Genomic DNA, 57,002 nt, shown 5'->3' on the forward strand with positions numbered 1-57,002 from the left:
GAGCGGTTCATATCGTTCTCCTCGGCTTTCCGGTTCAAAGGTCGAACTGCGTTGCGTATTCGGTGTTCAGGCGCGGCCACTCGAATTTCATTGCTTCGCCGGCGACGATACGTCCAATGGGATCGTCGGCAAGGAAATGGTCGAGTACGTCCAGGCAGATATGCCAGCCGGCCGCACCCATCGATATGAAGTTGCGATCGATGTTGTGCCATAGCGTGAGACGCGTGCCGTCGCCGAGCGCTTCGAGTTGCCAGCGAAGATCGTTCTCGCCCCAGCGATACTCCAGAAGGTTGGGCGCGTCGGCGCGTGTCACCTGAGTCTCGGACACTTGCGGTGTGGGCGTGCCCACCGTGGAGAGCTTCACTGGTCCGACCGAGGCGAGGCTGTGGTCCGCGTCGAACGGTGCCCATTCGCGCAGGCTGGCGGGATCCGTCAGCGCTTGCCACACTTTGTCCGGCGAATGGCGCAACTCACGCACGAGGACGAGTGTCCATCTGTCTCCGTCTTTCTGAACTGTGGCTCCGGCGGCAGGACCGGGCCGGTAAGACTCGCGATTGCTCATCGTTTCTTCTCCTTGCGGGGCGGTGCGGGATGGGTCTGATCGAGATGACGCTCGAGCGCGTCGAGATGAACCGACCAGAAACGGCGAAACGGAGCGAGCCAGGCGTCGATTTCCATAAGCGGCTCGGGCTTGATCCGATACACACGCCGCTGCGCCTCGACACGCGACTCAACGAAGCCGGCGTCGCGAAGCACTCGCAAATGCTTTGACACAGAGGGTTGCGAGAGCTTGAGCTGTTCCTCGATATCACCCACGGATTGCTCCGAAGAGGCAAGAAGACTGAGGATAGCGCGGCGGCTCGGCTCGGCGATGACAGCAAATGTTGAGTCCATAGTGCTTATATACCTCGTGAAGTATATAAATGTCAAGCCGCGAGGCATGACGAAACACGGTTGCCTTACGGTCGTGATTGCGGCCTTGCTTGCAGCTTTTTAGTACCCGCCCCGCGCGCTGACGTGCGATCCCGCAGTGTTCTTATACGATGCCGCCAGATCTGCCGCCGCGCGGCTCAGTAAACCGGTATCCGTTCCGACCGCGACGAACGTCGCGCCGGCCGCAAGGTATTCGTCGGCGATCGCCCGATCCGGCGCCAGTACACCCGCTGCCTTGCCCGCGCGCCGTACACTTTCGATGCCGCCGCGAATCGCCTCGCGCACGCTGGTCTCGCCGGGTTGGCCGAGCAGGCCCATTGACGCACTCAGATCCGCGGGTCCGAAAAACACGCCATCCACGCCGTCGACAGCGGCAATTGCCGTCAGGTTGTTCATGCCTTCCACGGTCTCCACCTGCACCAGTACACAGAGTTCGTCCGCGGCGCGGTTCAGGTAGTCGGGGATGCGGTTCCATCGCGACGCGCGCGCCAATGCACTGCCCACGCCGCGAATGCCCTGCGGCGGATAACGTGTTGCCGCCACCGCGTCGGCCGCCTGGGCGGCGGTGTCGATCATCGGCAGTAGTAACGTCTGCGCGCCGATGTCGAGCAGTTGCTTGATCAACGCGCTATCGCTTCGCACAGGACGTACCACCGGATGCGACGCATAAGCCGCTACCGCCTGCAACTGCGCGAGCGTGCTGCGCACGTCGTTCGGTGCGTGCTCGTTGTCGATCAGGAGCCAGTCGAAACCGGCAGTGGCGAGCAACTCGGTCACGTAGGCGTCGGCCAGCGCCGCCCACAAGCCGAATTGCGGCGTGCCTTCACGCAGTGCGCGTTTGAATGTGTTCTGCGGCAAGGACATGTGCGTACTCAAATGAAGTTCAAACCGATGCCGCCGAGCGGACCATAATCGACGTGGAAGGTGTCGCCCGCTCTGGCGGGAATCGGGCTCGTGAAGGAACCGCTCAGAATTACGTCGTTCGCATTCAGCATTTCGTCATAAGGGGCAATCTTGTTCGCGAGCCACGCGACGCCGGTTGCCGGGTGATTCAGCACCGCCGCCGCAAGCCCGCTTTCCTCGACGGCGCCGTTCTTGTAGAGCAACGCACCGACCCAGCGAAGATCGACATCAAGCGGACGCACCGGACGACCGCCCAGCACGATGCCCGCATTCGCCGCGAAGTCGGAAATGGTGTCGTAGACCTTGCGCGGGGCACGCGTCTCGCGGTCGAACTGCTCGATGCGCGCGTCGATGATTTCCACTGCGGGCGTCACATAAGCCGTTGCATCGAGCACGTCAAACAGCGTAACGCCTGGGCCTTTCAGGGGCCTGCTAAGTACAAACGCAAGTTCCACTTCGACGCGCGGCGCAATGAAGCGGTCCGCGCGAATGTCCTGACCGTTTTCGATAAACATGCTGTCGAGCAGCGGCGCATAGTCCGGCTCGTCGATCTGCGAGGAACGCTGCATCGCGCGCGACGTGAGGCCGATCTTGCGCCCCTTGATCACATGTCCTTCGGCGAGCTTGAGGTTCACCCATTCGCGCTGGATCGCGTAACCGTCTTCCACGGTCATCTGCGGATAAGCGGCGGAAAAGTGGCGCAATTGCGTGCGTGTTTTCTCTGCATTGTCGAGTTGTGCGGCGAGCTCGCGTATGGTTTGTTGGTCTAGCATGATGAGTTCTCTATTGAGCCGCTGTCAGTGTGTTCCGGCTCGCTACTGCGCTTTGAGCCGCGCGTGCAGGTTGTTATGCTTCCAGGTGCCTGCTTCGCTGAATTCGTTGATTTCGAGCGATAACGCTAGTCCGCTTTGTTCAAACTCATCGGCGAAGTGCTGTTTGATGAGCGCGAAGAGCGCATCGCCCGTCGCCTTCTTCGTGGCATCGGAGCGGCCCGCAGCGATCTTCAGGATTGCGTGGAGAAATGCTGCGTCGGCGCGTCCGTCTGCAATGCAGTAGTGTTCACACCGCAACGCGCGGACGCGAATGCCCCCAAGCGGAAAGACACGTTGTTCGTTATCGCGCTGTTCGGCGAGGCATTGAGCGAGGGTATTGCACAGGCGGCTGATACTTTCTGCGTCAGCAAGATTCGCGCTGTACTCGAGTGTTAGATGCGGCACGTCAGTCTCCTTTACGCAAGTCAGGCGGTCAGTGGAGTCACCGGAAAGATCGCATTGATCTGTCCGGTACCCGAACTGCCGAAATACGGCGTGACGACTTCTACCTTGCCGTCATAGCGGTCCCAGCCGAGCGCGCCTAGCAGCATCGCCGTGTCGTGCATGCCGCCTTCGCCCCAGCATTTTTCGTTGTAAAGCGGCAGCATTTCGCAGAACGTCCTCCAGTCACCGGCTTGCCACAACTCGACAACCCGGCGGTCCATCTGTTCGAGAAACGGACTCCACACTTTATGCATGAACTGCTCGGCGGTGCCGTTGTTGGCGAAATGGTGACTCAGCGAACCGCTGGCCAGAATCGCGACGGTGCCGTCGTAACGCTCTTCGATCGCCTTGCGCACAGCGAGACCGAAGCGCGCGCTCGTATCAAGGTCATGCCACATGCACCAGCCAGCTACCGACACCGCCTTGAAGTGCTGATCGCCGTTCATATAGCGCATGGGCACCAGCGTGCCATATTCGAGTTCGAGCGTGGTCTCGCTATGCGCTCGGCTTTTCACACCCATTTCGTTGGCCACTTCCGCAATCAGATTGCCGAGGTCCACGTTGCCCGGGTAAGCGTACGGCATGTTCTTGATGAAATGCGGTAATTCGTTGCTCGTATAGATGCCTTCGAACTTCGGCGCGCAATTGATGTGGTACTCGCTATTAACGAGCCAATGCACGTCGAATACGACGATCGTGTCCACGCCCAGTTCGCGGCAACGCCGGCCAATCTCACGATGGCCGTCGATTGCGGGCTGACGGCAACCCTTGTGCGGCCCGTCGAGTTCGGACAGATATAACGACGGCACGTGTGTCACTTTTGCTGCCAGCGCGAGTTTGCCCATCGCGGTCTCCTCTTGTTTATGTCGCGAACCGTAGTGCGGCTCGCGCTCGACATGCCGGCGTGTCAGACGCCCCAGCGTGGGATGTGATGTGAACCGAGCGACACGCAAACGTTCTTCGGTTCGAGGAATACTTCATAGCTCCACGTACCGCCTTCGCGCCCCACGCCCGATGCCTTGGTACCGCCGAACGGCTGGCGCAGGTCGCGCACGTTCTGGCTGTTGACAAAGCACATGCCGGCTTCGACGGCAGCCGCCACACGATGCGCGCGCCCCGTGTTCTCCGTCCAGATGTAGCTCGACAGACCGTATGAGATGTCGTTCGCGAGTCTGATCGCGTGGGCTTCGTCGTCGAATGGGATCAGGCACGCAACGGGGCCAAAGATCTCTTCCTGCGCAATACGCATACGGTTGTCGACATCGACGAATACCGTGGGCATCACGAAGTTGCCATGACGCATGGAGTCGGGCAAGCCGGGCATGTCGAGACCGCCGCAGGCAAGCGTTGCGCCTTCTTTCGGTCCGAGTTCGATATAGCTGCGCACTTTCGCCAGGTGCCCCTGGCTGATCATCGGCCCGACGATCGTGCTGTCGGCAAGCGGATCGCCGACCGTGAGACGCTTCGCACGTTCGATAAAGCGTTCAGCGAATTTCGCGTAAATCGACTTTTGCACGAGAATCCGGGAGCCGGCCGTACAGCGTTCGCCGTTGTTCGAGAAGATCATGAATACGGCAGCATCGAGCGCGCGTTCGAAATCGGCGTCGTCGAAAATAACGAACGGCGACTTTCCGCCGAGTTCCATTGAAAACTTCTTGAGTCCGGCGGTCTGCACGATCCGGTTGCCCGTCGCAGTCGATCCGGTAAAGGAGACCGCGTGCACGTCCGGATGCGCGACGAGCGGCTCGCCCGTTTCTTTGCCGAAACCATGCACGACGTTCAGCACGCCGGCAGGGATTCCCGCTTCGAGAGCAAGGTTGCCGAGCATCGACGCGGTAAGCGGCGACAGCTCGCTCATCTTCAGAACCGCGGTATTGCCGAACGCGAGACAGGGCGCGACCTTCCACGTGGCCGTCATGAACGGTACATTCCACGGTGAAATGAGCGCGCACACGCCGACCGGATGAAAAAGCGTGTAGTTCAGATGCGTGTCGGTAGGGTACGTGTGGCCGTCCACGCGTGTGCACATCTCGGCGAAATAGCTGAAGTTGTCGGCCGCGCGCGGCACGAGTTGCTTGCGCGTCTGCGAAATGGTCTGGCCTGTGTCCTTCGTTTCGGTTTCCGATATCTCAGGCACGTTCTTGGCGATCAGCTCGCCGAGCTTGCGAATTAACTTTGCGCGTTCCGCAGCGGGTTTGCCCGCCCATGCGGGGAATGCTTCCTTTGCCGCTCGCACCGCCGCATCGACTTCCGCCTCTGTGCCACGGGCCACTTCCGCAAGTACTTCTTGCGTCGCCGGATTGACCGTTTCGAAGTAATCTTTCGCGCCGCCTGCTTTGCCGTTGATCAGATGTTCAATTCGCATTGCGTTGTCCTTTGCTTTTTTCTGGCAGTCAGGCGCGGCCGAAGTCCGCGTCGGATGCAATCGTATTGACGAGACGGCCGAGGCCGTCTATCTCGCACACCACTTCGTCTCCCGCATTGACGTTGACGATGCCCTCGGGCGTACCCGTGAGTATCACGTCGCCGGGCGCAAGCGTCATGAAGCTGCTGAGATATTCGATCAACGCGGGGATATCGGTCACGAGGTCCCGCGTATTGCCGCGCTGTTGCAGCGTGCCGTTGACGAACGTGCGCAACTCCAGTTGCGTGACATCTTCAATGTCGGTTGCGTCGACGAACCATGGGCCGAGCACCGTGCCGCCGTCGCGATTCTTCACGCGCAGGTTGGGGCGGTAATAGTTTTCGAGGTAGTCGCGGATCGCGTAGTCGTTGGCGATCGTATAGCCGGCCACATGTTGCATCGCATTGTCGCGCGTCACATGGCGAGCGCCCTGGCCTATTACGACAGCGAGCTCGCACTCGTAGTGCCTGAAGGCGACGCCGGCCGGGCGGCGCGTAAAGCCCCGATGACCGAGAACCGTGCCCGGTCCCTTGAGGAAAACGAGCGGCTCTTCCTGCTTGTTGAATTGCAACTCTTTCGCGTGCTCGGCGTAATTCAAGCCGAGCGCGAAGATGGTGCCGACTTCAATGGGCGCGAGCCAGACGACCCGATCTTCGCGACACACGCGCCCGTCTGCAAGCAGCACGCCCTGTGCATGCGGATAGGCTTCGTGAATCGCTCCGGCATACGCAACACGGCCGCGCATCATGGCTGTTCTCCGTCTAATTCTTCTGGGCCGATGAACGACACGTGAAGCGGCGGAAGCGCGCCGATCGAAAGTGTCGCCGCGTCGCCGACGTGGGCAATAGGCGAGCCATGCGGAACGCCGAGCGTGATGACGTCGCCCGCCGCGAGCGTCATGAATTCGGTGACGTCGGCAAGCAGTCGCGCCACACCGCGTACCGACGAAGCGGTACTCGCCGCGGAAGCACCGGCACCGTTTAGCGACACCGCGATGGCCAGATCGTCGGGATTCGCAACATGGCGCGCCGCAACAACCGCAGGTCCGACCACACAGAAACCGTCGCGGGCGCGAAAACGCACCGACGGTCGATAGACACTCGCATGCGGCACGCTGAGATCGGCCACGACCGTATAGCCCGCGATGTAATCGAACGCGCGCTCCACGCTAACCTGCGTTGCGGTGCGCCTAATCACGATGCCGAGCGACGCGCCTACTTCGACGCCCGGTGTATCGTCGGGTATGACGATTTTCGCGCGATGTCCCGCGAGCGTGTTGCGCGGCTTCAGATAAAGAACCGGCGCGTTCGGCGGTGATTTGTACGGCGCTGCGTGCATTGCATCGCCTAGCGCCTCCAGCGCCGCACGGTCATTCAGCAATGTTCCGTAGATCGCGCCGGGAACCGGCGGACGGCAGGCGATGCCGCGCGCGAGTAACGCCGCTGCGGCATGCGCGTCGACATCGCGAGGCAGCGCGTCGCCTTCAGGGTGCAGCAGATGATCGGCAAGTGCAAACATGACCTGACAGTGCCTCTGAATGGATACTTGGCATAAACACTAACATGTTAGTAGTATTGCGCTTGATATGATCCAGGGTCAATAGCCAGTCGGCTGATCGCGGGTTTTCCCTTAAGCTTCGACGGCTGCTTCCAACCATCGTCCACTATGTCTTCGTCCGCTTCCACACGAGTTTTGCACCGCAATCTGCCGATGCTGTTGCTGCGCGCCCGAGAAAAAATGATGGAGCGTTTTCGTCCATTGATTACCGCGCACGGTTTGACTGAGCAGCAATGGCGCGTGATTCGCGCGCTCAACGAGCACGGCCCGATGGAGCCGCGCCATATCTCCGACATCTGCACGATTTCGAGTCCGAGCATGGCAGGCGTGCTCGCACGCATGGAGAGCATGGAGCTAGTGACGAAGGAGCGTTTCCCCGAAGATCAGCGCCGCGTGCTCGTGTCGCTAACGGACACGAGCGTCGAGCTGGTGCGTGTGATCTCGAAGGATCTGGAGGCGCACTATCGGGAGCTGGAGCGCAAGGTGGGGCCGGAGATCGTCGAGCGGGTTTATCGCGCCGTGGACGATCTGCTGGCCGGTCTCGAGGAAGAAGACGACTGAGCGGGCACGCAGCGTTGCTTACCAGCCTTGGAAACGCATCCAGGGCGTGCTCTGGCCGTCTGGCGCAACGGCGTAGTACTCGGGGAACTGCGCGCCGGTCGCGCACGCGTGATTAGGCAGAACGCGCAGTTTCATGCCGATCGGAAAGCGTTGCGTAATGTCGCCGTTAGCTTCGTGCGCGCCTTCTTCGATCGGTGAAAGAATGCCGTGTTCCTGGTTCGCGCCGCTCACCACGTAGCCGGCAAGCGGCGTGCCGTTGAGCAGACACGGCTGACCATAGCTGAAATCGTGCGCCTGCTTCGAGGTGCCGCGATCGCGGCTAAAAGCCATCCATCCGGCGTCGAGTATGGCCCAGCCTTTCTCGGGCTGATGACCGATCACGGTGGCCAGCACGCTCAGCGCAATGTCCTCGAGCGCACAAACGCCGACGTTGTGCATGACGAGATCGAAGAATACATAGACGCCCGCCCGCACCTCGGTCACGCCATCCAGCTGTGTGGCCGCGAGCGCCGTGGGCGTGGAGCCGACACTGACCTGCGGGCAAGGAATGCCGGCCTCGCGCAAGCGCTTCGCCGCGCGAACACAGCCGGCGCGCTCCTGTTCCGCCAGCGCGGCGAGCGCTTCTGGCGTGTCGAGTTCGTAACTGGAGCCCGCGTGCGTCATGACGCCGCCGACGGTCATGCCGTTCTCGTGCAGAATGCGGCCGACGTCGAGCAAGCTCTCGTGCTCCTGCGTGATGCCGGAGCGGTGCCCGTCGGTGTCTACTTCGATCCATACCTCGAAAGTCGCGCCATGTTGATCGCCGAACGCGGCGATTGCCGCTGCCGCGGTCGGGTTGTCCACCACCAGCTTGAGATTGCAGCCCTGACGGCGCAGCGCCAATGCTCGCGGTAGTTTCGAAGGCGCGATGCTGACTGCGTAAAGAATGTCATTCACGCCGGCGGCATGGAACGCTTCGGCTTCCTTTAGCGTGGAGACAGTGATGCCGCGCGCGCCGGCCGCAATTTGCGCCCGCACGACGTCGATACATTTGGTGGTCTTTACATGCGGACGGAACGCGACGCCGAGCGTGTTCATATGCGCCTGCATACGCGCAATATTCTTTTGCATCCGGCCGATGTCGATCAGGGCCGCGGGCGTTTCGATCTGGTCGAGTTTCATGCTTTCACCGGGAAGTGGGCGGGATTTGGAAGTTACGGCGCAGCCCGTGGGAGCGGCACACCAGACGCCAATTATAAAGTCGGCATACGGCGCGAAACTTCAGCGGATCGAATTCATAGACTCAGTGTGGCTTAATGCGAGATTCGCCACGGTGGCAGTGGCCGGAATCTCGCCTGCAAGTGCTGCATGAATGTTCGCGTACGCGCGGGCAAGCCAGCACGTTGATGGGTGAGCGCGATGACGTTCGCGTCCGGAATCTTCCATGCGGGCAGCAAGCGCACGAGCCTTCCTTTCGCGATGTCGTTCGCTACGTCCCATTCGGAACGCAGGATCAGGCCGCGGCCTTCGCATGCCCATTGACGGATCACGTCGCCGTCGTTGCAGCTCAAGTGCGATGAAACGCGTACGCTGCGGCGCGTGCGGCCGCGGCTGAACTGCCAGAGGGTGACGTCTTCGTTATTCTCCCGCAGCACGATACAGGGTAGCCCGGCGAGGTCGTCGGGCGACTCGGGCGCGCCCATACGTTTGACGAGCGCGGGCGCCGCGCATACGAAGCGCGCGTTGGGGGCGATCGTGTAACCCACGCGGTTGGATATCGGCAGGTCGCCGATATGCACGACGATGTCAAAGCGTTCAGCCGTTTCCATGAGCGGCTGGTCCGACAGCGTCAACGCGACGTCGATATCCGGATGCTGCTGCTGAAAGTCGGCAATCGCGGGCGCCACGTAACGGCGCCCGAAACCGAGCGGCGCGTTGACTTTCAATGTGCCGACCAGGCCGCCGCGGCGCATCTGCAGATCTTCGAATAGCGTATCGAATTGCCGAACCAGTTCCGCGCCGCGCTCGCAGAGCAGCGTACCTTCTTCGGTAAATTGAAGGCGGCGCGCGCTGCGGTTGAGCAGTTGAGCACCGAGCTTCTTCTCCAGTTGTTGCAGACGCTGCGTGATTGCCGAAGGTGACAGCCCCAACTTTCGCGCCGCGGCGACGAGGCTGCCGCTTTCGCGTATGGTCAGCAGGAAGCGTATATCGGCGGAATCGTTCATGAAGGTGCTGTTTTGAGTCCTCGACCCTGGAGCTTAATGCGTTTGCCGGCACGCTTCCAGTGCCGGTGCAGGATGAAAGGTAAACTGGTGCTTGTGTAACGCAGACGACAGCTCAAAACGCTACAGTATGCGCAGCATGATTCGCTATCGCTTCACTAAAAGAGAACACCGATGCCGTTGTCACATGAGGCCGACGCCGCGCCGACAAGTGCCCTGAAACAGGGCGTATTTCTGCACACTGGGTGGCGGAGCGCAGGCACCTGGGTGTGGTCCCGTCTTCGGGCGCTCGACGCTGTAGCCGGCTTTTACGAGCCGCTCAGCAACGTACTCGCTGATTTGAGCCTCGCAGATGTTGCCGCAAGCCGTCCCACGTTGACCTCCGGGCATCCGCCGCTCGCCGCCCCTTACTTCGACGAGTACACGCCCTTTCTGCAAGAAGGCGCGCGCGGCGTGGCCGGCTACAGCAGGCAATTCAGCATCGACCGTTTCGGCGGCGTGCCGGATGCCGGATTCCCGGCGCTACATGCGTATTTACGCAACTTGTGCGAGCACTCGACGCGGCAAGGCAGCGTGCCGGTGTTCAAGTTCTGCCGGTCTTCGGGAAGGTTGCCGTGGCTCAGACACGCCTTTCCCGGCGCGATGCACGTCGGTGTGTTGCGCAATCCTGCTTCGCAATTTGCTTCCGGCTGGCTCCTGAACCAGCAATGGCGTAATCCGTTTTTTGTTGCCGCGCCTTTTCGCGTGCTCGGCTTGAATCGTGCCGAACCGGTGGTGAAGCAGGTTATCGACATGTGCGATGTAAAGTTGCCGTCCGCCACGCCGGCATCCGACGACGCCTACGCAACGGCCTGCGAACAGTACGCACGCAGCGCGGAAGGCAATAATGCATACCGCGCATTCGTCGCGTTGTGGATTCTTTGCGGGTGGCGAATGGCGCAGGGAGTCGATCTGCTCATCGACATGGACCAGCTTGGGCAGTCGCGCGAATACACTGCTCATCTGCGAGCAAGCTTCGAGGCGCAGAGCGGCTTGTCGCCCGATTTCAGCGGCGCGCGCGATCTGGTCGCGGAAACGCGGCGTAACTCGGCGCGCATCGTCGCAATAGACGGCGGGTCGATGCGCGCGGTACATTCCGCAGCGCTAAAATTTCTCAAGGCGCAAAGCGGTGTGGAGGCAGCCTTCATCGAACGAGTGCGCGAGAAAATGGTCTTCGCTAACGAGTTGACTGCGCAATGGCGCTAAACGCGCATTGTTCTTCTGCCTAAGAAGCCACCGCCTTTTTCGATTCCGCCATTGTTTCTGCCCTCAGCCGGTCGTAGCTGGTCTTGTCGAGCGGCACCGCGCCCGGCTGACCCAGATCGGACAGTTTGACCCGGTAGTTCTCCCGCGCGCTCCATGCGGTCACCGCCGCAATGATCGTGATGCCGAACGTGATCGCTCCAATCGTGAGCGGAACATTGTGCGATCCCGGCGGCGCGACATACGCAAATAGTGCGGGGAGCAGCGCCGTAATCGTCGTCCCGATGTTCTGTCCGATCGCCATCGCGGAGACGCGCGAGCGGGTGGGAAAAAGTTCTGGATAGAAACTCGGGAATATGGCGTTATAACCCTGGTAGATGATGCCCCACATGAGGATCGACATGACGATCGCGAGCGCTACGTTGTGGATACTGATCGCATAGAGGTACGCAAATGAGAGAAGCCCCGCGCCGAGCGCGCCGACAATGATCGGCAGGCGTCGGCCAATCCGGTCCGACAGATTGCCCACGTAAGGGATCACGAGCACGGCCACAATGTTGCCGATTACCGGAATCCATAGATAAACGCTTTTCGAAAAGCCGATACCGTACGCGGCCTGCACCGCATAGGCAGCGCCGAAAATCGTCGCGACCACGGGAATCACGTTCATCAGCGAGCAGCCGACCACGCGCAGCATGTCCACCCAGTTGTAGCGGAACGCCTCGGCGATCGGCGACTTGGGCACGCCGCCGCTCGCATCTTCTTTGGCGAAAGCGGGCGTTTCCTCGACCTCGCGCCGGATGATATAGCCAGCCACGAGCACCACGGCACTCAGTAGAAAGGGAATGCGCCAGCCCCACGAATTGAAAGAACTCTCCTCCATGAAATAGGCGAGCGGCAGAAACACGGCAGCAGCGAGAATCTGTCCGGCCTGCACGCCTTGCAGCGTGAAACTGGCGTAATAGCCGCGTCGTCCAAATGGCGCATGTTCAAGAATCATCGAGCTCGCGCCCGAGATTTCGCCGGCGACCGCAAAGCCCTGAATCAGACGAAGCACAACGAGCAGCGCCGGTGCAAGCAAGCCGACATGCTGGTAGGTGGGCAGGAAGCCCACGGCCATCGTCGAAAAGCCCATCAGGAACATGCAGACCAGCAGAACGTTCTTGCGGCCATGCGTGTCGCCCCAATGACCGAGCACGAACGCACCGATTGGCCGTGCGACGTAACCCACACCGTAAGTCGCGAGCGAGGCGACAATCGCGATCTTTGGGTTGCCGGACGGAAAAAACAGCTGAGGAAAGATCAGCGCCGCTGCCTGCGCGTAAATGAAGAAATCGTAGTATTCGAGTGCCGAGCCGATCCAGCCACTGGCGGTTGCCTTGCGCGCCTGCCCGCGATGCTTGCGGTCATCATCCACCGATACATTCGTTGTCATGTTGCGCCTCCTCACCTGATTTTTGGGTGACCAGCTTCTGCGGCTGCCTCATTTGGCGTCCGGCGCGCCAACTATGCAAGCCAGGATTTGTACGACGGGGTCTGGGCTCGCGGCAACGGCATGCTGCGATGCGGAAGAACGCAAAAGGCAGCCGGTCAAGCGCAGTGCGCCCAGCACAGTTGCCGCACAAAAAACAATACAGTGAGGCGCGGTTCTGTTTTGCTGTATCGGGAATATGCGGCGCAGCGTGGATACAGTTGACGGACTCCAATCCGTCTGTCCGCCCGGTCCGAATGCCGCGGCACATCCCGAATCCGAGGTAATCAATGAACGCAGCAAACGAACAAGCGAAACTTTCGGTGCAGCAGATCGGCCACTATATCGGCGGGGCTGCGGTCGACCCGACCAGCGGCCGCTTCAAGGAAGTATTCAATCCCGCGACGGGTCAGGTGACAGGGGCGGTCGCGCTTGCGTCGATCGAGGAAGTAGATGCTGCAGTGCAATCCGCGAAAGCCGCCTTCGCCGCGTGGAGCGAAACCGCGCCGCTCAAGCGCGCGCGCATTCTGTTCAAGTTCAAAGAACTGCTCAACAAGCACCACGACGAACTCGCGATGCTCATTACGCGCGAGCACGGCAAGGTATTTACGGACGCGCAGGGGGAGGTCGTGCGTGGCATCGAAGTGGTCGAGTTCGCATGCAGCATTCCGAATCTGCTGAAGACCGATTTCACCGACCAGATCGGCGGCGGCATCGACAACTGGAATCTGCGCCAACCCCTCGGCGTGGTCGCGGGCATTACGCCGTTCAATTTCCCGGTCATGGTGCCCATGTGGATGTTCCCTGTGGCGCTGGCTTGCGGCAACACCTTCGTGCTGAAGCCGTCAGAACGCGATCCTTCGGCGTCGCTGCGCATTGCAGAACTGTTGAAAGAAGCTGGTCTGCCGGACGGCGTGTTCAATGTGGTCAACGGCGACAAGGTGGCCGTCGATGCACTCATCGAACATCCGGATGTCGCCGCCCTGTCGTTCGTCGGTTCGACTCCGATCGCCGAGTACATTCATACGGAGGCTTCGAAGCGCGGCAAGCGGGTGCAGGCTCTCGGCGGTGCCAAGAATCACCTCGTGGTGATGCCCGACGCCGATCTCGACCAGGCCGTCGACGCGTTGATCGGCGCCGCATACGGATCGGCCGGCGAGCGCTGCATGGCAATTTCGGTGGCGGTGGCTGTGGGTAATGTCGCCGACAAGCTGATCGAAAAGCTGGTGCCGCGCGTCAAGTCGCTCGTGATCAAGAACGGGGAGAACCTCGACGCCGAAATGGGCCCGCTCGTGACCGCCGAACACAAGGCGAAAGTCGCGGGCTATATCGCATCGGGCGAAGAAGAGGGCGCGACGCTCATCGTGGACGGCCGCGCGCATCCGGTCGCGAACGAGGCGGGCTTCTTCATTGGCGGAACGCTGTTCGACAATGTCGGCACGCAAATGAAGATTTATAAGGAAGAAATCTTCGGCCCCGTGCTTGCCGTCGTGCGCGTGCCTGATTTCGCAAGCGCGGTGGAACTCATCAACGCGCATGAGTTTGGTAACGGCGTGTCGCTCTTTACGTCGGACGGCGGTGTAGCGCGCGCTTTCGGCCGGCAAATTCAGGTGGGCATGGTCGGCATCAATGTGCCCATTCCGGTGCCAATGGCGTGGCACTCGTTCGGTGGGTGGAAGAGGTCGCTATTCGGCGATCATCATGCGTATGGTGAAGAAGGCGTGCGCTTCTATACACGTTACAAGAGCATCATGCAGCGCTGGCCGGATAGCATCGCAAAAGGTGCCGAGTTCACGATGCCGGTCGCGAAGTAACTTGCGCTACACGCCTGATGAAGACTCTTCTTCCGCTTCATCCAGGACGGCGTTTTGTACGGCTATCGCCGGGCTCACATAAGGTGGCGCCTGGCGCGGCTCGTCAATGCTGTAGCGCAGACGTCCCGCGTCGACGTACACGCGAAGGCCCCGGTATTTGACGAGGTACAGCAAGCCCACGAGCGCGGCGGCGAAGCCCGACGCCGCGCCCACGCCGAGCGCCCAGCGCGGGCCGAAACGGTCCGCGACCCAGCCGACCACGGGCGCGCCAAGCGGAGTGCCCCCGAGCGCAATGGCGAGCAGGATCGCGATCACGCGGCCACGCATGGCCGGCTCCGTGGAGAGTTGCACGAGACTGTTGGTGGATGTGTTGAAGGTTTGCGTCGACACGCCGATGAAGGCGAGCATCACGCCGAAGAGCACATAGTTCGGCATCAGCGAAGCTGCCGTGCAGCCCACGCCGAAGACTGCCGCAGCACCGAGCAGCAAAGCCATGCGCGGTTGTGCGCGGCGCGCCGCAAGCAGCGCGCCGGTGACGGAACCGACCGCCATGGTCGAACTCAGCACGCCGTATTCGCCCGCGCCCGCATGGAATGCGGTGACGGACATCGTCGAAATAAAAATAGGGAAGTTAAGGCCGAACGTGCCGATCAGGAACTGCATGAGCAGCGCCGCCTTCAGATCGGGGCGCTTCCATACATAACGGAAACCTTCGACGAAGCTGCCGCGCGAGCGCATTGCTCGAGGCTTTGCATGTAGCTCGCGAGCGCGCAACATGCGCAATGCGCCGAGGACGGCGATAAACGAGAGCGCGTTGATCAGAAACACCCAGCCAGTTCCGACCGACGCGATCAACAGACCCGCCACCGCCGGACCGATCATTCGCGCGGCATTGAACGACGTGGAGTTGAGCGCGACCGCATTGGAAAGATCGCTTTCGCCGACGAGGTCGGACACGAAAGTCTGACGCGCGGGCGAATCGAATGCGGTCACGCAGCCGAGCAGTCCTGCGAAAACGTAGACCTGCCAGAGTTGCACGAGGCCGGTAATCGTCAGCAGCCCAAGGCCGAGCGCGAGACTGCCCATGGCCGCCTGCGTGATGAAGAGCAGCTTGCGGCGGTCGAAATGATCGGCCGCATAGCCGGTGAGCGGCAGTAAAAGCATTTGCGGCCCGAACTGCAGCGACATCACGATACCGACGGAAGTCGCATTGTGTTGCGTGAGTTCCGTGAGGACCAGCCAGTCCTGCGCGGTGCGTTGCATCCATGTACCGACATTGGAGACGATCGCACCACTCGCCCACACACGGTAATTGAAGTTACGCAGCGAACGGAACGTACTGCTCACCGGAATTCATCTCCTACGAAAGTCTGGATGGTGTCTGGCCGGCAGCGCATGCTCATGCGTGCGTTTGCTCGAGCATGGCGAGCACTTCCTGCGTGGTGCCGGTTTCGCCGAGCCGCGGGAAGATTCGCGTGAGGCTGTTCGTGTGAGCGTCCAGGTGCAGGTCGGTCATCGCGTCGACAGCAAACGCGATGTTCAGACCTAGCTCGTGGGCGAAACGCGCGGTTGATTCAACGCCGACGCTGGTCGCCACACCCGCCAGCACGATTTGCGTTACACCTTGCTCGCGCAGATACGCTTCGAGATCAGTATTCGTGAATGCGCCCCACGTGTGTTTCGTCACGAGATGATCCGACGCTTGCCGGTTCAGTTCGGGCACGAGGTCGGTAAATCCCGCGGGGAAATTGCCGGTAGGACGCGCCTGTTCCGCGCGCCCCGGCGCGCCGCCCGCCACGTTCACCAGCACGACGGGCAGACCGTGGTGGCGAAACGCGTGGGCTAATTGGGCCGCGCGTGCGACCACTTCAGCGGTGGGATGAGCGGTGGGCATTGCGACGATGCCTTGCTGCAAGTCGATCACCACCAGTGCGGTCTTTGCGTCGAGCGTGGTCAGTGCCATGTGAACTCCAGTTCTGGTTTGCGCGAGAGTTACGATTCGGTCAGGCGTTTGAGTAATTCGACCCCGGCAGCAAGTTGCTGCTGCTCGGCTGCCGAAAAGCGCGTCTGGATAGTGCGAAACAGCCAGTCTTCGCGTGCGGCGCGACTTGCCTTGATCTTCTTACGGAAGGCGGGTGTGAGCGAAAGAACGGTTTGCCGACCGTCGTTCGGATCGGGGGCGCCGCTCACGAGGCCTGCGGCTTTCAAAACAGAAAGCGTCTCGCTCATGGATTGCGGACGCATGCCCTGGGTGCGCGCGAGTTCGGTGACCGTTGCGGGGCCGTCGCGCTCGAGCAGGCCGAGAACCTGTATCTGCGAAGGCGTGAAATCGCCGAGATGCGCCTCTTCACGCAGACGGCGACGCAGCTTGCCGGTCAGCACCCGCAGGTCTTCGGCGAGTGCGTGAAGCGAATCGGAGTCGAGCGGCGGATCGTTCTTACCCATGTGTGCCAACTGAAAACCAGACGAATATACGAAGGTAACCTGTGTAGGCTACCTTCGTATATCGCACGGGTCAAGTGGACTGTCAGTCTCTCAGGTTGTCGGCACACGGTGCGGCCGCGGCGCGACCGGCGTTCTGCTACGCGTGTCTGTCTGTTCTTCTTCCGCGCGAATGATCGCGAGCAATTGTTCGAGCCGCATCGGACGGCCGGTCAGGAAGCCTTGCACCACATCGCAGCGCGCGTCGCACAGCCATTCGAGTTGCGCGGGATACTCGACGCCTTCCGCGACGACCAGCAGGCCGAAGCTATGCGCCATCGAAATGATCGCGGTGACGATGGGCTGACCGCCATTGGGCAATGGACAGATGAAACTGCGGTCGATCTTGATGCTGTGCACCGGAAAAGATTGCAGGTATGACAGCGACGAGTACCCCGTGCCGAAGTCGTCGAGCGACAGGCGCACGCCGGCGGCGCGCAATTCCTGCATTGCCTGAATGCCCACCGACATATTGGACATCAACTGGCTCTCGGTCAGTTCGAGTTCGAGCAGCGAGGCCGGCAGCCCGCTTTTTTTCAACGCGGTGCATACTTCGTCCGTGAAGCCTTCGGTTCGCAGTTGGCGTGCGGAAATGTTCACGGCCACATGCACGCCTGCATTCGTGCCGGCATTCCAGTTCGCCGCGTCGCGGCATGCACGCGACAAGACCCAGCGGCCAAGCGCGACGATCAGATCGCTGTTTTCGGCAATCGGAACGAATTCGGCCGGCAAAATCGGGCCTTCCGTCGGATGCGTCCAACGGACGAGCGCCTCCGCGCCGAGCAGCCGGCCGGAAAGGCAGTCGAATTGCGGCTGATAGACGATGTCGAGCCCCTCGTGTTCGAGCGCCTTGCGCAGTTCGGCTTCGATGCGCGCGCGCCGTTGCGCCTCGGCTGTCATCTCGCTCTGAAACTCGACGGCAATGCTCTTGCCCCTGCTTTTCGCCGAATACAGCGCAATGTCCGCATTGCTGACCAGTTCCGCGATTTCGGCGGTGTCCTCGGGATAAACGCTGAACCCCACGCTTGCCGTTACGGCCGACTCGATGCCGAGCAGGACGAATGGGCGTGACAGGTTGCGCGCGACGCGGCCCGCGGTGGCGCGTGCACGAACGCGGCTAGCATCGGGCCCGAGCACGATAGCGAATTCGTCGCCGCCGATTCGGCTCACCAGATCGTGAGGCCGGACCACGTTGCGCAACGCCTCGGCGACCTGCTTAAGCAGTTCATCGCCAGCGCCGTGGCCGAGCGTATCGTTGACGGTCTTGAAATTGTCGAGGTCCACCATCATCAGCGCGACGCGTTTATTCGCGGCGCTTGCCTTGTGCAGGCGCATCTTGAGTTCGTCGTAGAACGCACGGCGATTAGGCAGGTCCGTCAGCGGATCAGTCGAAGCAAGATATTCGAGGTCTTTCTCCGCGCGCGACACACGCTCGCGCATGCGCTTCATGACGAGCGATGCAATCCACACCGAACACAGCGACGCGCCGACGAGAAAGCAGCCGTACTGGGCAACCTGCGTTTTTATCGCGTCAGTCGTCGCTACGACCACGATGCTGCCGAGCAACCGGTCGTTATGAATGATGGGCGCCGCGACGAAAATGTCATCGAGTGAAAGACGGCGCGAGCTGCCCACGTTCGCGAGCGTGCCTTCTTCGTAGTCAGCGTGGCTGAGCCCGGGGCGCGCATAGCGCACGAACAGTTCGCCATCTGGTGTATAGACGGTTGCGCTCTCCACATGCGGAACCTTGCGAAGCGAGCCGAGTACTTCAGCAGTCGCTTCGCGGTCGCGGAACATGGCCGAGGCCGTCAGATTTTCCGCGAGCACCGATGCCTGCATGCTGACGTCGTCGGTCAGCGACGCGCGCAATGAAAGCCCCTGATAGATCAGCAGCACGACACTGGAAATGAGCAGCGCGATCGCCACGCCGACCAGATTCACATGTTCGCGTGGCCATACAAGCCGTGACCATGCAGAGAAACTTTTCATAGAACCGTCCTTGCGAGGCGCATGAGTTTCGAACTGAGCGTGATGCGCCGGCGTGAAGCCTCGCTAACGTTGATATCGAACTTAAGATGATCGCCGTCGCGCACGAGGCGAATCACCCAGCCTTGCTCCGCGGTGTCGGCCTCGCTCACGATCACGACGGGCGCGTCGGATGCCAGCAGCGCCTTGACTGCCGCGCTCAATGGAGTGCTTGCGGTTAACACGACGAGGTGGCAATCGGCGGCTTTTTCCGTGCGAGGCAGCGGCCGAACGCGCCATCCCTGTTTGCCCGCACGCTTGCCGTCGAGCTTGGCGAGCGCCTGACCGAGCGGGCTCTCCTGTTCCACGCACACTGAGAGGACGTTGTCCGCCGAGCGTCCTGGTGGCCAGTCGGTGAACTGCGCAAAGTTGAAGATGTAGGCCGCCTCGAGGGCGGACAGGTCCACCTGTGCATCGACCGATGTCTGCACGATCAGCGGCGACGCGAACACGAAACACGCCGCTATGGTCCTGATGCGAACGCGATTCATGTCAGAACCCGTAGACGGCCTTGAACAGGAAGGTCCGGCTTTGCTGCGCAACTGTCTCCTGGGTGAAGCCCGGACCCACTGGGTCGGCGTACCGTTTATCGGTCAGGTTATAAATGGAAAACGACAGGTCCGCACCGCGAATCAGCCGGCGCGAACTCAGCGTGAGGTTCGCGAGGCAGAAACCGCCGGTTTCGCCGACCGCGGCCAGTCGCGTGGACGTGCATTGCACTTCGAGTCCCGATACCAGCGCATTCGCGAAGAAGGGCACGGCCACATTGGCTTTCGCGAGATGCTTTGGTGAGTTCTGGAGCGCGGCCCCGGTGTTGGAGTCGTGAGCTATCTGGTACGAATAGCTGGCGCGCACCCGCGTGCCTGCCATTTGCTGTTCATAGGCGAGTTCCGCGCCGCGCGCGGTGGCGCGATCGACATTGCGGAAGATATAAAGACCGGAACTCTGCTGTGTCGTCGTGATCAGTTCGCGCGCGTTGTACTGGAACAGCGAGAGTGTCGCGCGGGCCGTGGCGGACACGGCTCTTTCATATACGAGTTCGGTCGTCGCGATGTGCTCTGCCTTCAGCGATGAATTACCCAACTGGCCGTCGGCGCCGCCTACCGTGTAGTACATCTCGTATGCGTTCGGCGCGCGATAGGCCTCGCCGTACAGCAGTTTGAATGTATCGCGCGGAGTCAGCTTGTAGACGAGCCCGATGCGCGGACTCAGGTTGCCGCCCGAGGCCGTCTGCTGGTCGTAACGCAAGCCCGCATTCAGCGTGAAATTCGCGGGCAACGTGATTTCATCTTCGATATAGACACCGGCGCGGTTGCCGCTGTGGTGGTCGTCGAGGAGTTGCGAATACGGGTCGACGTTATAGTTGTACTGGTTAAGACGCGCGTCTCTGGTGAAGTCCGTACCGATCACGATCCGATGCTTGTCGATCGACGACACGGTCGCGTGCACATCGGCGCCGTACCAGAGCGCGTGGCTGCCGTCGACATTGGCCACATACGGTTGCGGACCATAGACTGAGGGCATCTGGTAGTCGTAGCGGCCCCAGTACACCTGCGATGACAGCGTCACGCCATCGGCAAGCAAATGCTGATACGAGAGATCCAGATAGCTTCGCGTGTCCGTCACGCTGAAGGGCGCATTGAACACCGCGCCGTACGGCGCATCGGGCACGCCCTTCGTGCGGTTTCCGTAAATGAACGTCAGCCGGAAATCGCCGTATGCGGCCTTGCCGAGGAAGCTCTGCGCGCGGTCGTAGTCGAGCCGGTTGGCGACGCCGTTGTTCTGCTCGGGCGTGTCGAATGCCGGGTAGTACAGATCCTGACCGCTGCGTCCATACGACGTCGCGGAAACAAGAATGTCGGCTCCGTGCGCACCATGCCAGCCGTATGAAGCACGCGCCTTTTTCTCGCCGTAGCTCCCCACCGCGACGGCGGCTTCCGCGCCCGCCAGATCGCTGCCGGTTTTCGTAATCACGTTGATCACGCCGAAAAGCGCGTTCGCGCCGTACATCGCCGAACCCGGGCCCGGCACATACTCGATGCGCTTCACCAGATCCATGTCGAGCGGGAAGTCCGTGCCGATGGGTGCCTGACCGTACACGCCGTCGTTCGTACGCATGCCGTCGATCAGCAGCAGGAACCGGCTGTTGTAATCGCCAGGACGCTGAAAGCCGCGCGAGCCGAGGTATTCATATGAGCGGTCGTTCGTCACATACAGGCCCGGCAACGACTCGAGCGCATCCGCAAGCGTCCGCCAGCCGAACTGACTGATGTCTTCGGCGGTAAGAACGACCACGGCGGCTGGTGCATCGGTAACCGACTGATCGAAACGTGACGCCGTGCTGACAGTGACCTGCATCAGCGCCTCCAATGGCATCGCCGCCAACTCCTCGGTGTCCGGGGACGAAGCTGCGCTCGCGCGAGGCTCGTTACCGGCGAAAGCTGCCGGCGAACAGAGCGTTGCCAGTCCCGCGACAGAACAAGCGACCAGGCGTTGAGAAAGGAAAAAAGAAGCGCGCGTAGTTGGAACCATGACAGCCGGTAAATCGGGAACGCTCCTTCAAAGTGGATCGTCACATGCTTGTTATCGGCGCGAGCAAGGGAAGCTTGAATCGGCGTGAGCCGCCGCGTTGAGCGCTGGCTAATTTCACGGCAGCCCTGGACAAGGCTGAGGTTGTAAAAAGGGAAGAGGGATATCAACCGTTTGGGCCATGCATGGCGCGAAAATCCGAAGGCACATGCCGCGTGCATAAGCTTTTCCAGATCGTCGAATAGCGCGTGGCGCATGGATTTCGGCGGTATCCAACGGAGGCCGTGTGAAGTCGCGGCACGCGGCTTGCTGTAATAGCCGTTTTTACCGCAGCCCTAACCGTCATGCAACAAACTTTCAATTCCAGAACTCTCGGCTCCATGCGACAGGCGATGATCGAACGTGATCTCGCCCATATCGAACAGGTTCTCGTACGCTCGCATGCGAGTGCTAGCGACAATTCGGCTTTTCCGCTCTCCTACTGGCATGACCGTCTGAGCCGCATCAAGGACGGCGGGCAACTATGGGGCGTACACCTTCGTAAAATCGATACACTGCAGCGCCTGCTCAACGGCGCATTGCCGCAAGGTTAAGCCAGTCGTCCGACACTGAAACGCGCGCCTCCAACGCATAGGCGCGCGTCATGACTTACCCTGGTTGCGCCAACACGCACGTCCATGTAGCGGCGCGTTTTTGACGTCGGGCACAGGCTCGATGCTCTCGATATGCGCGATGCGCTATTCGTACTTCGCTTGTATCCGCCGTTTCTCTCTCCGCATCCGCCGTTCTCTTCCCTGTTCCTCTCTGTTGCGCGCCGGCTTTCTTCGGCTCACTCCCATCTACTGCCGGTGAGTTCTCTTCGGGCGTTCACGCGGCGCGCTTCTTGCGGCGTGTCGACAACGCATGCCGGGGCTCCGGCTGCGCGGCCAGTGCTGTGCACCCTCGTGCGCGCAAACCACGGAGAGCAAACATGGAAACAGGAAAAGTGGAAGGGGCAGTGAAGGAAATAGGCGGCAAGGTGCAGGAGAAGGCGGGCGAGATGCTCGGCGACACCGGGACCCAGATGGCCGGCACCGCCCGCGAACTAAGCGGCAAGGCTCAACAGGTGTGGGCGGATCTCGCGGACGTCGTGCGCGAGACGACCACCGAGCGGCCGTTCACCGCGCTCGCAATTGCGGCGGCCGCGGGCTTCATTCTCGGCGCGCTGCGCTCGGCAACCGCACGCGATGTTCGTGGCGACAGGGATTACCGTTAGATACGGTTGACACAGAGTCGATTGCATCGTCGGATCAAGCGCTCGTCGCCGGTTGACGTAACCGGTGGCGAGCGCCCGTGACGGCAATTGCTGGCGGGAGATACAGGATGTCGATACATACCAAAGTGAGCCAGTGGCGCAACGTGGCGCGTTTCTGTTCGAGTCGGGCGGTGGACTACGCCGAACTTCTGGCACTCGAACTGGAGGAGGCGAAAGGGCGATTGGTGCGCGAAGTCATCGCGATGGTCGTGCTGGCGGTCGCTGCCATGTTCACCCTCTCTTTCCTGTGCGTGGCCATCATCGTGACGGCATGGAACACGCCGTACGTCATTGCCGTTGCGTGGGGTGTTGCGGCCGCGTGGCTCGTCATATCGATCGCCACCTTCGCGATGATGAAGGCCCAGAAGCCCGTCGAGCCGTTGCATGTGCTGCGCGACGAAGTGTCCCATGACCTGGAAGCCCTGAAGGACGCCCTGAAATGAAACACGATCAAGCCTGGCATCAGGAACGCCGCGCGGCGATCCTTCAGCGCATGGCCGCCTCTCGAGCGCGCCTGCTGTCCGCAAATCTGGCACTGCACACGCCTCGGCGAACCTCGATAGTGGGTGTGCCGGCCGTCAACGCAATGACTTCTCTCGCTGACACGCCTTACCTGGCACTGGTGCTCGCGGCCGGTCTTGCGGCCGTGCTTCTCGGACCGCGCAAAGCGATTGGAACGCTCGCACGCACAAGCGTGATGGCGTGGCTCACGAGGACCGCGCGCAGTGTGTTTCAGCGCTAGCGCGATTTGACGCTTTCATGCCGGCGCCATCGACTCCACCTGCGATGCGGCGACTATCGCGCGGTACGAGACCGCGCGGCACGCCGGATGCGCAAGTGTTCGCGTTTCACCCGCGAGTAGTTGAACCGTTCAGTGTGGAGGATATATGAAGGCGCTTAGATGGCATGGCAAGAAAGACATCCGCTGCGACACTGTGCCCGATCCGAAGATCGAACACCCGCGCGACGCGATCATCAAGGTATCGAGTTGCGCGATTTGTGGCTCCGACCTGCATCTTTACGACGGCTTCATGCCCGGCATGGAGTCCGGCGACATCATGGGCCACGAGTTCATGGGCGAGGTGGTGGAAGTCGGCAAGGAGAACAGCGCGCTAAAGGTGGGTGACCGCGTGGTCGTGCCGTTCACCATAATCTGCGGCGAATGCGATCAATGCAAACGCGGCAACTTTTCCGTGTGCGAGCGGAGTAATCGCAACAAGGACATTGCCGACAAGATGTTCGGCCATACCACGGCGGGCCTGTTCGGCTACACGCATCTGACGGGCGGCTATCCTGGCGGGCAGGCCGAGTTCGTACGCGTGCCGTTTGCGGACAAAACGCATGTAAAGATCCCGGACGGTCTGAGCGACGAGCAGGTGCTTTTCCTCGGCGACATTTTTCCGACCGGCTGGCAGGCTGCGGTGCAATGCGATATCGAGCCCACCGATACCGTCGCGATCTGGGGCGCCGGCCCGGTTGGGCAAATGGCGATTCGCAGCGCCGTGCTGCTCGGCGCAAAGCAGGTGATTGCGATCGACTGCGTCCCCGAGCGCCTTTCGATGGCGCGCGCGGGCGGCGCCGTCACGATCGACTTCAAGGAAGAGAGCGTCCTCGAACGGTTGAAGGAACTGACGGGCGGCAAGGGGCCGGAAAAATGTATCGACGCTGTGGGCATGGAATCGCACGCAACGCGTTCGGTAGACGCGATGTATGACCGCGCAAAGCAGGCCGTGATGCTCGAAACCGACCGGCCGCACGTGCTGCGCGAGATGATCTACGTTTGCCGTCCTGCGGGAACGTTGTCGGTGCCGGGCGTCTACGGCGGTCTGGTAGACAAGATTCCGTTCGGTGCGTCGATGAACAAGGGCCTGACATGGCGCATGGGACAGACGCACGTCAACCGCTGGACCGACGATCTGTTGCGGCGAATCCAGGAAAAGCAGATCGACCCGTCGTTCGTCATCACGCACACGGTTTCGCTCGATGAAGGCCCGCGCATGTACAAGACGTTCCGCGACAAGGAAGACGGCTGCATCAAGGTCGTGCTCAAATCTTGACGCGTCGGGCAGTGATCGTCGCGACACTGGCGCTGTCTGTTATTTCACGTGAGCTGCGCTGACGTGGCTCCCCAGAATGAAGGTGATGTAAATGGATTCTCGTACTGAACCGAAGCAGGAGAGCGTTCGCGCTCTGAAGGAACGACTGCCGCAACCGGATTCGATCGCGCGCGGCCTTGGGTGGTACAGCATTGCGCTTGGCCTTGCTGAACTGGTCGCGCCGCGCATGATGGCCCGCGTGGCAGGTGTCGAGACAGGACCCGGCACCATGCGCTTCTACGGTTTGCGCGAACTTGCGTGCGGCGTCGGCATACTGGCGTCGCGCGATCCGCGGCCATTCTTGTGGGCGCGCGTAGGCGGCGATGCGCTCGACCTTGGCACGCTGGCGCTGACGTCGAACAAGTGGAGCGCACGTGACCGGCAACGGGCGGCCGCCGCGGCCGTGAACGTGGCCTGCGTCACGGCGCTCGACGTGTATGCCGCCAATTGCGTGGAAGGTGCGCCGCGTTTGCCGTCGGCGGACTATGGTGATCGCACCGGTTTTTCCAGCTCGCCCGAGCAGATGCGAGGCGCCGCGCTCGCAGACTTTGAAACGCCACGCGACATGCGCACGCCGGATGCGCTAGCGCCCTATACGCGCGGCGATCAGTCGTCGGCGACGGGTCAGCGCCTGCGCGCGGGGCGCGCGACGGGCGCCGCATAAGCGTTCGCATCAGCGTAGAAGGCGTACCCTCCCGACGGCGGGTACGCTTCATTTAGCGTTAAGTTTGCGCACTATATCGGCTTGTCTTGCACGGTGTCTTTGCAGATCGTCTGCTACGCGAGCGACACGCGAACAGCGTCACGCTGACAGATCGTCTTTGCTGGTTGGATGGCCTTCGGCGCCACCCGGTTCGAGATCGGGATCCACGTGATCGTGCTCAGGGGTGTACGGCCCTTCAGACGGGTGTTCTTTTCCCTTCGGAACCAGAGTCGGGTCGATGCTTCCATGCTCCCGCTCTTCCACTGTGCCGTCGGACTTGATCTTGACGTCTCCATCACCCAGTTTCTCGCGCCGCTGGTCCGCGCGTTCCACCGGATCGGACGGTTCCTGGTTCATGCTTTTCTCCTCTCAGGTTGATTGACGCTTCGTTCACGCACATCGAAATCGAGCAAAAGGGATACCCGCTGCGCAGGCGATGTTTCAGATGGAGCGTTGCACGCGGATTGCTGCGCCGTGACAAGGCACGCGAATTCAACGCGGGCTTCGATGCAGGCAGCCATGGGCCGCGACGCTGTCAGACCTGAGAGAAGGAGAGTGCAGATGAAAGCAGTGGTATTTCACGGCATTGGGGGACATCCGTCTCGACAATGTTCCCGATCCCAGACTCGAACAAGCTACCGACGCGCTCGTACGTCTCACGTCGAGCGCGATTTGCGGCACCGATCTGCATATGGTGCGCGGCACATTGGGCGGCATGGTGCCGGGCACGATTCTCGGTCATGAAGGAATCGGCATCGTCGAGGAAGTGGGCCGCAGTGTGCGCAATCTGCGCCAAGGCGATCGCGTGCTGATTCCGTCGACTATCTCGTGCGGATATTGCTCGTATTGCCGCTCGGGCTACACGGCCCAATGCAACAACGCAAATCCGAATGGCGCGAGCGCCGGCACAGCATTCTTCGGTGGACCGAAAACGACCGGCCCATTCCAGGGTCTGCAGGCGCAATACGCGCGCACGCCGCTGGCGCACGCGAGCCTGATCCGTTTGCCCGACGAAATCGACGACGATCGAGCGATCCTGCTCTCCGATATCTTTCCCACCGGCTATTTCGGCGCGCAGCTCGCGGGCGTTCGTACCGGCGATACGGTCGCGGTGTTCGGAGCGGGTCCGGTGGGCCAATTTGCCATTGCGAGCGCGAAGCTGATGGGCGCCGGCCGCGTGATTGCGGTGGATCGCATAGCGTCGCGGCTGGACATGGCTCGCACGCAAGGCGCAGAAGTGATTAATTTCGACGAGGAAGATCCGGTCGACATGATTTTGCAACTGACCGGCGGCATCGGTGTGGATCGCGTGATCGATGCAGTGGGCGTGGACGCGGTGCGTGCCGAGCACGGCCCGGCCGCGCAGAAAGAGCGCGACCAGCAACAGGCCTTCGACAAGGAAGTGAAGGAGATTGCGCCCGATACGAACCCCGATGGCGATAACTGGCGTCCGGGCAGCGGACCGTCGCAAGTATTGACGTGGTCGGTCAGAGCGGTGGCGAAAGCGGGCACCGTGTCGATCATCGGCGTGTATCCGCCGAACGACCGCGTTTTTCCGATTGGTGAAGCAATGAACCGCAATCTTGTCGTGCGCATGGGCAACTGCAATCACCGCGCGATTACGCCGCATCTTGTTGAGATCGTGCGTAACGGCTCGTTCGATCCGCTTGCCGTGCTGACGCAGCGCGAGCCGATTACCGACGCGATCGAGGCATATCGCGCGTTCGACAATCGCGAGCCGGGCTGGATCAAGGTCAAGCTGCAACCGTGAGCGGCGGGTTACGCGGCTGCGCGCGGGTTTCGTCTTTCACATCGTCTTTCACACTCATCTCACTACAACCGCGGGCGAAAACGCCCGCAAGGACGCTTGTTTCCAACCATGACAGTCGACCAACGGCTTCGCAGCATGCGCAAGACCATGCGTGACATGTTCGGTATCGTGCGCTTGCGCGCCGGTCAGGAGGACATTATCCGCAGCGTATTGCAACACAAGGACACGCTTGCCACGATGCCGACCGGCGCGGGTAAGTCGCTTTGCTATCAGTTGCCGGCGCTGCATCTCGAGGGCACGACGCTCGTCGTGTCGCCGCTGATCGCGCTCATGAAAGACCAGGCCGACAAGCTGGTTGCCGCTGGAATTGACTGCACACTCGTGAACAGCACGCTGCGTAGTCGCGCCGAGCGCGAAGCGCTGGAGCGGATTGCTTCAGGCGAGAGCGGCATTGTGTTCGTCACGCCGGAGCGCCTCGCGCAACCGGCCTTCATCGAGACGTTGCGCGCGCGCCCCGAAAACCGCGTCGGACTAGTGGTGGTCGACGAGGCGCACTGCGTATCGCAATGGGGACACGACTTTCGCCCCGCGTTTCTGCAGATCGCGGCTGCGGTTAAGTCGCTCGGGCAGCCGCCGGTGCTTGCGTTGACTGCCACCGCGACGCCACGCGTGCTCGACGACATCGTGCACTCGCTTGCATTGCGCGAACCGCGTGTGGTTCGCACGGGCACGTATCGCGAGAATCTGCGCTATCGCGTCGTGCAGGTCAGCACGGCGGGCGGCAAAGACGGCGCGGCACGCGCCGTGACCGCGAAGCGCGAGCAATTGTCGAAGCTGATTGCATCGCTTAGCGGGACCGGCATCGTCTACGCGGCGACCGTGCGCGACGTCGATCGCATTTACGGCTGGCTCACTGAGGCAGGCGAGTCGGTCTCGCGCTATCACGGTCGAATGGCGGCTGACGCTCGCGAAGAGGCGCAGGAGCAGTTCATGTCGGGCGCCACCCGTTTGATGATCGCAACCAACGCGTTCGGCATGGGCATCGACAAGGCGGACATACGCTTCGTGATCCATTACCAGATTCCCGGCAGCCTCGACGCTTACTATCAGGAAACGGGACGCGCGGGCCGCGACGGCGAGCCCGCCGATTGCGTGCTGCTATTCGATCTGAACGACCGGCGTATTCAACAATTCTTCCTCGCGGGACGCTATCCGAGCGTCGAACTCGCGCAGCGTGTATATGACACGCTTGTCGCGCGTATTGGCGACGAACCGAAGGGCGTCACGCTGGCCGCGCTCAAGCAGGAATTGCCGGATGTCGGTGCGGGCAAGCTGGAAGTCGCGTTGAACATGCTGGTCGACGCCCGCGTGGCCGGCCGCGACCGGCAGCGTCGCTATCGTCTGCGAAGCCGCGAGGGCGCGAAGGAATCCGCGCGCGACGCGGTTGCCAATGCCGCGGCGAAATTCGAGCAGATGAGCGCGCACGACAGGGAAACGCTGCAGCAGATGATCGACTACGCGCAAACGGGTCAATGCCGGTGGCGCGCGATTCTCGACTATTACGGCGACTCGCCTTCCGCCGAGCGCTGCGGCGTCTGCGACAACTGCGTGAATCCGCCGCAAATCGACATGGCGCCCGACGCTATCGTCGCACCGCAAACGCACGCGAATGAAGTCGCACAGCGCAAGCGCGAGAATGCGCGCAAACCACGCGTCTGGACTCCGGGCGATGCCGTGCGCGTGCCGCGCTATGGCGCCGGTGAGGTCGCGCTGGCGAGCGGCGAGCAGGTGGCCGTGCAGTTCCCCGACGGCAGCACCCGCACGTTTCTGGCGAGTTACGTGAGGGCGGGGCGCTGATCCGTATGCGCCCCAATCGAGGCAACGTCGGCCGTCGCTTCCGACGTTGCCTCGATCCGCGCGCGGAAGTAGCGCGCGGTCTCTTTGAGTCCGTCGTCGAGCGAGGTTTTGGGCTGCCAGCCGAGCAGCTCGCGCGCGCGTGAAATGTCCGGTTGACGATGCCACGGGTCGTCGGTCGGCAGCGGATGCAATTCAAGCGGCGAACTGGAGCCCGTAATTGCCACAATCCGTTGCGCGATCTCGCGCATGCTCACTTCGTGCGGATTGCCGAGATTGACCGGGCCGCCGGGGTCTTCGGCGGTGTTCATCAAGCGGATGAACGCGTCGATCATGTCGTCCACGTAGCAGAACGAACGCGTTTGGGAGCCGTCGCCATAGAGCGTGATCGGCTCGCCGCGCAGCGCCTGCATCATGAAGTTCGACACCACGCGGCCATCGGCGGGATGCATGCGCGGCCCATACGTATTGAAGATTCGCGCAATGCGAATGGAAAGGCCATGTTGACGGCGGTAGTCCATGAAGAGCGTTTCTGCGCAGCGCTTGCCTTCGTCGTAGCAGGAGCGCGGTCCGATCGGATTCACGTGGCCCCAGTAGTCTTCTTTCTGCGGATGTACGAGCGCATCGCCATACACTTCGCTCGTCGACGCCTGGAAGATTCTTGCTTTCACACGCTTGGCGAGTCCGAGCATGTTGATCGCACCGTGCACGCTCGTCTTGGTGGTTTGTACCGGGTCATGCTGATAGTGAATCGGCGACGCAGGGCAGGCGAGGTTGTAGATCTCGTCGACTTCCACATAGAGCGGAAATGTCACGTCGTGACGCATCAGCTCAAAGTTCGGGCAATCGAGAAGATGCGCGATATTGTCCTTCGTGCCCGTATAGAAGTTGTCGACGCACAGCACGTCGTGGCCTTGCGTCACGAGCCGCTCGCACAGGTGTGAGCCGAGAAAGCCGGCGCCGCCTGTGACCAGAATCCGCTTGCGGGTGAGTTCTTTCATGTTGCGTGGTCCTAGTCGTCTTACGATTGTCCGGCGCAAGCCGCGCCCATCTTTGGCCTACGCGGTCACTTGCAGCAGCGCGTCGTGCCAGTCCTGCGCGAAACGGTCAATATGGAACCGCTCCAGCGCCGTGCGTCGCGCGCCCTCGCCGAGGCGCCTTGCTTCCGCAGGATCGCGAAGCAGTTCATGCATTGCGTCGACAAGCGCATTCACGTCTGTATGCACGAAACCGTTTTCGCCATTGCGGATCACCGTCGCCAGTTCAGTAGTCGCGAGGCCCACGATCGGCATGCCGATCGTCATCGCCTCTACGATGGCGAGGCCGAGACTGGTCCAGCGGATCGGGTTGAAGAAGAAGCGATAGCGCGCGCTGAAAGCGGCCAGATCCAGATTGCCGACTTCACCAATGCCGTCGAGCCGCTCGGCGTCCATGCCGACCAGATCGAGCGGCACGCGCGTGCGCACATCGGCGAATACGTCGGCGCCGAGGCGGCGGCCGCGCTGAGCGAGATGATTCACGACGACAATGCCGCGCTCCAGTTCGCCGGTATAGTGCACGCCTTCCGGCACCACCACGCCATGTTCGATTACGCGCGTGGGCGTCACGCCGCAATCCCACATCAACTGATTGAAGTGCGTGACGTGAACCAGCAGCGTGTCCGGGTCGTCGACCCAATGCCATTGCTGGAACGGATTTTCCTGCGGCGGATCGTGTTCGATATACACGCGCGGCAAGCGGCGCTGCGCGTCGCTCAACACATGCTCGCGGTCGTATTCCCAATGCGTCTTGTGCTGATACAGGATCACGTCGAACTCCTGATCCGGCACGTCGTCCGCATTGATTTCGTGGACGTTGTCGCCCCACGGCAGCACGCCCACTTTGCCCGCATAGCCAGGCGGATGATCCGGCTTCGTCACCAGATAAAAATCGTGCGGCGCCTGTGTCAGGTAGTACAGGTAGTTGCCGTGCACGTGCCATGTCAGCACACGGAGACGGCGGCAGTTACGCAGCATGGTGCAACTCCTCGAAGGATCCGGTTTCGGCATGCGTATGCAATGCGCAGGGACCGGCCGGATGCGCGCCACGAACTTCGGCCAGTTGCGCGCGCGCCGCCTCGACGACGCGGTCCACGCCGATGTTCAGGGCACAAGGGTGGCCGTAAGGACACTCGCGGAACATGCACGGGCGGCACGGCGGATAGTCGGCAAGCACGCGGTGCCGCTCGTGATCGAGCGGTGCCCATCGGCGCGTATCGCTGCCCGACGCGACGACGACGGATGCGGTCCCCATGGCCGCGGCGATATGTGAAATACCCGTGTCGTTGCAGACGACGAGTTGCGCGTGCGCGACCAACGCGGCCAGTCCGCCGAGCGATGTCGAACCGGCGAGGTGCAACGCGGGCGCGGTCATCGCACCGAGCACCGCGCCAGTCAGCGACGCTTCCGCCGCAGTGCCGGTGATGGCGATCTGCCAGCCATCGGCGGCGAGGCGGTCCGCGACTTCCGCGAAACGCTCGACCGGCCAGCGGCGCGAAGGCAATTGCGCACCTGGATGAACCAGCACGAGGCGCTCCGCTTCGATGCCATGCGCGGCCACTAACGACGCGTATTCATCGCCATCCCGCTCGCAAAGAGGGAACGACAATTGCCGCTCGGTGGTTTCCGCGCCGAGCGCGCTCATCAATGCGAGGTAGCGCTCGGGTTCTGGCAGGTCGTCTGGCCAGTCGATAAACACGCCTTCACGCGGCCGCTCGTCCGGTTGCACGAAGCCCGCATAAGCGTTGGCACCGAACTCAAGCAGCAGATCGTTCGCAATGCCGCCGCTGCCATGAAGCTGGATTGCGAGATCGAAGCGTTGGGCGCGCATCCATTCACGGAATGCGGGCAGCCCTTCGTCCGATTCGGGTTGCTCGGGAAAGCCTGCGGCTCCAGGAAAGACGACCAGTTCGTCGACGAGATCGGCGTAGCGCTCGACAAACGACTGCGCCCACGGCAAGCCGATCAGCGCGATGTGCGCTTGCGGCGCGGCTGCGCGCAGCGCTCGCAGCGCTGGCACCGAGCAGAGCATGTCGCCCAGTTGCAATGCACGGAAGATCGCTATGCGGCGCGGCGCGGCAGAGGCGATGAACGAGTCTGCATTCATAAGAAGAGCACCTTGTAACGTACAGCACCGTAGAGTCGCCAGAAGATCGACAGGAATGGAATCGGGATCGACGTCCACGCCATTTCGGCAATGTGGCGCAAGCTGCGGTCCCTCCCGCGCAAACGCATTGCGCAGAAATAAGCCGTCAATGCGAACCACGCCAACACTGCTAGCGTCACGGTATTGCCATCGCCCACGAAAACGCCGACTAGCGCTGCCAATGCGGCGCAGAGAATGAGGTAATACAGCAATGGGGGCGACGAGCGAATCCGCGTTTTGAACAGTTCGGGGTGCTTCTTGTAGAGCAACGCGTCGAACTGACTCTTCTTCTGCTGCGAGATGCTGACGCCCCAGCGCGCGGGGCGCACCGGGTGCACGACCACCGCATCGCTTGCACGCACGATCTTGCCGCCCGCTTGCAGCAGCGTGAACTGCAAATCGGAGTCTTCGCGCCACGCCGAGGTGAAACGCTCGTCGAAGCCACCTGTCATCGTCAGAAAGCTGCGCGCTACGAATACGTTGGCGGTCGCGAATTCCGCACGCTCGAGGCCGCTCGCATCCGCCTCGTAGTCGGTCGGCGAAGAGGGCAGCGGCACGACGATCCGGCCCGCGGCGGCTGCCGCTCCATGGCGAATCGCGGCAAGCCCTTCTTGCAGCCATTGCGGATCGGGCAACGTGTCGTCGTCGGTAAAGGCGATCACCGGCGAGCGCGCATGTTGCCAACCGGCATTGCGTGCGCCTGCGGGACCCTGTGTGCGAGTCACCGGCACGTAGCGCACGGCGAGGCCGCGCTCCGCCTGCTCGCCGGCGATGCGCGCGACACATGCGCGAGTCGCTTCGTCGGGACCGTCGTCGCAGACCACGATCTCGTAGCGATCTGCGGGAAAGTCCTGTTCCGTCAATGCGCGAAGACACGACGCGAGCATGTCGGGCCGCCGATAAGTCGGCACGACCACCGACACGTCGAGGTGCGCCAGCAACACGCCCGGATACCCGGCTGCAATCGGCTCCGCTTCGCTATGCGGATGGCCGAAGCTGCCTCCTACGTCCATCGGTCGCGTAGCGGATGGACTCATGCGCCGCTCCGCGCTTTCTCGACGAGGAAGGGGCCGATCACGAGCGCGTCGAGCGGCGAAGTCCAGAACGATTCGACCGCATCGCGGGGCGAATTCACCATCGGCTCGCCGCGCGTATTGAATGACGTGTTGACGAGAATCGGCACCCCGGTGCGCTCGTTGAACGCAGACAGGAGATCGTAGTAGGGCGGATGCTGCGAACGGTTCACAGTCTGCACGCGCGCGGTGCCGTCCACGTGACGCACTGCCGGAATGCGCTCGGCCTTGTCGGCGCGTACGTCGAACACGAACAGCATGAACGGTGCGACCTGGCCGTTCACGAACCATTCGCTCGCATGTTCTTCCATGACGACCGGCGCGACTGGGCGGAAGTCCTCGCGATCCTTGATCTCGTTGAGCTTCGCCTGCATGTGCGGATCGACCGGCGAGGCGAGGATCGAACGCGCCCCGAGTGCCCGCGGACCGAACTCAGTGCGGCCCTGATACCAGCCGATCACCTTGCCGCTCGCTAGCAGGTCGGCGGTCTCGCCGGCGATGTCGTTGAGCCGCCGGTACGGCACCTTCGACCATTGCAGGAACTGTTCGATTTCCTGTTCCGGATATTCGGGACCGAGGTACGCGTGGTCCATTACCCAATGACGCTTGTGATCGCCGCGCTCGCCGCGTTCGCGAGAATCGATCCACAACGCTGCGCCAAGCGCGGTGCCCGCATCGCCCGCTGCGGGCTGAACCCACACATCGTCGAATGGACCTGCGTCGCGCAGCTTCGAATTCATCACGCAGTTCAGTGCGACGCCGCCTGCCATGCTGAGCTTGCTCAAGTGGGTTTTCTCATGCAGCCAGCCCGCGAGTTGCAGCACCGTTTCTTCGAGCACACGCTGCAACGAATGGGCAATATCGAAGTGGCGCTGTTCGAGCGGGCCGCCGCGTTCGCGTGCCGGACCGAAGCGTTTGACGAGGCGCGGGGCGTCGACCGTATAGCTGCCGTCGCCGCGATAACGCACGATATCGCGGAACACATCGAGGTATTCCGGCTTGCCGTACGACGCCAGAGCCATCACCTTGTACTCATCGGACGAATGCAGGAAGCCGAGCCAGTCCGTTACCGCTTCATACAGCAGTCCGAGCGAGTGCGGCAGTTCGACCTGCTTGAGCCGCGTGTATTTCCCGTCGACGAACTGGCCCATGCTGGTCGTCACGCCTTCGCCGCGGCCGTCCATGGTGAGCACCGCCGTATCCTCGAAAGGGGCGGCGAGAAACGCGCTGGCCTCGTGCGCGAGGTGATGGTCGACGAAATGCCACTTGAAGCCGTTGTCGCGGTCCACACCCTGAAAGCGCCTGCGCAAGTGATGCGGCGCGCCGTCGAGCAATTGGCCCTTGGCGTTCGCGATATAGCTGAGAAAGAGCGGGTCCCACGGCGATGCAGACGGGTCGGACAGACGCGTGTTGGCCGGATCGAACGGCAATTCGATAGTCGCGCCGGGACGCTTCGGCATGCCGCCAAAGAGGCTCGGATCGTATGAGTAGGCCACATGATCGACGTCTGCCAGCGTGATGCCGGCGGCTTTCAGGCAGTAGTCGATCGCGTCGAACGGCAGTTGCCAGGTCGAAAAGGGCACGGGGCGCTTCGCATGCTTGACGTGCGTGAAGCGTTCGTCTTCGGCGGCGGCGAGCACCACACCGTCGCGCAGCAGGGCTGCGGCGCTGTCGTGATAGACGGCATTGATTCCGAGTGTGTACATGAGCGTTCGCAGTAGGAGTGGGTTTCAGGGAGCCACGGGTTCATCGGCGAGCGGCGGCGCCGCGTCGCTGTGGTGGGCGTTGAATTCGATAGCGTTCGAGCGGTGAGCGTCGGAGTCGACGGAGGCTGCGCGAGCTCGTGTTTCGGCGCGCAATTCGAGCGCCGCTTTCACGACCTCGCCGGGCGTGACGCCCAGCAGGCACGCATGATGATGCTGAGGACACACGCTGCGGTAACACCAGCGGCATTCGACATCGCGAAACAGCACGCGATTCGGCGTCTGCCACGGCGTGTGCTGCGGATTGGTCAACGCATACAGATCGACCACCGGCGTGCCGAGCGCGGACGCGAGATGCACCGGCCCGCTGTTGTTCGACACAAGCACGCTCGCTTGTTCGATCAGCGCTGCCAGTTCGCCGAGCGTGAGCGCGCCGCTCATATCGTGCAGTTGTGAGCGAACTCGAGGCGCTGCGGCGGCGATCACCGCGTCGACGAGAGGACGCTCGCTCGCACTGCCGGTGATCAGAAGCGGCGCTCCGGTTTCGGTGGCAAGGCGCGTCGCGATCCGACCGAAGCGCTCGGGAGGATAGCGCCGCGATGCGGCGGTTGCACCGGGGTGCAACACGATGCACGTCGTGTCGGTTGTTGCGCCGCTGTGCACGCCTCTCGCGGTCAACTTCTCTGCAAGCGTTCGCCGGTCCGACTCCTGCACCGTGAAGCGCATACGCGTGTCGGGGGCTTCTGCGCCGACCTGGCGCACGAGGTCCAATTGCCGTTCCACCTCATGACGGGTGCGCTGCTGCGGCTCCGGCTCGCGGAGCCAGTCCGTTAACAACTCATACGGGTTCTCACGGCAATGCGCGAGCCGCCGCGGAATGCCCGCGAGATGGCACAGCATCGCCGCGGGCAACGGGCTCTGGCTATAGACCGTAAAAATCACGGCGGCATCGAAGCCGCCGCGCCGCAATCGTTCCTGCATGCGCTGATCGTCGGCAAGCGAACGCGCGCTCGTCGGCGGATTCGCGACCCATGGCGCTTCGTATTCGATCACGTCGTCGACATCGTCGAGAAACGGCGCGAGTGCAACGCCGCTGCGCGACGCAAGCAGCGTAATGTGGCGGCCGGGTGAGGACTCGCGCAGTGCGTGCAGCGCGGGCGTGGTCATCAGCACGTCGCCGAGATTGTCGAGCCGCACGCACAGAATGCGCTTGACGTCCTCGCCCCAATGCGCAAGCTGCGGGCTGTCGGGCACGCGAGCGTGAGCGAGTGTCGGCTGGGCGATCAGCAGCGGCGCATTCATCGAGCGGTTTCCTCGCCGGCGGGCGCGGGCGGCGCCGCTGCTCCCATAGCGCTTGCGACGATCCGGGCGGCCTCGTGCAGATCCGCGGCGCGCGCAGTAGGAACGCGCTGGGGTCCTTCTATCCACTCGGTCTCATGGCCGTTGTCGAGCAGAATCGTGCGGCATCCGGCACGATTGCCCGCTTCGACATCGTCGAGAATGTCGCCGATGAACCAGCTGCGCGCGAGGTCCAGCCGATGCTCGCGGGCTGCGCGCAGCAACAGGCCTGGCGCCGGCTTGCGGCAATCGCAGGCGGTCGAATAAGGCGCAACGGTGCCGTCCGGATGATGCGGGCACCAGTACGCGCCAGATAGCATCGCGCCGGATTCGGCGAACATGTGCGTGAGTTCGGCTTCCACGTTCTTTAGCGCCGCTCGCGGGAATTTGCCGAGTGCGACACCTGACTGATTGCTGATCACGAACAGCTCGAACGGCTGGGTCGCGAGCAGCGTCAATGCTTCGCGCGCGCCCGGTGCGAGGCGCATCAGCGAAGGGTCGATGTTGTAGGGCACGTCCTCGAGCAACGTGCCGTCTTTGTCGAGAAATACAGCGGGTCGCAGCATGACAAAGGCGATGTAGAAAATGTGAGCGGAATCGCCGCAAGCGGACCATGCGTCCGCGCCGGCTCGACACAACTGGCTGCGCTATCAGCACTGCAATGCTGCGCGGCGCCTAACGGAACGATGCGCCGGCCGCCGCTCGCAGCGGAACTTCCACGCGGTCTTCCGCGACTTTGGAGGGCACGAGCCGCGCGGTGCGCATATAGATCTGCGCGAGCGACTCGCCCACGCCGCGCCATGTGAACTCCTTGCGCGCGCGTTCAACGCCTGCTTCGCCCATCCTGCGCGCGAGCGCGGGGTCGCGCCGCAACTGGTTCAGGCGCGCGGCGAGCGCCGCCGGATCGCGCGGCGGCACGAGAAAGCCGGTGATGCCGTCTGCAACCGAATAGCGGATGCCGCCGACATCGGCGCCGATCACCGGCGTGCCGCAAGCCATCGCCTCGACCGGTGTGATGCCGAACGGCTCGTACCAGGGCGTCGTCACGAACACGTCTGCGGCGCTGTAGTAGTAGCGCAATTGCGCGCGCCCACGTCGTCCCACGAAAATGGTTTGTTCAGCCACGCCGCATTCACGCGCGATGCCGCGAAGGCGCGCGATTTCCGGCGTGGCCTTTTCATTCGGCGCGTCGGAGTTGCCGCCCACCACGTAGAGTTGCGCGGAAGTCCTGAAGGCTTTCTTCAGTACGCCCACGCCGCGAACCACGTTGTCGATGCCTTTACGCTGCACGAGCCGCCCGAGCTGGAGTACGGTGAACTGGTTCTGCTGCCAGCCGAGTGCGTCGCGAGCGGCTGCACGGTCCATCGGGTGAAATTCGTCAGAGTCGAAACCGCACGGCACGATCTCGATGCGCGCCGGGTCGGCGTGGTAAAGCTCGATCAGGTCTGCTTCATCCTGCGGGCATTCCGCGACCACCACGTCGGACTGCGCGACGAGGTCGTCTTCGATTGCGAAGCGCTCGTCAGGAAAGCCGTCGCTCGCGCCCTGGTGTATCCGCCGAACACGGCCGAGCGCATGAAACGTCGTGACGAGCGGCACGCCGAGCGCGGCTTTGACCTTCAATGCCGCGAGGCCCGACATGAAGAAGTTTGCGTGCATGACGTCGTATGGCGTTTTCTCGCGGCGGAAGAATTCGATCAGGAACGCGGCGAACTCGTCCATGAAGGGCAGCAGCAGTTCTTTCGGCAATTGCATCGGCGGCCCTGCGGGGACGTGGATCACGCGGACGCCCTCCATGTCGGAAATGAGCGGCAGTAACGCGCGGTCGCGCCGTGTGAACACGTCTACCTGATGGCCCATCTCTGTCAGTTCACGCGCAACATTGGCGACGTAGATGTTTTGTCCTCCGCTGTCGACGCCTCCGGCGACGGCGAGGGGCGAGGCGTGTTCACTGATGAGGGCGATCTTCATTGACATTCCTTCGCGGAGATTGGCATTAGCGGGGGCGTCCATGGCGCGTTTTGCTGAGCACTCGTATGCAATTTCACGCAATACAACGCTGTTATCCGGCATCAGCATGCGGTGTGCCTATGCGCTCTGATTGATGCGCGAAGCGCAATAGGGCGTTGGGTGCGGAGAAGCGCTGTAGCGTTCCCTTTTTTCGCGTCAGGAAACGGTGTGGCGTTCCCTTTTTCTACAAGCGGCCATGTAAGTTCGATCAGCGTCAGCGACGTAGACGAAAATATTTTCTTCAACGTGCGGCTCTCATCGCGTCCCGCTAATGTGTCGTCTATGCTAAGTTTTGTCCGGCGGCGGGCGCAGGGTTTGCTGCGCGGTGTGCTCCGCGGTGTCTCACTACTGCCCTAGGCGCACGTGCCAGACGGCACGTTACTCGTCGCGCCGCTTTGCGAATCCGCTTCGTGGAATCTAATGCCGGTTGCAGTTCACGCGCTGCCACGGCCTTCTCAGGACACCATGCCGAACTCCGCAACGCTGCCCCGTTCCCAGTTGACCCGCCGCATTGCCGCCGACCTGATGCGCGCAGTCTGGCGTTATCGCAACCAGACTGTCGCTGCCTTGCTGCTGATGGTGGCGGCGAAGCTCTCCACCGTTCTGATTCCGCTCGTGCTCAAGCATGTCGTGGACGAGCTGGGGCACCCGGTCGCGCAGGCGCTGTTCCCGGTCTTCCTCGTGTTGGCTTATGCATTACTGCGTTTTCTCGGCGATGCATTGAACGAAGCGCGCGACGTGGTGTTCAGCATCGTCACTCAGCGCACCGTCGCCGCATTTACCGAGCGGACTTTTGCGCATCTGCATCGCATGAGTGCGCGCTTTCACACGAAGCGCGAGACCGGCGCAATAGTTCGCGATGTGCAAAAGGGCGCCGACGGCATCGGCTTTCTGCTCGGCGTCGCGCTTTTTACGATCGTGCCGACCGCGTTCGAGATTGCCACCATCGTCGCGATCATGGTCCACAATTACGCGCGCGAATTCATGATCGCGATTGCGGCAACCTTCGTTTGCTATGGGGCGTATACATTTGTGTTCACCCGGCGGCGCGTCGCGTTCCAGCGCGCGGTGAATGCTCTTGAGGCGCAATCGGACGGCCGGCTCGTCGACAGTCTGCTTAACTACGACACGGTCAAATACTTCGCTACCGAAGACACCGAAACGCAGCGGTTGTCTGTTGTGCTCGACAAGTGGGTGCACGCCAGAACGGCGAATCAACGCGCGCTGACGGCGCTGCACGTCGGACAGAGCGCGGTGATCGCGTTCGGCATTGGCGCAATCATGCTGCTCGCGGCGCAGCACGTGGTGGCCGGAAGCATGAGCGTCGGCGATCTGATTCTGGTCAATGCGTACATCATCCAGATCTGCATGCCGTTGAATACGCTCGGCTTCGTATTTCGTGAGACGAACGACGCGATGGTCAACGTCGAGCGCATGTTCGAAATCCTGGCTGCGCGCGGGCGGGTTGGCGAAGATATCGACGAACCGGCCGCGAAACCGCTGGTGGTGAGCGCAGGACAGATCTCATTCGAGCACGTGGACTTCGGCTACGACCCAGCTCGGCAGATTCTGCGCGACGTGGACTTTCATGCCTATCCTGGCAAGACGCTGGCGATCGTCGGCGGAAGCGGGTCGGGCAAGTCGACACTCGTGAAGCTGCTCTTTCGTCTTTATCAGCCAAACAGCGGCAGGATTCTTATAGACGGACAGGACATCGGTCATGTCACGCAAAAGAGCCTGCGCGAAGCAATCGGCATCGTGCCGCAAGACACCGTGCTGTTCAACGAAACCATTGCCTATAACATCGCGTACGGCAGGCCCTCGGCAACGCGCGCGGACGTGGTGCGGGCGGCGCGCGCGGCGCAACTCGACGAATTTATCGAACGTCTGCCCGATCATTACGACACCCGCGTCGGCGAGCGCGGTGTGCGGCTCTCGGGCGGCGAGCGCCAGCGCATTGCCATTGCGCGCGCCATCCTGAAGGACCCGCGCATCATCGTATTCGACGAAGCGACCTCCGCGCTCGACACACGTTCGGAGCGTGCGATCCAGACTGAACTGACGCGGCTCGCGCAAGGCCGCACGTCGATTGTGATCGCCCACCGGCTATCGACCGTGGTCGACGCCGACTGGATTCTGGTGATGGAGCATGGCCGCGTGGTCGAGCAGGGCACGCACCGCGAGTTGCTCACGCGTGAAGGCGTGTACGCGAAGATGTGGTCCCTGCAATGGCAGCAGGGCGAGCTCGAACATGCGCAGCGCAAGCTCACCGCGCAGTCTGTCAGCCTCGCGGCGCTAATGGCGGGTGTGATCGACGCGTTGCACGACGAAATTGCCGCGCAGCGGGTGACGTTGTACCCGCAGATTAGCGACAACGATCTGCGCGTGACCGGCGACCCAAGCGTGCTGCAACCGCTGATCGCCGAGCTGTGCCGCAACGAGATCGTGCACGCGAGGCCGGGGCAGCGCATCGAGCTTCGCGTCGAGCGGCATAACAATCAGGTGTGGGTCTCGGTACTCGGCATGGGCGAAAAACCCGCTGAACTGTCGCAAGCGGCCGCTCGTTATATGGAAGACGCGCTGGCTGCGGCGGGCGGCAGCTTCACGCTAATGACGCTCAACGGGCGGCTCGCCTATGTCGCCATGCTGCCGTTGCGTCCGGTGGCCGACGCTGATTCAGGTGCACGTTCGGCGGCGGTACCGTTGACCTCGGAAGTGGACGGCGCAGCGCCGCTAGAAGGTCTCTTTGTCATGGCTATCGACGACCAGGAAGACGCCCTCGACGCATTAGAGGCGGTGCTTGCGTCGAGTGGCGCGCGCGTGCGCACCGCGTCGTCGGGCAAGGAGGCCCTCGACTGGTTCGCCGCCACACCGACCACACAGTGGCCGCATGCGTTGCTATGCGACATCGTGCTCGCGGACGAAGACGGTTATGACGTACTGCGCCGTTTGCGACGCCTCGAAGCCGATCGGCAGCTGCCGCTGCAGGACCGCGTGCCGGCGATTGCAATTACCGGCTATGCGGAGGGGGAAGACCGTGTGAGAGCAAAGGTGGCCGGTTTTCAGGCGCATCTTTCGAAACCGGTTGCACCGGAAAAGCTGATAGGCGAAATTCGCAATCTCGCCATGGCGTCCGCGCGCACGGGCGCATAAAAAACTCGAGGCGGTGCGCGTTCGCCGCGCACATACGCGCCTCTCCACGCGCGGCGGCTCAAGTACGCGCGTCGACCTTGCTTACCGTTGGCTTTGTGCGGGTGGTGGCTGGCACCGGCGCCGCCATTTGACGCTCGCCTGTGCGTACGCGTTCGCGCAGGTTTAGCACCTTAGCGGGCACTGGCTTGCGGTGTCTCAATGCCCATGCGAGCCCGCGCAACAGCGGAACGGCGTCGCGCGCGAGTGTGCCTTCGCGTGAGAACGTCGCGAGCGCATGCATGGTCGCGCGGCTCGCCTCGGGCCAGGGCAGGCGCAGGCACGCGATCCACGCGGCATTACGCGCGAGCGTGCGGCGCCGCAAGCCGCTATCGCGTGACGGCGACGGATGATGGTGCACGGTCAATTGATCGCAATAGACAATCGCATGTCCGGCCGCCAGCACGTCCAATGCGACCAGTTCTTCTTCGCCGCCGATAAAAAGGCGCGGCTCGTAGCCGCCCAGTTGGCGAAACAATGACGTGCGAAAAACACATGCACCTGCCATAAAGCCGATTAACGCGGGGCCCGGCAGCCCTTCGCTGCCGAGCGGGCTTGCTCGCATGACCGAGCAGGTCGGGTCTGTGAGGTTATCCTCGCCGACCGCCACGCGCGCGCTCAGTACGCCCGCGTTCGGCCACGCATCGAGCAGTTGCACCGCGCGATCGAGGGAGCCGGGCTCCCACCACGTGTCGTCGTCGCAGAAAGCCACGTAGTCCGTTCCGACATACGCGGCGGCGCGATTACGCCCGGCGGCGCCGAGATTCGCCCCGCATTCGACGATGCATACAGTGGGAAACAGCGCCTTCACGAGCGCGACGGTGTTATCGCTGGAGCCGTTGTCCGCGACAAAAATGGGCGGGTTTTCGGGAAGGGCGAGTAGGCGCTCGAGGGTGGCCACAAGCTCATCGGCGCGGTTGTACGTCAGAACGACGACCGAAATGCGCCGGGAAAGCGATTTTTTTTCCATGCGGTTCTTTATTCTTGACGAGGCGATGCCCCGTTCAAGCAAACCGTGTGCCGTCCGCTTTCAACTAGCTTGAGGCCTTCTGCAGTCGCCAATACTTTTCGGTCGAGTAGAGCGCGCTTTGTCCCTGCGGGCCGAATGCGCGCAACTGGCTCACGTACGCGGCAATGGCTTCTCGCTTGATCTGCTCATGCGCGCTGGATTCATTGTCCGGCGCGCCCGCGTCGGTGATGGAGGACAGAGCGTGGCCGCGGCTCGTCAGTTCTTCAATGCGCTCCGATACCGCTTCTCGCCTCTGTCTATACGGCACGTCTTCGTAGGCGTGAAATGCGATGCGGGGCATATCGATGAGCGCGAGACATGCGTCCGACACTAAAGTGTGGTCGGAATGGAAGATGCCCAGCGGGAAGAACACGTTCTCTGGAGTGTGCTCGTTGAACGTGCGGCGAAGCGCTGCGATCAGATCATCGGGCCTCGGAGTCAACTGGTATTGCGCGTCGCAGAAGGGCAGATGTACCGGTTGCGCGCCCAGCTTCTGCAACGCCCGAATGTCCTCCTGCTTGCGCGTCTGCATTGCCTCGAACGAGTCCGTGAAACCGGATTGCCGATCCCAGTCAGTGGACATGTTCTCAGGTGGTGGCGCGGCAAACACCGTGCACACGATGGCAGATGGCTTAGCTGCGAGTAACAGCCCGCAACTCAAAACGGCGTCGTCGAGATGTGGAGAAACGACGAGCAAACGGGCGCACGATTGCATCATTTTATGATGGACTTGCTTAAAGACGACAGGAATAGCTGGATTGCAAATAGCGGGCCTGGCAATAAACATGACCTGAAGCTGACAGGAATGACCTTTGCAAACCCGTGAGCGTATTGCTTCCGATGATCTGAGAGGACGAGCATGACAGACAACGACAAAACCGGAACCGAGCGGCGCAGGCTCGGCGGCTGGCTGCCATCCAACGAGGAGCATCTCGCGCGATATCGCACCGACCTCGCGGAAAAAGCCCGCGCTCGCGCGATGGATGCGCCGCGAACGTCGGCGGTGGAAGATCTGGCCGCGCTTGTGAGCGGCGACCCCGTTCTTCGGATGGACATGACGCGTGCAATCAATCAGGCGCGCGAAGCGGGTTATGTGCTCGGCTATTCGTCAATAGACGAGTTGATGGTCATCATCGATTACGTAATGACGTATGCGCCGCCGTTCAGCGAGGCCAGTCTGATTCACTGCCCGTTGAATGCCGTGCTGGACTGGCCGATGTGCATGCCGTCCGGCTACGCGCTGTTCCGCGACCCGGCATTGAACCAGCGGCTTAAGCATGTGCTCAATTGCTGGTGCGGGTTCCTGAGTGGGCCGCATTCGCGGGAACACCTGAATACGTCGGCGCCGAATGGATGGTTTTCTCCCGAGGCCGATGAGAAAATCGGCATGTCGCAGTTCGTCTGCGATACCGAAAAGCCGTATTGGGGCTTTTCGTCGTGGAACGACTTCTTCACGCGCCGGTTCCGCGAGGGCGTGCGGCCGGTCGATCAGCCGGATAACGACAAGATCATTGTCAGCGCCTGCGAGGCGGCTCCATATAACATCCAGGCAGACGTCAAGCTGACCGACACCTTCTGGATAAAGTCACAGCCTTATTCGCTATTGGATATGTTTTCTGCGAGCCAGCGCGAAGTCGCACAGCGCTTTGTCTGCGGCTCGATCTATCAGTCCTTTCTCAGTGCATTCAATTACCACCGGTGGCATGCGCCGGTAAGTGGCGTCATCAAGAAAGCGTACGCGCTGGACGGCACCTATTATTCAGACGCCGATTCGGAAGGCCGCGACGCCGGCGGTTTGAATGATTCGCAGGGCTACATTACCGCGGTGGCGGCCCGCGCCGTGATCGTTATCGAAAGCGACGATCCCGCGATAGGTCAGGTCGGCTGTCTCTTCGTCGGCATGGCCGATGTGTCGTCGTGCATGATAGAGGCGTTGCCTGGCCAGCGCGTCGCCAAGGGCGATGAAATAGGCTTTTTCCAGTACGGCGGTTCGACCTGCTGTCTCGTCTTCGAGCCAGGTGTCATCAGCAGTTTCGTGCCGCAGCCGCCTTTCGACAAGCCGCCGCCAGTCAAGGTGAATGCGCACATTGCGACCGCGAGGTAATCCGGCTGCGGTCACTTTTGATTTTCAACGAGCGTGGAACTGATGTTCGAATGCCGCGAAGCGCAATGCGCTTCGCGGCATTTTTTCGTCTTGATCGCGGGGCAGCGCGCCGTGGGAATCGCTTAGCCCGGCTGCTTACCCGAGCCAAGATCGGCGCCCGTCATCGGATCCGATTCGGTATCCGATGCGGTTCTCTCGGCCAGCGCGCCTAGCACTTCGACATCGGCTTGCGTCACGTTGACCGACGGCATACCGTCGCCGCCATCCACTGCCGGCTGCGGTGCCTCGACGAATTCCCATTCCGGGCCCTCGTTCCACGGACCGCGTGCGTCGCCTTCTCCGGCCGACATGTTGTAGTACACGTTTGTAAATTCCGGAACACCCGGCAGCTTGCCTTGCGGGAAGTTCGGCTGAATTGAGTGCAGTGCTTTCTCGAACGACTTCTGGTGAGCGATCTCGCGCGTCATCAGAAAACCGAGCGCTTCCTTGATGCCCGGGTCGTCCGTGACATTCAGCAGGCGCTCATAGACGATCTTCGCACGCGCTTCCGCAGCGATATTCGAGCGCAGGTCGGCGGTCGGTTCGCCGATCGTGTCGATGTACGCAGCCGTCCAGGGTACGCCCGCGGAGTTCGTGAGCGCAGGCCCGCCGCCATACAGCAGCGCGGTGGTATGCGAATCGTTGCCGCCGCCTGTCAGCGAGCGGTACAGCTCTGCTTCCTGCTCGACGCCTTCGGCGAGTTGGCCTTTTGCACCCTTGTTCAACATAGCGACGATGGAGCCGATTACTTCAAGGTGACTCAGTTCTTCAGTAGCGATGTCGAACAGCAAATCCTTGCGGCCTGGGTCGTCTTCTGCGACGGCCTGAGTGAAGTACCGGCACGCGGCTGCCAACTCGCCTTGAGGTCCGCCGAATTGCTCCAGCATCAGATTGGCGAGGCCCGGATTGGGCGCGGCGACACGCACGGTGTATTGAAGTCGCTTGTTGTGGACGAACATTGGTTTCTCCGTTGAGTATGGTTGGGAAACTTTCGACTGCACGCTTCCTTGCGCATTCCGCATACCTGGGCCATTAAATGGTCATCCCGTGCGTGCTGATGTTCTGGCACACGCGTTGCGGATTGCAGGGCTCCTAACCACTACCTTGGGAGTTGCACATGACACAGCGAAAGACCATCGACGATCTGTTCGTTCACATGCTGTCGGATATCTATAGCGCCGAGAAGCAATTGACCAAAGCATTGGCAAAACTCTCGCGTGCCGCGTCCGATCCGCAATTGAGCGAGGCGTTCAAAATGCACCTGGAGGAAACGCAAGGTCAGGTGGAAAGAATCGATAAGGTTGTAGAAACGAGCGGCGTGAAGTTGAAAAGAATGAAGTGCGTCGCGATGGAAGGCCTGATCGAGGAAGGGCAGGAGCTGATCGACGAAATGGAAAGAGGCGCAGTGCTCGATGCGGGTCTGGTCGCCGCCGCGCAAAAGGTCGAACACTACGAGATCGCCGCATACGGCAGCCTGTGCGCGATCGGAAAGCAGCTGGGTTTCACCGAAGCGGTCAATTTGCTGAAGGAAACGCTGGAAGAAGAGAAGGCGACGGATTTGAAGCTGACCGAATTCGCTGAGCGAGCCGGCAACGAAAAGGCGAAGCAGCAGAAGTAAATGGGGAAGTCTCGCCAACAACGACGCGAGACTGATAGAGCTGTGTTGATGTTTTAATCCGGCCCGTTCAGGGCCGGTCTTCTTGCGAGCCACGCGCACGGCATGGTCCGCGGCAACTTTGCGCGTCAGGTCTTGTCGCCGACCGCACGGCTGCCTACTGCGTCGAGCTTGCCCTGCAGTTCCATCTTGCGCTGCGCGATTTTCTGACCGAGTCCCTTCACATTGAGATTGGCCTTTCGCAATTCCGGAAATAGTTCGTTCTCTTCTTCTTCGACGTGATGTTGCACCATTTCGCTCATCACCTTGAACGTCGCGTCAAAGCCTTTATCGCCCGCCTTGAGCGTTTCGAATTTGCTGATCAGTGTTTTTACGAGAAAGTGTTCGACGTACGCTTCTTCCACGTCGACCACATCGCCTGACGGCAGCGCTTCAGCCGCAGCGGGGTAGAGCAGTTCTTCTTCGATGATGGTGTGAATCGTGAGCTCTTCGCACGCGCGCTGTGCCAGCGTGGCTTTCGCTTCCAGATCGTCTTCTTTGGCTTCTTTGAACGCGGTGAATAGTCGCTCGACGGCGCGGTGATCCGCGATCAGCAGTTCGAGTGCATCGTCTGTATTGGGGTTCGGTTGTTTTTCGGGCATGTCGCTCTCCGTGTTGAAACGCCGCCTGGCGGCAGGTTTGAACGGGGTAACGCAAGCACTGTGCCCATGCGCCGCAGTTCAGCTTTTGCTCTTGCGCGGTGCTGCAGCGTTCAGCAGCGGATTGAATGCTGCCGTTCTCTTCGGCTGCCGCGTGGGTGCGTCGGAGTCTTTCTCTTTGTTTCTGGCTGTGTCTTTCGCTTTGTCTTTCACGTTCGCGGCACGGCCGCGCCGCGTAGCGCGAGCACTGCCGGACAATTGCTGAGCCAGTTCCGCGCTGTCGTCATCCTGGTTGGAGGACTCTTCTTCGCGGTCGTCTACGTCCTCTGCTTCTTCTACTGCGCTCGCGCCGCGCGCGCTATTGTTAGTTCGCGCTACGCCGGCTATGTGCTCGATTACCGACAGGAAGGATTTGCTCGCCGAACGTAACGATTCGCCAGGCAGCACGGTGAGAACAACAACTTCGTGAAGCGAGCGGCCGTCGACGGTACGTAGAGACGGTTTCGTGTCCCAGTCAGTGTTCTCTTGTGCGAAAACGGCCAATAGTCGTTCGAGGACAGCGGGCGACAGAACGCCGCCGTCGTACAGACTGATGATTGCGCGCTCGGCGAGAGCGAACGGCGAAGCGGAAGTTTTAGGCATCGTGTTGTGCTCCTCGCCGGGCGCGCTATTTCTACGATCGGTCGTCGGTCAGACGCTTTGCCTTGCTTCGCTGCCCTTCAATTCGCCGTGCCGATGCGCGTGCGTGGCCGCGTATTTGAGCTCAAAGTGCGCGCCTTTGCCACTGCGGGTAGGTGGAAAATGTTCTCCCTCCACGCACGTTACTTCGAAGGTGTCTTTGCCGTCGTCGTGAACGACTGAATAGATGCCAGAGGTCTTGACGATTTCGCCGGGCTTGAACGAGTTATCTCCTGCCATTGTGAAACTCCGTGGGTGAGTAAGCGACAAGCGTCGTCATGCAACGCTCGTGCCACGCGTCTCAGGGTGCCCTCAGAATGCCCGCAACGGGCTCGATCTCCGTGCGGGCCCCATCGGACTGCTTTCTTCCAGAAGTATCTGAACGATGCCGCGAGTCGACACGCTGACCCATGCCGAATGAATGTCTTTCGGGCTGACCCAGCGGCATCGGCTGATCTCACTGCCTGGTATCGGCTCGACGTGGTCGGGAATACGCGCGGCAAATACATAGTGTCGAGTGCGGGCGCCCCAGAACTCGAAAATGTACCGCAGCGCCATGTCGCTCATTTGAGTTTCTTCAAGAAGCTCGCGAGCGGCCGCGTCGAACGCGGGCTCGCCTTCCTTGCATCGACCGCCGGGCAGCGCCCACCGTCCGTTCGATCTCGCGACGAGCAGGATGTGATTAGCGCGCAGGCAGAGGACGGTGGCTCGATGCTTCATGACATGTCGGGGTAATCAGTGTGACTTTGGCGCACGCCGCATGTTGCATGCCTTGCCGATGAGTCCGCCGGGAACCGTAAATGCTACTTGCAAAAACAGCTCTTTCGGCCAGGCGCTGGCGTTTCTCGTGTAATCCAACTCGAATCATTGTCTGCAGAGGTGGTGAATATGTCGAAGCCACATCGGTTTCCTCCCGCACTTGCCGTCCCCGCTGTCGTCTTTATCATTATCGGTCTGGCGCTAGCTGGGGGCGGAGTCCCGCTCGTCGCGCTGGGTGGTTCGTGGTATTACGTGGTGACTGGTATCGCGATTGCGTTGACCGGCGTGCTGCTCAGCATTCGCCGACGTTCGGCGCTATGGTTATTCGCGCTGATTCTGTTCGGTTCGACGGTCTGGGCCGTGGTGGAAGCGCGCTTCGACTTCTGGCAATTGCTGCCGCGCTTGTGGGTGTGGCTTGTACTCGCTCTGTGGCTATTGCTGCCGCCCGTCACACGCAAACTGGTGTTCGGGCCACCGGCCGCGCATCGCGAGGGCGTCGTGCCGTTGACTGCCGCCGTGATCCTGACCGTACTGCTCGGCCTCGTCACGGCGTTCAACCATCCGTATGATCGCGCGGGCACCTTGGCTTCCACTGCCGCTCCCCCTACTTCACCAATCGCCGGCGACGCGAACCGGCAGGCGGCCGACTGGACCGACTACGGCGGCTCGCCGCTCGGTCAGCGTTACTCGCCACTTACGCAAATCACGCCGGAAAATGCTGGGCAATTGAAAGTGGCCTGGCAATTCGAAACAGGCGACAAGCCGGGCCCAGGCGACCCCACCGAAACTACCGATGAGAATACGCCGATCAAGGTCGGCAACAAGCTCTTCCTTTGCACGCCGCACAGTATCGTGATCGCGCTCGATCCGGCGTCGGGCAAGGAACTCTGGCGATATGATCCGCATATTCAGAGTCCCGTTGGCTTCAAGCACTGGGAACATATGACTTGCCGCGGCGTGTCGTATCACGACGACGCCATGTATCCGGCAAATGCCGCGGTAGCAGCGGCGGATAATGCGGCGGCGGCTTCGGTGCCGACTTCAGCGCCTACTGAAGGCGCGGCTGCAAGCAGCGATTCGGTTGCGAGCGCTGCCGCTTCGAATCCCCAAGCATCGGCTTCGGCGCCTGCGACGGATGGCGCGTCGGCAACCACTGACGCGGCCAACGGTGCTTCCGCAGCGGCGGGCGTGGCGCAGTCGGCATCCGCAGCCACGGCCGCCAGCGATACGTCGGCTGCGACCCAGCAAACGGCCGCCGCTGCCGTGAGCGCTGAATGCCCGCGCCGTATCTTCCTGCCGACCGCCGATGCACGACTGATCGCGCTCAATGCCGACACGGGCCAGCCATGCACGCATTTTGGCAATAACGGTCAAATCGACCTGCGCACGAATATCGGCCCCTTTACGCCGGGCGGTTATTACTCGACGTCGCCGCCCGCGGTGACCCGCGATCTGGTCATTATCAGCGGCCATGTCACCGATAACGAGTCGACCAACGAGCCCTCGGGGGTCACCCGCGCGTTCGACGTGCACGACGGTCACCTCGTGTGGAACTGGGATGCGGGCAATCCAGAGGAGACCCAGCCGATTGCCGGCAACCAGACGTACGTGCGCAATTCGCCGAACATGTGGTCGGTCTTCAGTGTGGATGAGAAGCTCGGCATGGTGTATCTGCCACTGGGCAATCAGACACCCGACCAGTGGGGCGGCATGCGCACGCCGGCTTCGGAGAAAGTGGCGGCTGGCGTCGTTGCACTGGATCTCGCAACCGGCAAGATGCGCTGGAATTACCAGTTCACTCACCACGATCTGTGGGACATGGACGTAGGCGGCCAACCTTCGCTGATCGATCTGCAGACACCCAGTGGCGTGCAACCTGCGCTGATCGCATCGACGAAACAGGGCAGTTTGTACGTGCTGAACCGCGAGACCGGCAAGCCGATCGTGCCGATCACGGAAGAACCGGTGCCGCAGGGCGCGGGAACCGGCGATCACACTTCGCCTACGCAACCGTTCTCCGCACTGAACTTCAAGCCGCCGAAAGTGCGGGAACGCGACATGTGGGGTACCAATCCTTTCGATCAGTTGTGGTGCCGCGTCAAGTTCAAATCGCTGCGATATGACGGCATGTTCACGCCGCCGTCCGAGCAGGGATCGCTCGTATTTCCGGGCAACTTCGGGGTGTTCGACTGGGGTGGCATTGCAGTGGACCCGGTTCGGCAAATACTGATCGCGAATCCGAGTTACATGGCTTTCACTTCAAAGCTGGTGCCGCGCTCGCAGATTCCGTCCGATAACGGAGAGAAGAAGGGCAGTGAAACGAGCGGTATCAAGCTCGCTCGCGGCACGCCGTACGGTTTCGAGCTCAATGCGTTCCTGTCGCCGCTCGGCATTCCATGCCAGGCGCCGCCGTGGGGATATGTCGCGGGGGTCGATCTGCGCACGAACCACATTGTGTGGGAACACAAGAACGGCACGATCCGCGATAGCGCGCCGTTGCCCATTCCCATGCCGCTCGGCGTGCCGAGTTTGGGTGGCATGATCACGACTGCAGGCGGTGTGGCATTCCTCTCCGGTACGCTTGATTACTATCTGCGCGCTTACGATGTACGGACTGGCGACCGGTTGTGGCAAGCCCGCTTGCCCGCAGGCGGGCAGGCAACGCCAATGACCTACGCCGACAGCAACGGCAAGCAGTATGTGCTGGTCACCGCGGGCGGGCATGGCTCGCTTGGCACGAAGCAAGGTGATTACGTGATCGCGTACACGCTGCCCTGAAACAACGTTTCTTAGGATCGCGCGCGAGCGGTTGCCGCAGGAACATCGCGGTTCGGGGCCGCCGCGCGCTTGCAAGGGGCGCGCGAGTTTCTGCGTCAAGTGAGCGAATGCATCCCAGTGTGCATCCGTTTGAAAACGTTACGCGTCAGCACGCAAACATTCCAGCCGCCCCGACGCATGCAGAAGGTTCGAAGATCGCTCAATGCGTAGCGGCGTGTAATACAGCTTTCAATATGCCTGCCACGAGGGTGACGGTTGAAACGCCCAGCAACCACAGGCCGACAAACCATGCGAATCGTCGCCACATGTTAGTGATATCCCTCGCCGGGACGCATTTTGCCTTTGAAAACCGAATAGGCATACACCGTGTAGCCGAGAATCATCGGAACGGTAATCGCTGCACCCACCAGAAGAAATAAGAGGCTCGCGTGCGGCGCGGCGGCATCGCGGAACGAAATGGCAGGTGGCACGAGATACGGATACAGACTGATCAGAAGACCTGCATAGCAAAGAATGAAAATGCCATAGGCGAAGAGTAGAGGCAGCGCCTGGCGCCGCGCCGATAGGCTGCGCCAGAAGCCGGCCGCGAGAAGAATCAGCAATACCGGCACGGCGGCGGTGAATGCAATGTCCGGCCAGCGGAACCAGCGCGCAGCGAGCGAGCCTTGCAGCATCGGCGTCCACAGCGTAACCACGACGATCAGCGCAAGCACCGCCACTGCCGTGGTGCGCGCATAACGCCGGCAGCGCTCGTGCAGCGGTCCCTCGGTGCGCCAGATCAGCCAGCACGATCCGAGCAATGTATAACCGACGACCACGGCGAGGCCGCACAGCACCGTGAAGCCGGTAAGCCAGTCCCACCAGCCGCCGGAATACGAAACTCCTTTCACATGGATGCCCTGAAGCAGCCCGCCCAGCACGAGTCCCTGGCACAAAGCGGCCATGGTGGAACCCGAGAAGAAAGCGACGTCCCACCACGCGCGGCCTGAACCTGTGGCGCGGAAACGGAATTCAAAGGCCACGCCGCGAAAGACGAGTGCGAGCAGCATTGCGATGATCGGCGGATAGAGCGCAGGAAGGATGATCGAATAGGCGAGCGGAAACACGGCGAAAAGCCCGCCGCCGCCGAGCACGAGCCATGTTTCATTGCCGTCCCATACGGGGGCGATGGTGTTCACCATCAGGTCGCGATCGTCCCGGCTGCGTTCGACGGCGAACAGGATGCCCACGCCGAGATCGAATCCGTCGAGCAGCACGTAGGCAAGTACAGCGAACGAGAGGATAGCGGCCCAGACGAGCGGCAGATCAATCGTGGCGGTCATGGCGATCGTCCCGTACAGAAGTGTTGCCAGTGGTGGTCGATGCGGGCTGCCGTTGCGCCGGCCCGGGCGTGATGCCCGCGCTGCGATGCGGCTTGTCCTTGGCGGGCCCTTCTGTCGCGAGCGATGGCGGCCTCGCCATGAGACGCAGCACAAATACCATCGCCGCGCCGAATACGATCAGATACACGACGCCGAAAGCCGCAAGCGATGTCGCGACGCCGGGCGCGGCGATGGGCGACACGCTGTCGGCGGTGCGCAAATGGCCATACACCGTGTAAGGCTGACGGCCCACTTCGGTCACGGTCCAGCCACATAACAGGGCGATGAGGCCGGACGGTCCCATTGCGACCATCAGCCGGTGCAGCCACCGCGCGCGATAAAGCGAATGACGCGCTCGAAGTGCCAGACTCGCGAAACCGGTCAGCGCCATCAGCACGCCAAGGCCGACCATGATGCGAAAAGCCCAAAAAATAAGCGGCGAAAAGGGGCGGTCTTCACGCGCGAATTCCTTGAGTCCTCTGATAGAGCCGTTCCATGTATGTGTGAGGATCAGCGCGCCCAGATGCGGGATCTCGACGGCGTAGTCGGTAGTCTCGGTTTTCATGTTTGGCATGCCGAACAAAATCAGCGGTTGGCCTGGCTTCGACTCCCAGTCGCCTTCAAGCGCGGCGATCTTTGCGGGCTGATGCTTGAGCGTGTTCACGCCGTGCGCGTCGCCGGCGAGAATCTGGATCGGCGCGACGATGCACGCCATCCATAGCGCCATGGAAGCCATTAGGCGCGCGGGCTCGTTACCGGGATCGCGCAGCAGATGCCACGCACCCACCGCGCCGACGATGAACGCCACGCTGAGATAGGCCGCGAGCACCATATGCACGAGCCGGTAGGGAAACGACGGATTGAAGATGATGCTGAGCCAGTCTGTGGGAGAAAAGCGGCCGTCGACCAGCGCGAATCCTTGCGGCGTTTGCATCCATGAATTTGCGGCCAGAATCCAGAAGGCGCTTAGCAAAGTGCCGATAGCAACGAGCACCGTGGCAAGAAAATGCAGCTTGGGGCCGACGCGGGTCATGCCAAACAGCATCACACCAAGAAAGCCGGATTCCAGGAAGAACGCGGTCAGTACTTCGTAACCCATAAGCGGGCCGACAACAGGTCCTGCCCGATACGCAAAGCCCGCCCAATTGGTGCCGAACTCATATGACATGACAAGGCCAGACACCACGCCTACGCCGAATACCACTGCGAAAATCGTCAGCCAGTAGCGGAATACGGCCAGGTAAACCGGCTTGCCGGTGAAAAGCCATGCGCCCTCGAGCACCGCAAGATAGCTGGCGAGCCCGATGGACATTGCCGGGAAAATGATGTGAAAGGCGATGGTGAAACCGAACTGCGTTCGGGCAAGAAATAGTGCGTCGACCGAGGGTGGCATTACGGTACCTCGAGTAATGGACGTGGCTGACCTGATGGACGGAATCGCAATTTTGCGTCGCAAAGCGTGCTTCTGAATATAAGCAAATGTATAAGCAAATGCGCGGCCAGATTGTGTCCGCCGACAGAGCGTGGACGTCGGCGCGAGACGGTACGAAAGACTCGTAACCGTATTGTCAGGAGCATGCGCTCTTTATGCCAACAGGTACACACTTTGCTCTCGTTGTGTATTGACGTTCGCGCGGAGACCGTAATGAAAGAAAAGGACACGACACGAGATTACCCCTACGCATCGGGCGGATGGGGATCGCTGAAGGCAGTTACCACAATCCTCGCGCAGGAGCATGTCGGCCTGAAAGACAGTGCTGTGCTAGCGAAGCAGAATAAGCCGGACGGCTTCATGTGCGTGAGCTGTTCGTGGGCCAAGCCGGCCGACCCACACGTCTTCGAATTCTGTGAGAGCGGCGCGAAGGCTACCGCCTGGGACCTCACGGCCAAGCGAATGACGCCAGAGTTCTTTCAACTGCATACCGTGACCGAATTGCTGTCATGGCACGACCATGACCTGGAAGAAGCGGGGCGGCTCACCGCGCCGATGCGCTACGATCCAGCCACCGACAAATACGTGCAAGTGGAATGGCAACAGGCGTTCGATGAAATCGGCCGCGAGCTCAACAAGCTCGAGCCGGACAGTGTGGTGTTCTATGCGTCGGGCCGAGCGTCGCTCGAAACGTCGTACATGTACCAGCTTTTAGCGCGCATGTACGGTACAAACAATCTGCCCGACAGCTCCAACATGTGTCACGAAAGCACCAGCGTCGGGCTGAAGGAAGCGATCGGAGTGGGCGTCGGCACCATTACGCTCGACGACTTCGAGAAGACGGACCTGATGTTCTTCTTTGGCCAGAATGTGGGCACCAACAGCCCGCGCATGCTTCATCAATTGCAGGACGCGCGCAAACGCGGCGTGCCGATCATCACGTTCAATCCGCTTCGCGAGCCGGGGCTGGTGCGTTTTGCGAATCCCCAATCACCGGTGCAGATGCTCACGCCCGACAACACGCAGATCAGCACGCAGTATCATCAACTCAAGACAGGCGGCGATACCGCTGCAATTCTCGGCATCTGCAAGGCGGTGATTGCCGCGGACGATCTCGCCATCCAGCAAGGTGCGCCACGTGTCGTCGATGCGGATTTCATCCGCGATCACACGACCGGTTACGAAGCATTTGCAAGCTATGCGCGCGAGGCTTCGTGGGCGGACATCGAAAAGGTCAGTGGTTTGACTCGCGACGCGATAGAGGCGGCCGCAGACGAGTACATGAAGGCGAATGCGGTGATCGTCCACTACGGAATGGGACTGACGCAACACCGGCTGGGCGTGCAAAACGTCCGCATGGTGTGCAATCTGCTCTTCCTGCGGGGCAACGTGGGCAAGCCCGGTGCTGGGCCTTCGCCTGTGCGCGGTCATTCCAACGTGCAGGGGCAGCGCACGGTCGGCATAACAGAGAAGCCCGAACTGGCGCCGCTCGATAAGCTCGCAACCCAGTTCTCCTTTGAGCCGCCGCGCAAAAAAGGCATGAATACCGTCGAAGCTTTTGAAGCCATGCTCAAAGGAGAGGTGAAGGGCGTATTCAACCTCGGCGGCAATCTCGTGCGTTCCGTGCCGGACCGCTTGCGGATAGAACCCGCGTGGCGAGGTTTGCGCCTTAATGTGAACGTTGCGACCAAGCTCAATCGCAGTCATCTCGTACACGGTGAGATCTCGTACATTTTGCCGTGCTTGAGCCGCATCGAAATCGACCGGCAGGCGAGCGGCGACCAGGCTGTCTCAATGGAAGACAGCACCGCGTGCATGCACGGTTCGCGCGGCGTGGCGGAACCGGCCAGCGACAACATTCGCTCGGAGCCCTATATCGTCGCGGGAATCGCGAAAGCGACACTGGGCACTCGCTTCAACGTGGATTGGGATGCGTGGCGAGACGATTACTCGGTGGTGCGCAACGAAATAGAAAAGACTTATCCAGAGATATTCCACGACTTCAACCAGCGCATGTGGACGCCCGGCGGATTTCACAAACCTCTCCCCGCCCGCGAGCGGCAATGGAAGACGAAAAGCGGCAAAGCGGAGTTTCAGGTGCCGAAGGCACTCGGTGAAGATCCCGACATGCCCCAGCGCGAAACGGACGCGCTCAGACTAATGACACTGCGCTCCGACAGCCAGTTCAATACGACGATCTACTCGCTGGACGATCGCTTTCGCGGCGTGAAGGGTAACCGCATGATTGTGCTGATGAATGAGGACGATATGGCGGCGAGCGGTCTGACCGAAGGCGACAAGATCGGCTTGCAGACCATTTCCGACGACGGCTTCGACCGGCGCGTAAGCGGCCTTACCGTCAAGGCTTACGACATTCCGCGTGGCTGCATTGCCGGCTATTACCCGGAATGCAATCCGCTGCTGCCGCTCTGGCATTGCGCCGAAGAAAGTAAAGTGCCTGGCGCCAAGTCCATTCCGGTGCGTATTGTCGAGAAACCGATTACGACACCTGCTCCATGACAGACCCGCCGGGCGAGGATTGCCCGGCGGATTCGCGATCCACTTTCAGCACGGTCAATCGGCGTAGCGCGATCTGCGTGACTTCGGCAAGCATTGCGTCGCGCCGATCACGAGCAGAGACCCGAGCAGGAAAGTCGCAATCGGGAATGTACCTGCGGTATTCACTGCAATTTCGCGCGGACGCTCACCAAGAAGCTGCATTCTACGGCGTGTCATTTTCGAGCCGAGCGAACGCAGCTCGCCTTTCAAGGCCCGCTCGGCAGCGGGCAGTAGTACGGTCTCTTCGTCGGCCACGTGATGCATGACCTCGCGCATCAGTTGCTGGAAAAGACCGTCGTATGCGGCATCCTCGGGTCCGCTTGCGCGTAGCTTTGCGATCGTGGCGCGCATTTCGTCGTGTTCGGGCTGGCTCTTTTCGAGTGTTTTATCCTCGCTCATTACTCCGGCCAATGCTGGATAGAAGATCTCTTCTTCGAGT

At 61.5% G+C, this 57,002-nt stretch carries 53 protein-coding genes and 1 pseudogene (2 of these 54 running past the window's edge); 16 read left to right on the top strand and 38 right to left on the bottom strand.

Annotated features, from left to right (window positions below; translation table 11 throughout):
• The 10 genes from OH764_RS20380 to OH764_RS20425 all read right to left on the bottom strand — a co-directional run.
• Positions 1-11, bottom strand: the start of a protein-coding gene (locus OH764_RS20380) for a DUF1801 domain-containing protein (protein ID WP_498850522.1). Its footprint begins 406 nt before the window's first position; only the first 11 of its 417 coding nucleotides appear in the window; its start codon is at positions 9-11; its stop codon lies off the left edge, out of view.
• A gap of 23 nt (positions 12-34) precedes the next feature.
• On the bottom strand, positions 35-562 hold the full coding sequence (locus tag OH764_RS20385) for an SRPBCC family protein (protein ID WP_498850523.1): 528 nt from the start codon (positions 560-562) through the stop codon (positions 35-37).
• Positions 559-942: an ArsR/SmtB family transcription factor gene (locus OH764_RS20390; protein WP_498850524.1), complete on the bottom strand. Its 384-nt coding sequence runs from the start codon at positions 940-942 to the stop codon at positions 559-561. The genes OH764_RS20385 and OH764_RS20390 overlap by 4 nt, the downstream gene beginning before the upstream one ends.
• Before the next feature lie 51 nt (positions 943-993).
• Positions 994-1,797, bottom strand: a complete 804-nt coding sequence (gene hpaI, locus OH764_RS20395; RefSeq protein WP_498850525.1) for an aldolase/citrate lyase/malate synthase family protein — start codon at positions 1,795-1,797, stop codon at positions 994-996.
• An 8-nt stretch (positions 1,798-1,805) separates the two neighbouring features.
• Complete coding sequence (hpaH, locus tag OH764_RS20400) at positions 1,806-2,609, bottom strand: 2-oxo-hept-4-ene-1,7-dioate hydratase (protein WP_020068294.1); 804 nt, start codon at positions 2,607-2,609, stop codon at positions 1,806-1,808.
• A gap of 42 nt (positions 2,610-2,651) precedes the next feature.
• Positions 2,652-3,053, bottom strand: coding sequence for a 5-carboxymethyl-2-hydroxymuconate Delta-isomerase (locus OH764_RS20405; protein WP_498850526.1), 402 nt, complete (start codon positions 3,051-3,053; stop codon positions 2,652-2,654).
• Positions 3,054-3,073: 20 nt separating this feature from the next.
• Positions 3,074-3,937: a 3,4-dihydroxyphenylacetate 2,3-dioxygenase gene (gene hpaD / locus OH764_RS20410; protein WP_498850527.1), complete on the bottom strand. Its 864-nt coding sequence runs from the start codon at positions 3,935-3,937 to the stop codon at positions 3,074-3,076.
• 62 nt (positions 3,938-3,999) lie between these two features.
• Entirely contained in the window at positions 4,000-5,457 is a 1,458-nt protein-coding gene (hpaE, locus tag OH764_RS20415; protein ID WP_498850528.1) for an aldehyde dehydrogenase family protein, read from the bottom strand.
• A 28-nt stretch (positions 5,458-5,485) separates the two neighbouring features.
• Positions 5,486-6,244, bottom strand: coding sequence for a fumarylacetoacetate hydrolase family protein (locus tag OH764_RS20420; protein ID WP_498850529.1), 759 nt, complete (start codon positions 6,242-6,244; stop codon positions 5,486-5,488).
• Positions 6,241-7,014 (bottom strand): FAA hydrolase family protein, encoded by a 774-nt coding sequence (locus OH764_RS20425; RefSeq protein ID WP_498850530.1) that lies wholly within the window; start codon positions 7,012-7,014, stop codon positions 6,241-6,243. The genes OH764_RS20420 and OH764_RS20425 overlap by 4 nt, the downstream gene beginning before the upstream one ends.
• A 192-nt stretch (positions 7,015-7,206) precedes the next feature.
• Here OH764_RS20425 and hpaR point away from each other — a divergent pair, with 192 nt between their 5' ends.
• Positions 7,207-7,614 carry a homoprotocatechuate degradation operon regulator HpaR gene (hpaR, locus tag OH764_RS20430; RefSeq protein WP_498851249.1) on the top strand — a complete coding sequence of 136 codons (408 nt, stop codon included), beginning with the start codon at positions 7,207-7,209 and terminating at the stop codon, positions 7,612-7,614.
• An 18-nt stretch (positions 7,615-7,632) separates the two neighbouring features.
• Here the strand turns inward: hpaR and OH764_RS20435 are convergent, their stop codons facing one another.
• Together OH764_RS20435 and OH764_RS20440 are read right to left on the bottom strand one after the other, a co-directional pair.
• Positions 7,633-8,775, bottom strand: a complete 1,143-nt coding sequence (locus OH764_RS20435) for a DSD1 family PLP-dependent enzyme (protein WP_498850531.1) — start codon at positions 8,773-8,775, stop codon at positions 7,633-7,635.
• A 131-nt stretch (positions 8,776-8,906) separates the two neighbouring features.
• Positions 8,907-9,818, bottom strand: a complete 912-nt coding sequence (locus OH764_RS20440; protein WP_498850532.1) for a LysR family transcriptional regulator — start codon at positions 9,816-9,818, stop codon at positions 8,907-8,909.
• A gap of 171 nt (positions 9,819-9,989) precedes the next feature.
• Here OH764_RS20440 and OH764_RS20445 point away from each other — a divergent pair, with 171 nt between their 5' ends.
• Positions 9,990-11,060 carry a hypothetical protein gene (locus OH764_RS20445; protein ID WP_498850533.1) on the top strand — a complete coding sequence of 357 codons (1,071 nt, stop codon included), beginning with the start codon at positions 9,990-9,992 and terminating at the stop codon, positions 11,058-11,060.
• A 19-nt stretch (positions 11,061-11,079) separates the two neighbouring features.
• On the opposite strand, the gene OH764_RS20450 is transcribed toward OH764_RS20445, so the two are convergent.
• The gene (locus OH764_RS20450; RefSeq protein WP_498850534.1) at positions 11,080-12,492 is read right to left on the bottom strand and encodes an MFS transporter; all 1,413 of its coding nucleotides are present in this window, start codon (positions 12,490-12,492) and stop codon (positions 11,080-11,082) included.
• Between the two features lie 326 nt (positions 12,493-12,818).
• Between OH764_RS20450 and OH764_RS20455 the strand changes: the two genes are divergently transcribed.
• Positions 12,819-14,342 (top strand): CoA-acylating methylmalonate-semialdehyde dehydrogenase, encoded by a 1,524-nt coding sequence (locus tag OH764_RS20455; RefSeq protein WP_498850535.1) that lies wholly within the window; start codon positions 12,819-12,821, stop codon positions 14,340-14,342.
• 6 nt (positions 14,343-14,348) lie between these two features.
• Here OH764_RS20455 and OH764_RS20460 read toward each other — a convergent pair whose 3' ends face one another.
• The 6 genes from OH764_RS20460 to OH764_RS20485 all read right to left on the bottom strand — a co-directional run bounded on the left by OH764_RS20460 (position 14,349) and on the right by OH764_RS20485 (position 21,380).
• Complete coding sequence (locus tag OH764_RS20460) at positions 14,349-15,689, bottom strand: MFS transporter (RefSeq protein WP_498850536.1); 1,341 nt, start codon at positions 15,687-15,689, stop codon at positions 14,349-14,351.
• A gap of 52 nt (positions 15,690-15,741) precedes the next feature.
• Positions 15,742-16,305: a cysteine hydrolase family protein gene (locus OH764_RS20465; RefSeq protein WP_498850537.1), complete on the bottom strand. Its 564-nt coding sequence runs from the start codon at positions 16,303-16,305 to the stop codon at positions 15,742-15,744.
• A 29-nt stretch (positions 16,306-16,334) separates the two neighbouring features.
• Positions 16,335-16,787 carry a MarR family winged helix-turn-helix transcriptional regulator gene (locus OH764_RS20470; protein WP_498850538.1) on the bottom strand — a complete coding sequence of 151 codons (453 nt, stop codon included), beginning with the start codon at positions 16,785-16,787 and terminating at the stop codon, positions 16,335-16,337.
• A 90-nt stretch (positions 16,788-16,877) separates the two neighbouring features.
• Positions 16,878-18,812, bottom strand: a complete 1,935-nt coding sequence (locus OH764_RS20475) for a putative bifunctional diguanylate cyclase/phosphodiesterase (RefSeq protein ID WP_498850539.1) — start codon at positions 18,810-18,812, stop codon at positions 16,878-16,880.
• Positions 18,809-19,339, bottom strand: a complete 531-nt coding sequence (locus OH764_RS20480; RefSeq protein ID WP_498850540.1) for a YfiR family protein — start codon at positions 19,337-19,339, stop codon at positions 18,809-18,811. The genes OH764_RS20475 and OH764_RS20480 overlap by 4 nt, the downstream gene beginning before the upstream one ends.
• A 1-nt stretch (position 19,340) precedes the next feature.
• Positions 19,341-21,380, bottom strand: a complete 2,040-nt coding sequence (locus tag OH764_RS20485; protein WP_498850541.1) for a TonB-dependent receptor plug domain-containing protein — start codon at positions 21,378-21,380, stop codon at positions 19,341-19,343.
• Positions 21,381-21,769: 389 nt separating this feature from the next.
• On the opposite strand from OH764_RS20485, the gene OH764_RS20490 reads away from it, so the two are divergent.
• From OH764_RS20490 to OH764_RS20515, 6 genes are all read left to right on the top strand, one after another.
• On the top strand, positions 21,770-21,970 hold the full coding sequence (locus OH764_RS20490; RefSeq protein WP_498850542.1) for a hypothetical protein: 201 nt from the start codon (positions 21,770-21,772) through the stop codon (positions 21,968-21,970).
• 377 nt (positions 21,971-22,347) lie between these two features.
• Complete coding sequence (locus OH764_RS20495) at positions 22,348-22,632, top strand: CsbD family protein (RefSeq protein ID WP_498850543.1); 285 nt, start codon at positions 22,348-22,350, stop codon at positions 22,630-22,632.
• A gap of 107 nt (positions 22,633-22,739) precedes the next feature.
• On the top strand, positions 22,740-23,114 hold the full coding sequence (locus tag OH764_RS20500) for a phage holin family protein (RefSeq protein ID WP_027777664.1): 375 nt from the start codon (positions 22,740-22,742) through the stop codon (positions 23,112-23,114).
• Positions 23,111-23,413 (top strand): hypothetical protein, encoded by a 303-nt coding sequence (locus OH764_RS20505; protein WP_498850544.1) that lies wholly within the window; start codon positions 23,111-23,113, stop codon positions 23,411-23,413. Before OH764_RS20500 ends, OH764_RS20505 begins: the two co-directional genes overlap by 4 nt.
• A 145-nt stretch (positions 23,414-23,558) precedes the next feature.
• Positions 23,559-24,728 carry a zinc-dependent alcohol dehydrogenase gene (locus OH764_RS20510; protein WP_498850545.1) on the top strand — a complete coding sequence of 390 codons (1,170 nt, stop codon included), beginning with the start codon at positions 23,559-23,561 and terminating at the stop codon, positions 24,726-24,728.
• A gap of 91 nt (positions 24,729-24,819) precedes the next feature.
• Positions 24,820-25,431 carry a hypothetical protein gene (locus OH764_RS20515; RefSeq protein WP_498850546.1) on the top strand — a complete coding sequence of 204 codons (612 nt, stop codon included), beginning with the start codon at positions 24,820-24,822 and terminating at the stop codon, positions 25,429-25,431.
• Between the two features lie 138 nt (positions 25,432-25,569).
• On the opposite strand, the gene OH764_RS20520 is transcribed toward OH764_RS20515, so the two are convergent.
• A complete protein-coding gene (locus tag OH764_RS20520) occupies positions 25,570-25,827 on the bottom strand; it encodes a hypothetical protein (RefSeq protein ID WP_498850547.1) in 258 nt (85 codons plus the stop codon).
• A gap of 204 nt (positions 25,828-26,031) precedes the next feature.
• Here OH764_RS20520 and OH764_RS20525 point away from each other — a divergent pair.
• Both OH764_RS20525 and OH764_RS20530 read left to right on the top strand, forming a co-directional pair.
• Positions 26,032-27,241 (top strand): annotated as a pseudogene (locus tag OH764_RS20525) (zinc-dependent alcohol dehydrogenase).
• A 108-nt stretch (positions 27,242-27,349) separates the two neighbouring features.
• Entirely contained in the window at positions 27,350-29,098 is a 1,749-nt protein-coding gene (locus OH764_RS20530) for a RecQ family ATP-dependent DNA helicase (RefSeq protein WP_498850548.1), read from the top strand.
• Here OH764_RS20530 and OH764_RS20535 read toward each other — a convergent pair.
• From OH764_RS20535 to OH764_RS20570, 8 genes are all read right to left on the bottom strand, one after another.
• Entirely contained in the window at positions 29,077-30,096 is a 1,020-nt protein-coding gene (locus OH764_RS20535; RefSeq protein WP_498850549.1) for a UDP-glucuronic acid decarboxylase family protein, read from the bottom strand. The genes OH764_RS20530 and OH764_RS20535 overlap by 22 nt on opposite strands.
• A gap of 57 nt (positions 30,097-30,153) precedes the next feature.
• Positions 30,154-31,110 carry a glycosyltransferase family 4 protein gene (locus OH764_RS20540; RefSeq protein WP_498850550.1) on the bottom strand — a complete coding sequence of 319 codons (957 nt, stop codon included), beginning with the start codon at positions 31,108-31,110 and terminating at the stop codon, positions 30,154-30,156.
• A complete protein-coding gene (locus OH764_RS20545) occupies positions 31,100-32,239 on the bottom strand; it encodes a glycosyltransferase family 9 protein (RefSeq protein WP_498850551.1) in 1,140 nt (379 codons plus the stop codon). Before OH764_RS20545 ends, OH764_RS20540 begins: the two co-directional genes overlap by 11 nt.
• A complete protein-coding gene (locus OH764_RS20550; protein WP_498850552.1) occupies positions 32,236-33,315 on the bottom strand; it encodes a glycosyltransferase family 2 protein in 1,080 nt (359 codons plus the stop codon). The genes OH764_RS20545 and OH764_RS20550 overlap by 4 nt, the downstream gene beginning before the upstream one ends.
• Positions 33,312-35,057, bottom strand: a complete 1,746-nt coding sequence (locus tag OH764_RS20555) for a carbamoyltransferase family protein (RefSeq protein WP_498850553.1) — start codon at positions 35,055-35,057, stop codon at positions 33,312-33,314. Before OH764_RS20555 ends, OH764_RS20550 begins: the two co-directional genes overlap by 4 nt.
• 24 nt (positions 35,058-35,081) lie before the next feature.
• On the bottom strand, positions 35,082-36,356 hold the full coding sequence (waaF, locus tag OH764_RS20560; protein ID WP_498850554.1) for a glycosyltransferase family 9 protein: 1,275 nt from the start codon (positions 36,354-36,356) through the stop codon (positions 35,082-35,084).
• Positions 36,353-36,958, bottom strand: coding sequence for a D-glycero-alpha-D-manno-heptose-1,7-bisphosphate 7-phosphatase (locus OH764_RS20565; RefSeq protein ID WP_498850555.1), 606 nt, complete (start codon positions 36,956-36,958; stop codon positions 36,353-36,355). Before OH764_RS20565 ends, waaF begins: the two co-directional genes overlap by 4 nt.
• Positions 36,959-37,067: 109 nt before the next feature.
• Positions 37,068-38,363, bottom strand: coding sequence for a glycosyltransferase family 4 protein (locus OH764_RS20570; protein WP_498850556.1), 1,296 nt, complete (start codon positions 38,361-38,363; stop codon positions 37,068-37,070).
• 504 nt (positions 38,364-38,867) lie between these two features.
• On the opposite strand from OH764_RS20570, the gene OH764_RS20575 reads away from it, so the two are divergent.
• Complete coding sequence (locus tag OH764_RS20575; RefSeq protein ID WP_498850557.1) at positions 38,868-41,555, top strand: ATP-binding cassette domain-containing protein; 2,688 nt, start codon at positions 38,868-38,870, stop codon at positions 41,553-41,555.
• A gap of 58 nt (positions 41,556-41,613) precedes the next feature.
• Here the strand turns inward: OH764_RS20575 and OH764_RS20580 are convergent, their stop codons facing one another.
• Positions 41,614-42,561 (bottom strand): glycosyltransferase family 2 protein, encoded by a 948-nt coding sequence (locus OH764_RS20580; protein WP_498850558.1) that lies wholly within the window; start codon positions 42,559-42,561, stop codon positions 41,614-41,616.
• 64 nt (positions 42,562-42,625) lie between these two features.
• Positions 42,626-43,387, bottom strand: a complete 762-nt coding sequence (locus OH764_RS20585) for a PIG-L deacetylase family protein (protein ID WP_498850559.1) — start codon at positions 43,385-43,387, stop codon at positions 42,626-42,628.
• A 72-nt stretch (positions 43,388-43,459) separates the two neighbouring features.
• Here OH764_RS20585 and OH764_RS20590 point away from each other — a divergent pair, with 72 nt between their 5' ends.
• On the top strand, positions 43,460-44,704 hold the full coding sequence (locus OH764_RS20590; RefSeq protein WP_498850560.1) for a phosphatidylserine decarboxylase family protein: 1,245 nt from the start codon (positions 43,460-43,462) through the stop codon (positions 44,702-44,704).
• Positions 44,705-44,826: 122 nt separating this feature from the next.
• On the opposite strand, the gene OH764_RS20595 is transcribed toward OH764_RS20590, so the two are convergent.
• Positions 44,827-45,702: a manganese catalase family protein gene (locus OH764_RS20595; protein ID WP_498850561.1), complete on the bottom strand. Its 876-nt coding sequence runs from the start codon at positions 45,700-45,702 to the stop codon at positions 44,827-44,829.
• A 158-nt stretch (positions 45,703-45,860) separates the two neighbouring features.
• Between OH764_RS20595 and OH764_RS20600 the strand changes: the two genes are divergently transcribed.
• Positions 45,861-46,361 (top strand): YciE/YciF ferroxidase family protein, encoded by a 501-nt coding sequence (locus OH764_RS20600; RefSeq protein ID WP_498850562.1) that lies wholly within the window; start codon positions 45,861-45,863, stop codon positions 46,359-46,361.
• Positions 46,362-46,486: 125 nt separating this feature from the next.
• On the opposite strand, the gene OH764_RS20605 is transcribed toward OH764_RS20600, so the two are convergent.
• From OH764_RS20605 to OH764_RS20620, 4 genes are all read right to left on the bottom strand, one after another.
• On the bottom strand, positions 46,487-46,999 hold the full coding sequence (locus OH764_RS20605; RefSeq protein ID WP_020068336.1) for a hemerythrin domain-containing protein: 513 nt from the start codon (positions 46,997-46,999) through the stop codon (positions 46,487-46,489).
• 78 nt (positions 47,000-47,077) lie between these two features.
• On the bottom strand, positions 47,078-47,638 hold the full coding sequence (locus OH764_RS20610; protein WP_498850563.1) for a hypothetical protein: 561 nt from the start codon (positions 47,636-47,638) through the stop codon (positions 47,078-47,080).
• A gap of 48 nt (positions 47,639-47,686) precedes the next feature.
• Positions 47,687-47,914 (bottom strand): hypothetical protein, encoded by a 228-nt coding sequence (locus OH764_RS20615; protein WP_498850564.1) that lies wholly within the window; start codon positions 47,912-47,914, stop codon positions 47,687-47,689.
• 72 nt (positions 47,915-47,986) lie between these two features.
• A complete protein-coding gene (locus tag OH764_RS20620) occupies positions 47,987-48,394 on the bottom strand; it encodes an NUDIX hydrolase (RefSeq protein WP_498850565.1) in 408 nt (135 codons plus the stop codon).
• A gap of 168 nt (positions 48,395-48,562) precedes the next feature.
• On the opposite strand from OH764_RS20620, the gene OH764_RS20625 reads away from it, so the two are divergent.
• A complete protein-coding gene (locus tag OH764_RS20625; RefSeq protein ID WP_498850566.1) occupies positions 48,563-51,211 on the top strand; it encodes a glucose/quinate/shikimate family membrane-bound PQQ-dependent dehydrogenase in 2,649 nt (882 codons plus the stop codon).
• Between the two features lie 308 nt (positions 51,212-51,519).
• Here the strand turns inward: OH764_RS20625 and cydB are convergent, their stop codons facing one another.
• Positions 51,520-52,533: a cytochrome d ubiquinol oxidase subunit II gene (cydB, locus tag OH764_RS20630; RefSeq protein WP_498850567.1), complete on the bottom strand. Its 1,014-nt coding sequence runs from the start codon at positions 52,531-52,533 to the stop codon at positions 51,520-51,522.
• The gene (locus tag OH764_RS20635; protein WP_498850568.1) at positions 52,517-53,965 is read right to left on the bottom strand and encodes a cytochrome ubiquinol oxidase subunit I; all 1,449 of its coding nucleotides are present in this window, start codon (positions 53,963-53,965) and stop codon (positions 52,517-52,519) included. Before OH764_RS20635 ends, cydB begins: the two co-directional genes overlap by 17 nt.
• A 252-nt stretch (positions 53,966-54,217) precedes the next feature.
• Here OH764_RS20635 and OH764_RS20640 point away from each other — a divergent pair, with 252 nt between their 5' ends.
• Positions 54,218-56,524 carry an FdhF/YdeP family oxidoreductase gene (locus OH764_RS20640; RefSeq protein WP_498850569.1) on the top strand — a complete coding sequence of 769 codons (2,307 nt, stop codon included), beginning with the start codon at positions 54,218-54,220 and terminating at the stop codon, positions 56,522-56,524.
• A 54-nt stretch (positions 56,525-56,578) separates the two neighbouring features.
• Here the strand turns inward: OH764_RS20640 and OH764_RS20645 are convergent, their stop codons facing one another.
• A protein-coding gene (locus OH764_RS20645) for a hemerythrin domain-containing protein (protein WP_020068346.1) crosses the window boundary here: on the bottom strand, positions 56,579-57,002 show its 3' portion. Its footprint extends 164 nt past the window's final position; only the last 424 of its 588 coding nucleotides appear in the window; its start codon lies off the right edge, out of view; it ends in the stop codon at positions 56,579-56,581.

Origin of the sequence: Burkholderia sp. M6-3 (assembly GCF_050858985.1) — a bacterium.
GTDB lineage: Bacteria > Pseudomonadota > Gammaproteobacteria > Burkholderiales > Burkholderiaceae > Paraburkholderia > Paraburkholderia caledonica.

Coding starts and splice junctions, on each gene's coding strand:
- OH764_RS20385 (WP_498850523.1), bottom strand. CDS start 562: ATGAGCAATCGCGAGTCTTACCGGCCCGGTCCTGCCGCCGGAGCCACA.
- OH764_RS20390 (WP_498850524.1), bottom strand. CDS start 942: ATGCCTCGCGGCTTGACATTTATATACTTCACGAGGTATATAAGCACT.
- hpaI (WP_498850525.1), bottom strand. CDS start 1,797: ATGTCCTTGCCGCAGAACACATTCAAACGCGCACTGCGTGAAGGCACG.
- hpaH (WP_020068294.1), bottom strand. CDS start 2,609: ATGCTAGACCAACAAACCATACGCGAGCTCGCCGCACAACTCGACAAT.
- hpaD (WP_498850527.1), bottom strand. CDS start 3,937: ATGGGCAAACTCGCGCTGGCAGCAAAAGTGACACACGTGCCGTCGTTA.
- hpaE (WP_498850528.1), bottom strand. CDS start 5,457: ATGCGAATTGAACATCTGATCAACGGCAAAGCAGGCGGCGCGAAAGAT.
- OH764_RS20420 (WP_498850529.1), bottom strand. CDS start 6,244: ATGATGCGCGGCCGTGTTGCGTATGCCGGAGCGATTCACGAAGCCTAT.
- OH764_RS20425 (WP_498850530.1), bottom strand. CDS start 7,014: ATGTTTGCACTTGCCGATCATCTGCTGCACCCTGAAGGCGACGCGCTG.
- hpaR (WP_498851249.1), top strand. CDS start 7,207: ATGCTGTTGCTGCGCGCCCGAGAAAAAATGATGGAGCGTTTTCGTCCA.
- OH764_RS20435 (WP_498850531.1), bottom strand. CDS start 8,775: ATGAAACTCGACCAGATCGAAACGCCCGCGGCCCTGATCGACATCGGC.
- OH764_RS20440 (WP_498850532.1), bottom strand. CDS start 9,818: ATGAACGATTCCGCCGATATACGCTTCCTGCTGACCATACGCGAAAGC.
- OH764_RS20445 (WP_498850533.1), top strand. CDS start 9,990: ATGCCGTTGTCACATGAGGCCGACGCCGCGCCGACAAGTGCCCTGAAA.
- OH764_RS20450 (WP_498850534.1), bottom strand. CDS start 12,492: ATGACAACGAATGTATCGGTGGATGATGACCGCAAGCATCGCGGGCAG.
- OH764_RS20455 (WP_498850535.1), top strand. CDS start 12,819: ATGAACGCAGCAAACGAACAAGCGAAACTTTCGGTGCAGCAGATCGGC.
- OH764_RS20465 (WP_498850537.1), bottom strand. CDS start 16,305: ATGGCACTGACCACGCTCGACGCAAAGACCGCACTGGTGGTGATCGAC.
- OH764_RS20470 (WP_498850538.1), bottom strand. CDS start 16,787: ATGGGTAAGAACGATCCGCCGCTCGACTCCGATTCGCTTCACGCACTC.
- OH764_RS20475 (WP_498850539.1), bottom strand. CDS start 18,812: ATGAAAAGTTTCTCTGCATGGTCACGGCTTGTATGGCCACGCGAACAT.
- OH764_RS20480 (WP_498850540.1), bottom strand. CDS start 19,339: ATGAATCGCGTTCGCATCAGGACCATAGCGGCGTGTTTCGTGTTCGCG.
- OH764_RS20485 (WP_498850541.1), bottom strand. CDS start 21,380: ATGGTTCCAACTACGCGCGCTTCTTTTTTCCTTTCTCAACGCCTGGTC.
- OH764_RS20490 (WP_498850542.1), top strand. CDS start 21,770: ATGATCGAACGTGATCTCGCCCATATCGAACAGGTTCTCGTACGCTCG.
- OH764_RS20495 (WP_498850543.1), top strand. CDS start 22,348: ATGGAAACAGGAAAAGTGGAAGGGGCAGTGAAGGAAATAGGCGGCAAG.
- OH764_RS20500 (WP_027777664.1), top strand. CDS start 22,740: ATGTCGATACATACCAAAGTGAGCCAGTGGCGCAACGTGGCGCGTTTC.
- OH764_RS20505 (WP_498850544.1), top strand. CDS start 23,111: ATGAAACACGATCAAGCCTGGCATCAGGAACGCCGCGCGGCGATCCTT.
- OH764_RS20510 (WP_498850545.1), top strand. CDS start 23,559: ATGAAGGCGCTTAGATGGCATGGCAAGAAAGACATCCGCTGCGACACT.
- OH764_RS20515 (WP_498850546.1), top strand. CDS start 24,820: ATGGATTCTCGTACTGAACCGAAGCAGGAGAGCGTTCGCGCTCTGAAG.
- OH764_RS20520 (WP_498850547.1), bottom strand. CDS start 25,827: ATGAACCAGGAACCGTCCGATCCGGTGGAACGCGCGGACCAGCGGCGC.
- OH764_RS20530 (WP_498850548.1), top strand. CDS start 27,350: ATGACAGTCGACCAACGGCTTCGCAGCATGCGCAAGACCATGCGTGAC.
- OH764_RS20535 (WP_498850549.1), bottom strand. CDS start 30,096: ATGAAAGAACTCACCCGCAAGCGGATTCTGGTCACAGGCGGCGCCGGC.
- OH764_RS20540 (WP_498850550.1), bottom strand. CDS start 31,110: ATGCTGCGTAACTGCCGCCGTCTCCGTGTGCTGACATGGCACGTGCAC.
- OH764_RS20545 (WP_498850551.1), bottom strand. CDS start 32,239: ATGAATGCAGACTCGTTCATCGCCTCTGCCGCGCCGCGCCGCATAGCG.
- OH764_RS20550 (WP_498850552.1), bottom strand. CDS start 33,315: ATGAGTCCATCCGCTACGCGACCGATGGACGTAGGAGGCAGCTTCGGC.
- OH764_RS20555 (WP_498850553.1), bottom strand. CDS start 35,057: ATGTACACACTCGGAATCAATGCCGTCTATCACGACAGCGCCGCAGCC.
- waaF (WP_498850554.1), bottom strand. CDS start 36,356: ATGAATGCGCCGCTGCTGATCGCCCAGCCGACACTCGCTCACGCTCGC.
- OH764_RS20565 (WP_498850555.1), bottom strand. CDS start 36,958: ATGCTGCGACCCGCTGTATTTCTCGACAAAGACGGCACGTTGCTCGAG.
- OH764_RS20570 (WP_498850556.1), bottom strand. CDS start 38,363: ATGAAGATCGCCCTCATCAGTGAACACGCCTCGCCCCTCGCCGTCGCC.
- OH764_RS20575 (WP_498850557.1), top strand. CDS start 38,868: ATGCCGAACTCCGCAACGCTGCCCCGTTCCCAGTTGACCCGCCGCATT.
- OH764_RS20580 (WP_498850558.1), bottom strand. CDS start 42,561: ATGGAAAAAAAATCGCTTTCCCGGCGCATTTCGGTCGTCGTTCTGACG.
- OH764_RS20585 (WP_498850559.1), bottom strand. CDS start 43,387: ATGTTTATTGCCAGGCCCGCTATTTGCAATCCAGCTATTCCTGTCGTC.
- OH764_RS20590 (WP_498850560.1), top strand. CDS start 43,460: ATGACAGACAACGACAAAACCGGAACCGAGCGGCGCAGGCTCGGCGGC.
- OH764_RS20595 (WP_498850561.1), bottom strand. CDS start 45,702: ATGTTCGTCCACAACAAGCGACTTCAATACACCGTGCGTGTCGCCGCG.
- OH764_RS20600 (WP_498850562.1), top strand. CDS start 45,861: ATGACACAGCGAAAGACCATCGACGATCTGTTCGTTCACATGCTGTCG.
- OH764_RS20605 (WP_020068336.1), bottom strand. CDS start 46,999: ATGCCCGAAAAACAACCGAACCCCAATACAGACGATGCACTCGAACTG.
- OH764_RS20610 (WP_498850563.1), bottom strand. CDS start 47,638: ATGCCTAAAACTTCCGCTTCGCCGTTCGCTCTCGCCGAGCGCGCAATC.
- OH764_RS20615 (WP_498850564.1), bottom strand. CDS start 47,914: ATGGCAGGAGATAACTCGTTCAAGCCCGGCGAAATCGTCAAGACCTCT.
- OH764_RS20620 (WP_498850565.1), bottom strand. CDS start 48,394: ATGAAGCATCGAGCCACCGTCCTCTGCCTGCGCGCTAATCACATCCTG.
- OH764_RS20625 (WP_498850566.1), top strand. CDS start 48,563: ATGTCGAAGCCACATCGGTTTCCTCCCGCACTTGCCGTCCCCGCTGTC.
- cydB (WP_498850567.1), bottom strand. CDS start 52,533: ATGACCGCCACGATTGATCTGCCGCTCGTCTGGGCCGCTATCCTCTCG.
- OH764_RS20635 (WP_498850568.1), bottom strand. CDS start 53,965: ATGCCACCCTCGGTCGACGCACTATTTCTTGCCCGAACGCAGTTCGGT.
- OH764_RS20640 (WP_498850569.1), top strand. CDS start 54,218: ATGAAAGAAAAGGACACGACACGAGATTACCCCTACGCATCGGGCGGA.